Here is a 57,671-nt window from a genome sequence, read left to right as displayed (position 1 = left end):
ACGAAAAAATCTTTCAGATTTTTCAGTCTATTGGAAATAAGGAAAGATCTACTGGAATTGGACTGTCCATAGTAAAGAAAATTATTGACCGATATAAAGGAAAAGTATGGTTGCAAAGTGAAATTGGACAAGGAACCACCTTTTTCTTCACCCTTAAAAAAGAAATTAAAAACAAGAAATAATGAAAGTAAATCAAGCTAAAAAGTTAAAAGGAGGAACCTGGGAATTTTCACAAAACCAACCTTTAAAGGAGCCCTTGGTCTTGGTTTTCGGGGACCGATTCTTATTGGAATCCAAAGATGTATATCAAGAAGTAAGAGATCTGTATCCAGATGGACATCTGGTTTTTGGATCTACCTCCGGAGAGATTATGGAGACAAATGTATTTGAAGAAAGTATTACCATAACCGCCATAGAGTTTGAAAAGACCCAATTTGAAATTGTAAGCAAAAACATTAAGGATTTTGTTGACATAGAAAAAATGGGAGCTACCATTTCAGAACAATTCAATATGGAGAAATTGAATCACCTATTTATTGTTTCGGATGGAAGTTTTGTGAATGGAAGTGGGCTTATTGAAGGTTTAGAATCTGTTGAAGGATTCAAGGCTTCCATTACCGGTGGACTTTGCGGTGACGGTGCGCGATTTGAAAAAACCCTGACCTCCTATAACGAAAACCCGAAACAAGGCGAGGTGATTGCCATTGGACTATATGGCGAGGCCCTGGAAGTGAGCTACGCCAACTTTGGAGGTTGGACCCCTTTTGGCCCAGAGCGGACCATAACCAAATCTGAAGGCAATGTGCTCTTTGAGATTGATGGAAAGCCGGCTTTGGATTTGTATAAAAAGTATTTGGGAGAAAAGGCCGCTGAGCTTCCAAAGGCAGCGCTGCTTTATCCATTAACGGTTCAGCAGAATGAGGACTCTGAACCCTTGGTAAGAACCATACTCAATATTGATGAAGCCGAAAACTCCATGATCTTGGCAGGAGACGTACCCATGAATTCCAAAGTGCAATTAATGATGTCCACTATGGATGACATTGCAGAAGGTGCATGCAACGCCGCTGAGTTGGCCATGAGGGATAGAAAGAATAAACCCGAGTTGGCCATTTTGGTTAGCTGTGTCGGGCGCAAGTTGGTGCTGGACCAACGTACCGAGGACGAAATTGAAGAGGTAGCCGAAGTGATTGGCGAGCAAGCCAGTATCACCGGATTTTACTCTTATGGGGAAATGGCCCCATTTGCCGGGAAAAATGAGTGCCAATTGCACAACCAAACCATGACCTTAACCCTATTGAGCGAGTAAATGCATTCCCTGCTTAAAAGACAACTAAAGAAATTTTTGCCCAAGGAATTGGCGGAGCATCCAGAAATGGAAACCTTCCTTGATTCTGTGGATAAATCATATTCAGATTTTGACCAAAAACTGAAGATGATCCAAAGGGCCACGTCTTTAAGCTCGGAAGAACTGTATGCAGCAAATCTGCGGCTGAACAAAGAGGCAGAAAGTCAGCGCAAGGTGCTGGAGTCTTTAAGAAAGGCGGTGGTTTCCATGCAGGATAAAACCAATGATAGAATCAATGGCTCGTTGGATTTTAACCCCCAACAATTGGTGGAGGATATTGAAAAGCAGGCACTTAAATTGGTGCAAATGACAGCGGAAAAAGATATGCTCCTCAGGAACTTGGAACAACAAAACGAGTCATTGAACAACTATGCCCATATGGTTTCGCATGATTTGAAATCTCCCATTCGAAATGTTCATTCCCTGGTGAGTTGGGTTTTTGAGGACGGACAGGATGGGTTCAAAGAGCAAAGCAGGGAAAATGTCCAGCTCATTTTTCAGAATCTTGCCAAAATGGATAGTCTTATAGATGGTATTTTACGCCATTCCACCATAGACTCCATTCAAGAAAATGCAGGGGTTCTTGATCTGGGTCTGCTCATTGAAGAAATTGAAAGGACTGTTTATGTTCCGGACAACATAACTATTAAAAAGAGCAAGCACCTACCCCAACTCTATACAGGAAAATACCGATTGGAGCAGCTGTTCAAAAACTTGATGACCAATGCCATCACTGCTGCGGAACATAATCCACAAGGGATGATCATGATCGATGTCATGGAAGAGGAGGATGGGTGGATGTTCAGTGTTTCAGATAATGGCAAGGGAATTCCAAAACATCTTCAGGACGGCATTTTTGGCATGTTCAAAAAGTTGGAGAACAATTCCGGTGCAACTGGGATTGGACTTGCATTGGTAAAGAAAATAATCAATTTCTACAAAGGAGATATTTGGTTGTCCTCGGAAGAGGGCAAGGGTACCACCTTCTTTTTCACAATTAAAAATAAGCATGATGTCTGAAGTACCAAATCTGGACTACATAAAGGAAATATCAGGAGGCAATGAGGATTTTGAGAAAAAATTCCTGAACATTATCCAGACAGAATTTCCAAAAGAAAAGCAAGAGTATATCACCTTTTTGGAAAGTGATAATTTGGAAGAATCAGCAAAAGTTGTGCACAAGATCAAGCACAAATTGGGCATTCTTGGACTTACGGGCGGCTATAAATTGGCCATCCAGTATGAAGAGGATCTGAAATACGGAAATACCAAGCTCAAGGATGAATTTCATGAGATTTTGGAATCGGTTGAAGGGTTCATTTTAAAAATTGCGTAGAATGAAATGTATAATAGTAGATGACGAAGGTAGCGCCAGGGCCATCATAAAGGAACTCTGCAATACCATTCCGGAAATGGAGGTGGTTGCGGAATTCCCCAATGCTTTGGAGGCGCTCAAATTTCTTAAGAACAACCAAGTGGACCTCATCTTTCTGGATATCCATATGCCCAAACTAACGGGAGTGGATTTTGTGGAAACCGTGGCCAATCCGCCCAAAATCGTTTTTACCACATCCGATACGGATTTTGCCATTGAAGCCTACGGATATGACTTTATTTTGGATTATTTGGTAAAACCAATATCTGCAGAAAGATTTCATAAATGTGCAAAAAAAATACATAATCTATTCCAAAAGGAGAATAGTAACTTGGAAAAGGAAGGAACTTTGGATGAAGAAGATCACCTCTATATAAACATTGACCGGCGATTGATCAAATTGAAGTTTCACGACATACAATTAATTGAAGCGCAAGGCGATTATATCGAGATTCAAACTAGGGACAAGAGGTACAGGGTACATTCAACACTCAAAAAAATCAAAGAGAAGCTTCCGGATTCAAAGTTTTTACAGATACACCGATCATACATTATCAACTTTTCACAGATCGTGGATATTCAGGACAATAGCGTGCTCATAGAACGCAATGTTATCCCCATTAGTAGATCCAATCGTCCTGAACTCATGCAGCGATTGAATTTATTGTAAAAAGAAGGAAAAATACTACAATATTCTGTTTCTTTTACGTTAGTATAGTTAGACACTTTTTGAAAATGTTAAAGAGATTGGAATCACTTAATTAAATCTTTTAGCATATGTCATTGGAAATACGTGAAAATCGAGGAATTTTTGAAATTTTGGGTAGGGTTTCAACCCAACAAATAGGTGCATTGAACTCCTATTTTAATTCGGTGTTGGAGCAGGAGGACAATATTGTGGTCAGCCTGGAAAAAGTTACCCATTTTGATTCTTCCGCCGCCCGCTTTTTTGAGAAATTGTATCAAAATTCTGCCCGGCAAAATAAGGTGGTTTCCTTGATTGGAAGACAGAACAGTACCCTTATGGAAGTCTTCAATTCTACCAAGACCAATTACATTCTAAGCCCTGACCGTATTTGAAAAAAGAACATATGAATAGGTTCAATATGAAAGTCACCGACTACCAGCCCTACTACAAAGCAACTCCGCAAAGCCTTGGTAACGAGGATTTAAACCGTTTGATTACCTATTTTGAACTATTGGATGATGTTCAGAAACCTGTGGTGAGCTTGGTTACCCCTGTGTACCGGGCCAAAGCCACCTTGGTAGCGCATATACTTTCGCTTTCCAATCTAAAGACCATCATTCCATACGAGGTCATTTTTGTGGAAAACAATGCAGATGAAGAAACCTTATCCATATTGGAACAGCTTGGGGCCAAAGTAGTAAGTGAACCAAGACAAGGCATTACCTATGCACGGCAAAAAGGACTGGAAGAAGCCAAGGGGCAAATTATATGTACCATGGATCCAGATTCCATCTATGATCCCTATTACATTGATAAAATGGCTCTTCCTTTTTTTGTCGATAAAGATTTGGTTCTCTGTTATTCGGTCTCACAGAGCTATGAAGACGACTTCCAACTTTCGCCTAAAATGCGACTTAGAAACAAGCTTAAATTGGCCTATTTTAGATGGAAGCTTTCTCAAAAGTTTACTACCAAAATCAAACATATTCGGGCAGTTTCCATGGCTATGCGAAGGGAGACACTTCTTCCCATAGGCTATGACACGGACCTTAGGGTAGTGTCCGGCTGCGATGATGGTATGTTAGCTATCCACTTACACAATTTGGGAACCTTCAAATATGTCAATGTTGAGGTATTTACAGCACTTCCGCCGGAACGAGAGCCTGGGAAGCCATTTCCCTTTTGCAACGAGCGGTTTCGGGTCCCTAAAAAAGCCTTGGAAGCTACAATGGAAGCCCTTGAAATTTCAAAAGTTCCCCACTAAAGTTCTAGTCATAATTCAATAAAGCTTGCAGGGTTGACCGAGTAGCAATCACTGGCTGATGCCAATACCCTTAATTCTTCAAATTCGGGCTTTTGCCATTCGCCGATAAGCTGGCTCATGGCCTAACCTCCGATAAATCATCGCTTACCACAGCATCCTTTGGTTTTACAACATAGAATTATTAAAAAGTAATATAAATCCTACTTTTCCATTGTGTTTAGTACTACAAACGTAAAAATCGATATTATGAAAATTTTAGTTGTTGACGACAAGCAATCCCTAAGTGAACTGGTATCCCAGTTCTTAGGGCAGTCCTACAAGGTGACCACCATGGAAGATGGATTGGCAGCCCTGACATGGATGCAGGAAGGAAATATCCCGGATTTGGTCATAACCGATTTGGAAATGCCCAATATGGATGGTTTTGAATTGATCAAAAAGATCAAGGAGAGCGGATATTTTGCCAATATTCCCATTATTGTGCTTAGCTGTAGGGATAGCAGTTCCGACAGAATTGAATGCCTGAAATTGGGAGCCGATGACTATTTGGTAAAACCATTTAATCCTGAGGAGTTACTAATCCGTGTTGAAAAATTGTTGATACGAGCGTAATCATGGAAGTATTATCGGATCAAAAAGTATGTCTCCTGTATGTAGGGGTAGATCAAGTTGTGGTAGATCAATTTGAGTCCCTTCCTGAAAAAGTGGATTTCCATATGGCGAAGAATTCAGTTTTGGGCATAAAATGGTTGGAAGAAAACCAGCATGTGGATGCCATTATCTGTGAGAAACAGATTCCGGGGCAAACAGGGATAGAGTTTCACAATGTAGTTAGGGAACGGTTCACCAACAGAGATGAGATTCCATTCATATTGGTAGCCAAAAGTCGAGATAAAAACGATTTGTCCGAGGCCGTAAAAAACGGCATTGATGACTTCTATGTGCAACCCTTGTCCACCGATCGGATATTGGAAAGGGTGCAGTTTCTAAAAGAACTTAAGGCCAACCTCAAAAAAGAACGGATAGGGTCTTCTTCCGGAGTACAAAAGGAATATAAAATTGGATTCTGGAAACGGACTTTTGATATTACCGTAGCCGGTTTGGCACTCTTGTGTGCTTCTCCGTTTCTGCTTCTTTTCATAATTGCCATCCGGTTGGAGTCCAAGGGCAAGGTTTATTACATCTCCAAAAGGGTGGGGACCAGCTATAAGATTTTTGATTTCTACAAGCTGCGATCCATGTATCCAGATGCGGACAAACGCTTAAAGGAATTTCAACATCTGAACCAATACGTTCATGATGATGAAAATCCGGAAGAGCAACAAGAAGAAGAACAAGCTATTAAAACAACGGGAACCGTACTTATCGGAGATGATTCCGAAGTGGACGAGCTTCAGCACAACACCCAGAAAAAAGAAAGTGCCAAAAGCGCTTTTGTGAAATTCGACAATGATCCCAGAATAACCAAAGTGGGCAAGATCATCAGGAAATTGAGCATAGACGAACTTCCGCAGCTGATCAATGTGCTTAAAGGGGATATGTCCATTGTGGGTAACAGACCACTTCCACTATATGAAGCTGAGGTATTGACCACGGATGAATGGACGGACCGTTTTAACGGGCCAGCTGGGATTACGGGATTATGGCAGGTTGAAGCTAGGGGAAGAAGTTCAAAAATGTCTCCGGAAGAACGCAAATCCTTGGATATTAAATATGTGGAATACGCCAACAGCAAATATGCCTTTTTGATTGATATGTGGATCGTGCTTAGAACTTTCAAGGCCGTTTTTCAAAAAGAGAATGTATAATGAGGAAAAACCAGCTTTGTGTTCTGTTTTTACTGCTTTTGTTCAATATATCATTTGGTCAATCCATCAATGATTTTATTGAGAAAAGTCTAAAGGAGAACGATATTTCCAAAAAACTCCCCCCAATAGATACCCTTGTGGCGATGGCCAAAGAGTATTCGCCTTTTGTCAAGGTAACGGTCTCCGAACAACAATACCGGGATGGGGTCGTTTCCGCTGAGCAAAGGGCGTGGTTGGAATATGTCAATCTGGAAGCTGGATATAACTACGGCATCTTTGATAACCTGAGCAACTCGCAGATATCTGGAGATCCACAGAGTCAAGCGCTGTTCTCCAGCGAGCAAAGTAGGTATAATGTTGGGGTTTCCCTACGATTGCCAATTTCAGCAATCATCAATAGAAAAGCTAGAATAAAAAGTGCCAAGGGCGAGGCTGAAAAGGCACGTTTTGAAACTCAAGTAGCGGAAGTGGAATTGGAACAGAAAGTGGTGGAACTGTACAACAACCTCTTAAAATCCCATAGGCTCTTTTTTATTTCCGGCTCTATTGTGGACAATTTTCGAGTTCAATCCATCAGGGCTGAGAAGGACTTTGCCAACGGGGTAATCAATATTGCAGAATACACCCGTTTGCAGCAAATGATGAACCAAGCAACCATGGGCTTTGAGTTACAGCGATCAGAATTTATTTCTTCTGTAATGGCTTTGGAAGGTATAATAGGAGCAGATTTGAATATTTAGGAATGAAGTTTAATCTATTGTTTTTTGTTCGCCTTTTACTTGGGCACGTTGGCCTCCTAGTGGCCATGCCTATTATACTGGCTTCCTTGGTTTTTTTTATGACCATGGACGAACCCAAGGTTTATAATTCCAAAGCCAGGGTATATACTGGTATCGCAACTGGATCCAACATTGAGCTCGAAAACACCAAAATAGACTTCAGGGCAACCAATACAGCTTACGATAACCTGCTAAACCTTATCAAAGCCAGGACAACCATTGAAATTGTAGGCTTGAAATTGTTCACACAACATATGGTACTGGACAGTGCGGACATCAAGGTCATATCCCGTGAGAAATATAAAGAACTGATAAAGAATGTACCAGATGAGGTGAAAAAGTTGGTGGTCAAAGGGGATATGGGAAAAACTTATGAAAACTTTGTAAAACTAAAAGAATCCAACCACACCAATTTTCTCTATCAACTCATCAACCTAGACCACCCGGATTACAGTATTGAAAAGATCTCGGGTCGTATCGGTCTAAGAAGAATTTCCAACAGTGATTTTGTTGATATTGCGTTTGAGTCAGAAGACCCAGCCATTTGCCAAAACACTTTGTTGATTCTATGCGAGGTATTTGTCCAACTGAATGCAGATATCAAAGTAAATCAGTCCGATGCGGTGGTCAAGTATTTTCAAGGCCAGCTGAATAAATCAACAGATGACCTCCATGATGCGGAGGATGAATTGCTCAATTTTAACCGCACTCACAACATCATTAATTATTACGAACAAACAAAACATATTGCGGGTGAGAAAGAAGAGTTTGAAATCAAATTTTTTGAAGTACAGCGAAAGTTCCATGCCTCAAAAGCGGTTCTGACCGCTCTGGAGTCCAAACTTGAAACCCATGAAAGAAAACGGATATCCAGTCAAAGTATCATGGAAATTCGCAAAGAGCTTTCCACCTTAAACTTTGAGGTGTCCATGAAAACTTTGGGCTTGGACAAAGATTCAGTTCAAAGACAGCAGGATGCCAGGGAGGTGGCCCGAAAAATGGAACGTATAAAAGCTTTGGAGAGCGTGCTCGCCTCACATATCGATACCTTATATACTACGGATTACAGCACAAAAAGTGTTGCATCTACAAGCGTTTTGGCTGATTGGTTGCAAAACACCATTGAATATGAAGGATATAGCGCTCAGTTGAAGGTGATGGAGAAAAAACGGCTGGAGTTTGAAAAACTATATCAAAAGTTTTCTCCTTTGGGAGCAACCATGAAACGCCTGGAAAGGAAAATTGATATCGCGGAACGTGAGTATTTGAGCCTGCTTCATAGTCTCGGTCTTGCCAAATTGAGACAGCAAAATGTGGAGTTAAAGTCTAATATTAAACTTACGGAGGTTCCGTTCTTTCCAATCAACCCAAAACCTAGTAAGCGTATGCTGCTGGTTATAGTGGCGGGCATGGTTGGTTTTATTTTAGTGGCGGCAACCATTTTGATCCTGGAATTTTTGGATGGAAACTTGAACACGGCAAACCGGGCGGAAGATAAAATTGAGTTAAAAGTGTCTTCCATATTTCCTGTAATCAGTGCCAAGCAAGGGAAGATAGATTACAACTACCTTCAGAACAAAGCGGTAAATGCCATTTCCAGAAACATCATCCTCAATCAATATAAAAAGGAAAAGGAACGGGAACCTGTGGTGAATATGCTCTTTTCCACCCAGGAAAATGAAGGAAAAACATTTATATGCAAGCATTTGATCGCCAAATTATGTGAGTTGGATTACAATGTGTTGCACATTACCTATGATGATGAAGATTTGGGATTGACAACTGAACATTACAGAAAGTTAACCTATGAAGTAAGTGATCAGCTGTATACAATTTCCCATATCCAGGAATTTGATCGCAATCAAACCATTGCTGATTTCAATGCTTTCCACTTTGTAATTCTTGAAATACCCAGCATTATCAAAAACCCTTTCCCGGTGAAGTTGGCGTCTACCATGGACTACACCTTTTTGGTTACCCGTGCCAACAGGGCATGGGGCGATGCGGATAAAAATGCCTTGTCCCTCTTTAAAGAAGCTACAACCGGACCCGAGCCTACCATTATTTTGAATGGCGTCAAAGTCTTGGAAATGGAAACTGTGGTAGGTGATCTTCCGAAGAAAAGATCATTGATTCGAAAATGGGTAAAGCAGATAGTGCAGTTCAGATTTTTCACTAAGAAAACGGTCGCCTAAATGTTGGGAAAACTCAAAAATATTAGCAGGGAAAAGAACTTGTCCTCTCTAATGGCCAATGTTAGTGTGGCCTTTATGGGATTGGTGAGTTTTATGCTATTGACCAGGCAATTGAACAAGGAACTTTTTGGGGAGTGGGTTTTGTTTATCACCCTGGCCACTTTTGTTGATCTTTTACGATTTGGCTTGACACGTACCTCTTCCGTTAGATTATTGTCAGGAACCGATAAATTGAGTCAGAAGACAATCCTCGGAACTGCCTTTCGAATAAATCTAGCTCTTTTGGGTGTGCTGACCTTGTTCTGTTGGGGGAGTCATGTAATCCTACTCTTTTCAGGTATTGAAATCAACAACGGATATCGATTGTTCTTGTTTTACTATCCTTTTTTGGCACTTTCCAACTTAAGTTGGAACAATGCCATGTCCTTGTTTCAAGCAGAACAGAATTTTAAGCGAATGATGGTAGTCCGGATTTCGAATGTGGGCCTTTTTTGTCTGTTTTTACTATTGAACCAATGGTGGCTCCAATGGGGTCTAATAGAAATTATCTGGGTGAACATTGCCGTAAATGCAATTTCAGGTATTTGGTGTATGCTCAAAAATTGGGATGGACTTTTTTATGTAAAGTTCGCCAGAAAAAAAACAGAAAAGGAGCTGGTAAACTTTGGCAAATACTCCATGGGTACCTTAATAAGTTCTAGCCTTTTAAAAAGCTCGGACACCTTTATTATAGGGATGAGCCCATTTTTGGGTTCGGCAGGGATAGCCATGTATGCCATTCCGCTAAAACTAACCGATTTATTGGGAATACCGCTGCATAGCTTTGCCATGACCGCATATCCCAGAATGTCCAAAAAGGCTATTGAAGGAGACTTAAGTGGAACCAAAAGTATTTTCTATTCCTATGTTGGAATTATTACCCTCTTGTTCTTTCCAGTTGCTCTGGTAAGTTTTGTTTTTGCAGAACATTTGGTGCTCTTCTTGGGCGGCAATGAATATAAGGATGCCTTACCGCTGCTGACCCTGATTTTTAGGGTCTTCACAATTTACATTATGTTGTTGCCCGTTGACCGGTTTACGGGGGTGCTACTGGATAGTATCAACAAACCAAAACTCAATTTGTATAAGGTATTGGTCATGACCTTTGCCAATATTATCCTGAATGTCCTAGCGGTGTTTGTCTTCAAAAGTTTGGTGGCAGTGGCTGTTGGGACCGTATTATTTACCTTGATGGGGATTTTCCTTGGATTTCATTACCTCAAAAAGGAAATTCAAATTCAAAGCCGACAGATTGTTTCCGAAAGCGTAGATTTCATCAAAAACCTTAAAACACATTTGGGGTAATGAATCCTTTTGAAACAATACAGGGCTCAGATTACCTAAGGAAACCTCTTCCCATATTGCTGTTGTTGTCTGTTGTTGTTACCACAGCCCATTTAACGGCAACCAAAGGTTTGGTAGCGGGTATTGGAATCATGGTGCTTCCCTTTGCTATAACGTATATGGGGGCACTTTTTATAAATCCAAGAATAGGAATTATTACTATTCTCATTTTCAACTTTTTTGTACTTGGTATCGGAAGGTATATTCCCATGACCTGGGGATTGCTCATGGATGGTTTAATGGTACTGATGTACCTGGCTTTGTTCTTTAAGGCTTTCCGTCTTAAGATACCTTGGGAACGGGCAAACTCACAGCTAACGCTATTGGTTTCCATTTGGTTTGGGTATGCCATATTGCAAATAGCCAATCCCGAAGCAGTAAGTGTGGCGGCATGGTTCTATGCCATGCGGGGCTTGGCCCTGTACCAATGGTTATTTATTCCTCTGGTCTTTATTTTGTTCAATAAACGAACCGACCTCCATCTCTTCTTTTTGATTTGGGGAACCCTGTCTGTTTTGGCCACGATGAAGGGCATGCAACAATTGATATTTGGTGTCGATTCCTACGAACAAGCCTGGCTGGATGCCGGAGGGGACATTACCCATATCCTATTTGGCAAACTTCGGATTTTCTCATTCTATTCTGATGCAGGTCAATTTGGAGCTTCCCAAGGGCATACAGGAGTGGTGTTTGGGGTATTGGCCTTGTTCGCCAAAAACCGAAAATTTCAAATTTTTTGCGGCATCGTGGCCATGGCGGGCCTTTTGGGGATGATGATCTCTGGAACGCGCGGAGCTATTGCAGTTCCGGCCATGGGCGGGGTTATGTTCATCTTGATTCGCAAACACATACCAAGCATTGTTTTGGGAGTAATCTTGGGGATTGGGGTGTTCGTCTTTTTCAAGTATACCATGATAGGGAATGATAATGATCAGATTAGGCGTATGCGTACCGCATTTGACCCCAATGACGCCTCCCTTCAAATGCGGAAGATCAATCAGGAAAGATTGAGGGGATATTTGGCCACCAGACCCTTGGGTGGAGGTATAGGTTCAACAGGGAACTGGGGAAAACGGTTTTCACCCAACACTTTTTTGGCCAACACAGCAACGGACAGTTGGTTTGTGGCGGTTTGGGCCGATACCGGAATCGTCGGACTCTATTTACACCTTTTTATCTTGTTTTTTATCCTGATTACAGGTGCTTATAACTGTATGTTCAAAATACGGGACGACTGGTTGAAGGGGCAGATTACCGCACTGGTTTGCGGTATGGCCGGAATCATGTTGGCTTCCTATGGGAATGGCGTTTTTGGACAATTTCCAACCTGTATTTTAATGTATACCGGTATGGTGTTCATCTTCATTTCACCCAAATTGGATAAGGAAATTTTGAAAGAGAAAGAAGCCGAATTTCAACTACAAGCAGCTTAAAACACAAAGCATGGAACCACTTGTTTCAATCATAACCATTAACTATAATGAATCCGAGGTGACACTGGATTTATTGCAATCAATAAGGAAACTCACCTACCCAAATATTGAGGTTATCGTGGTGGATAACGCGTCCCCAAATGATACTCCTGATGTGATCAAAGAAAAATTTCCAGAAATTTCTTTAATCAAAAGTCCTGAAAACCTGGGATTTGCCGGAGGTAACAATTTGGGAGTAAAACAAGCCAAGGGAGATTACCTGTTATTCATTAACAATGATACCATTGTCCCTCCGAATTTAATTGAACCGCTGGTACAAACTTTACAAGGGGATACCAACATTGGAATGGTGAGCCCCAAGATCAAATTTCATTGGGATCCTACGTTGATCCAATATGCGGGCTATACGCCCATGAGCCATTGGACTATCAGGAACAGCAGCATTGGTTATCACCAAAAGGATGATGGTTCTTTTGACCAACCTGGTGAGACCCAATCCATACATGGGGCAGCCATGATGGTTCCAAAAACGGTTGTGGAAGAGGTGGGAATGATGACTGAAATCTACTTTCTGTACTATGAAGAGCACGACTGGGCCGAAATGGTGAAACGTGCAGGCTATAAAATCTACTACCAACCCCAATCCTATATTTTACATAAGGAATCTGTTTCAACAGGAAAATTCAGTCCCCTGAAAACCTATTACATTTCACGGAATAGGATCCTTTTTGCCCGTAGAAACTTCAAACCAATACCCTTATTGGTTAGCCTATTGTTCCAGGGTTTGATTTCCATTCCGAAGAACAGTCTAAAGTTTTTGGTCAAAAGGGAGTTTGAACATTTAAAAGCATTTTGGCGAGCCGTCACTTGGAACCTAACCCACGGGAAAACAGTAAATCAACTCTAACGTAAGAGGGCTAACTCCCTGACATATATATGCCAGCCTCTTATTTACAACACGAAACAGGCTGTACGCAACAAATACTTTTCTTTAATAAAATGTAGGATAATATTTACAAATCAAATGAAATCTACAATGATATTTAGAAATTTCGGCTTTGCAATACTGCTTTCCATCTTAATGTTGAATCTGGGCTGCGTAAGTGAGAAGGATTTGGATCCCCCCGTGGATAGCCCAACAACAGGAGAGGAACCAGAAGAAGATGATCCTTTGGCAGTTTTTCAGGTTTCAGCTGATTTTGACTATTCTACAACCAAGGATGTTCGAGTTACTTTGGACGTCCCTGCCTTTTTGGGCAAAGCGGTTTTTTCATTGTACAGCAAGGTAGGTTCTCAAGACAGTATTCCGTTTGGTAGAGCCATTTTTGATACCAATGGACATTATGAGCAAGACTTTGTAGTCCAGGCACAAGCTGATAGTATTTTGTTGTATTCAGACTATATCGGATTGACGAAGGACGTTAGGCTGAAGATCCAAAATGGATCTGTAGCCTTTGACTATAGACCCTTGTATGAAAGGTCAACAAGCAATAAGAGTGCTCCTTCCATCTTAAGCAACAAAGGGATTTCGAATTTGACCGGTAAAGTACCCTATAATTTTCTTGGCGAATTTGACAATCAAGGTGTTCCCATAGACATGGAACTTCCAGATGTGATTCAACAAAATCTATTGGATGATATTAATGCTTCCCTTCCCGAATACAGTAGGGTGCCCATTGCCAATCCACAATTTCTGGCCAATACTAGCGAAACCAGTATGGTGCTCACCGATTTGGCCGATGTATGGGTCACTTTTGTGTCTGAAGGTGCTGGTTATAGAAATGCCTTGGGGTATTATTCTTATCCCGTCGGAGAAGCCCCGGCAACTGTTGATGACATCACAGCACATAATATTATTTTTCCTAATGTATCCATGGTTGGATCATCGGGAGGTTTAGTGCCAGGGGATCGGGTTTACCTAGGGCGTTTTCAGCCCAATACGGTAATTTCTTGGTTCGTGGTGGCCAATGGCTGGACCGGGTCAGGTGTTGGGGACGGTAACGGTATTTATTATTCCGAACCAAGTTTTAATCCTGAAAATACCAGCCTGAATACCCATATGGTACAGTTGTACGACAACGCTAGGGGAATCAATTTCTTGGCCTTTGAAGATTTGAGGAGGGACCAAGGTTCCGATGATGACTTTAATGATGCGGTATTCTACGCCAGGGCAAATCCCGTGGAATCTATAGAATTGACCAACGTGGTTGCTTTGATTCCTGCTAATGACGAGGACGGGGATGGAGTAAATGATGAGTTGGACGAATTCCCGTTTGACGTGAACAAAGCATTCAATAATTTTTCCACAACAGCCAACTTAACCGGGGTCTTGGCCTACGAAGATTTATGGCCCAGCCAAGGGGATTATGATTTTAACGACTTGGTGGTTGCCTATAGTTACAATTTAATAACCAATGCCTCCAATCTCATTACAAGGATTGAGGCGAACTATACCATTGATAATATTGGAGGATCCCTTCAGAACGGATTTGGATTGGTTTTCCCGATTGATCCTACTTTGGTTGAAGATGTTCAAGGCCAAGTAATCAATGCGGATTACATCAATCTAAATGCCAACGGAACAGAATCCGGAACAGCGGCTAATGAGACGGTGATTTTTGTGGCTGGAAACGTCATTTTGATGGAAGGCGAAACCATAGCATTGGGAATAGATTTTAACACCCCAGTGAGCTATTCAGATCTGGGGATGGTACCCTTCAATCCTTTTTTGATTGCAGGGGCCGATAGGGCTAAAGAGGTTCATTTGCCGGACCACAGCCCGACTAGCAAGGCCGGCTTTTTGGGTACATCGGCAGATGACAGCGACGCCAATGAAAATCGATTTTATAAAACAAAAACCAACCTCCCGTGGGCATTGAACATTTCGGATGCTTTTGTTCCTCCTCAAGAATTCATTCCCATAACCATAGCGTATCCAAAATTTGTCAATTGGGCAAATTCAGGAGGTACACAAGATTTGGATTGGTATGTACGCTAGGAAGAAAAATAGGATATAACAAACCATAAATACACTTCAAATTATGAACATAACAGTTATTGGTACAGGTTACGTAGGATTAGTGACAGGTACTTGCTTCGCAGAATCCGGTATACATGTGGTCTGTGTGGACATTGATGAAAAAAAGGTGGAAAAATTGCGCAATGGCGAGATTCCCATTTATGAACCTGGCCTAGATGTCCTTTTGGAACGCAACATGGATAAGGGAAGAATCTCCTTTACCACAAGTTTACAAAAGGGAATCAAGAATAGTGATGCCATTTTTATTGCAGTGGGAACACCACCAGATGAAGATGGGAGCGCAGATCTTAAGTATGTTCTTGGAGTGGCTAGGGAAATAGGTCAACACATGGAAGATTACAAAGTAATCATTACCAAAAGTACCGTTCCCGTTGGAACTTCATTTAAAGTAAAAGCTGCCGTTGAAGAAGAATTGGCGAACAGGGATGTACGTATCCCCTTTGATGTAGCATCCAATCCTGAATTCTTGAAGGAAGGAAGTGCCGTGGATGATTTCCTAAAGCCTGATCGTATTGTGGTTGGTGTGGAAAGCAAACGGGCCGAAAAGGTGATGAAACGGTTGTACAAGCCCTTCTTGATGAACGGTCATCCGCTATTATTCATGGATATTTTCTCTTCAGAAATGACCAAGTATGCTGCCAATTCCATGCTAGCTACCAAAATCAGTTTCATGAACGATATCGCAAATCTATGTGAATTGGTTGGAGCCAATGTGGATTTGGTTCGAAAAGGAATTGGTTCCGATTCCAGAATAGGAAACAAGTTTATTTATCCCGGTACAGGGTATGGTGGTAGTTGTTTTCCCAAGGATGTACAGGCCTTGGTCAGGACAGCGGATGAGTATGGACACTCCTTGGAGGTTCTGAAAGCCGTGGAGAGCGTTAATTACAGGCAGAAATCCGTGTTGGTGGAGAAAATCAAGCAACATTTCGGAAAAAACCTAAAAGGAAAACAGTTCGGTCTTTGGGGATTGGCCTTTAAGCCAAAAACAGACGATATGCGAGAAGCACCTTCATTGGTGATCATTGAAGAACTAAAAGCATTGGGCGCCAACATTAGGGCTTATGATCCAGTGGCTATGGAAGAAGCAGAACGCATTTTGGGCAGCAAGATTGAATATGCCAAAGACGAGTACGATGCCATTATTGATGCAGATGCATTGATTGTGGTTACGGAATGGTCAGAATTCAGGATGCCCAACTTTAGGATCTTGGAAAAATTGATGATCAACAAGACCATTTTTGATGGGCGTAACGTCTACGATCCCGAGGAAATGGAAGAACTGGACTTTACCTATTACAGTATTGGTAGGGATGCCGTTGTAAGCGATAAGGAAGAGATTGTAAAAATTTAAATAGGGGCAAGATGAAACGAATATTAGTAACCGGGGGAGCAGGTTTTGTGGGTTCCCATCTCTGTGAAAGGCTATTGAACGAAGGAAACGAGGTCATTAGCATGGACAATTACTTCACAGGAAGAAAAAGTAAGATCGTACATTTAATGGATAACCCTTATTTTGAGGTAGTTCGCCATGATGTTACCCTTCCTTATTTTCTGGAAGTGGATGAAATCTACAATTTGGCGTGTCCCGCGTCACCCGTGCATTACCAGCATAATCCCATCAAAACAATAAAGACCTCCGTTTTGGGGGCCATTAATATGTTGGGATTGGCAAAAAGAATCAAAGCCAAAATATTGCAAGCTTCTACGAGTGAGGTTTACGGAGATCCAGAACTGCACCCGCAACCTGAAGGGTATTGGGGACATGTTAATCCAATTGGGATTCGCTCTTGCTATGATGAGGGAAAACGGTGCGCGGAATCCTTATTTGTGAACTACCACAATTCCAATGATGTTTTAGTGAAGATCGTTAGGATTTTTAACACCTACGGACCCCGTATGGAGCCAGATGACGGTAGGGTGGTATCCAATTTTATCATGCAAGCCTTGCAAGGTAAGGACATAACTGTATTTGGCGATGGAACCCAAACTAGAAGCTTTCAATATGTAAGCGATTTGGTGGATGGAATGATTAAGATGATGGGTACGGAAGACGATTTTATAGGGCCAATTAATATTGGCAATCCGGGAGAATTTACCATGTTGGAATTGGCTGAAAATATCATTGATATTACCGGTTCAAAATCGAAAATAGTGAACCTGCCGTTACCTTCGGATGATCCCATGCAACGTAAGCCAGATATCACTTTGGCGCAAGAAAAATTGACAGGATGGAATCCATCTGTGGAATTGCGTGACGGTCTTGGTAAAACGATCGAGTATTTTGACAATCTGCTAAAGGAGCAGTCGATAAAGGAATTGGTAGCCGGATAATAGCACCCAATGGATGTACTAAGAATCATAATCAACGGTTTGGAAATCTTGTTGTTGGGATATTTTGGATTTGCATCCATGTATGTCTTTGTTTTTTCCGTAGCTGGGCTTTTTAAGGCCAAAACCCGTGATGCCTTATCCGTAAAACAGCGAAAATTTGCGGTGCTGATTCCTGGGTACAAAGAGGACAGCGTAATTGTGGAGGTGGCGCAAAAAGCCTTGGAACAATCCTACCCTTCCCATCTATACGAAGTGGTGATTATTGCGGATTCGTTTCAGGCGGCTACGCTGGAAAAATTGAGACAACTTCCAATTAAATTGGTTGAGGTCTCCTTTGAGAAAAGTACCAAGTCCAAGGCGCTGAACAAGGCCATGGAGGTAATTGGTGATCAATATCACGTTGCCTTGATCTTGGATGCGGACAATATTATGGAACGGGATTTCATTGCTAAAATCAATGAAGCATTCAATCAAGGGTATAGGGTTGTTCAAGGGCACCGAATTGCCAAAAACACCAATACCTCTTTTGCCATTTTGGATGCGATCAGCGAAGAAGTCAACAATCACATTTTTAGAAAAGGACATCGAGTTTTGGGGCTTTCATCGGCCTTGATCGGCTCAGGAATGGCGTTTGACTACTATTTCTTTAAACATACCATGGCCCATGTAAATGCCGTAGGTGGATTTGACAAGGAATTAGAGTTGAAGTTGTTGAAGAACCGAACCAAGATCGAGTATTTGAACGATGCCCTCGTTTTGGACGAGAAAGTTCAAAAATCAGAAGTGTTTGCCAACCAAAGGAAACGTTGGCTGTCTGCCCAATTTGTATACTTCGGCAGATATTTTGTTCCTGGTATAAAGGAACTTTTTACCAAAGGGAATATCGATTTCTTTGATAAGGTATATCAGATGGTGTCTCCACCCAGAGTGTTGTTGTTGGGATTGGTGACATTATTTAGTGCATTATACCTCTTGGTCAATCTTGTTTTAGCAAATAACATTCTAGCTATACCAGAACTGTATTGGTACTCTTGCTTTGGCTTGACCGCATTGGCATTTGCCTTTGCAGTGCCCAAAAAATACTACAGTGCAAGTACCTTCCGAGCAATGTTAACTCTACCCAAGGCTTTTCTATTGATGTTTCTCTCCCTTTTCAAACTCAAAGGGGCCAATAAAAAGTTTATCCATACCCAGCATGGAACCATTAACTCTCAATAATCAGGGATGAAAATCGGAATAGAAGGACAGCGACTTTTTAGGAAAAAGAAACATGGAATGGACATGGTGGCCTTGGAATTGATCAAGAGCTTACAGGACATAGACCCAATCAACGAATACGTGATTTTTGTTAGACCCGATTTTGATGATGGTTGTATTCCCAAAGCCGATAATTTCAAAATTGTGGAATTGGAATCTAGGTGGGGGTATCCAGGATGGGAACAATTGGTTTTACCACGGGCAGCCAAAAAAGAAGGCTGTGACGTGCTGCATTGTACCAGTAATACCGGGCCTCTTTTTTCAAGTGTACCGTTGATAACCACACTTCACGATATTATCTATCTGGAGAGTATTAGCTTGTTCAACAAAGAAGGTACCTGGTACCAAAAATTGGGCAATATGTACCGAAGGTATTTCGTTCCACCGGTCATTAGAAGGAGTAAAAAGGTCATCACCGTTTCCAACTATGAGAAAGAGCGTATCAAAAAACATTTTGGTTTTAAGGATAACAGATTGACGGCCATATACAATGGTGTTGGGACACACTTTAAAAAGGTGGTTAATCCAGTACGTTTAAACCGAATTAAAGAGCAATACCAGTTACCCAATAACTTCTTTTTCTTCCTTGGGAATACAGACCCAAAAAAAAATACAAAAGGGGTGCTGAAGGCCTTTTCAGATTTCAACAAGATCTACCCAGGTCAATACCACCTGGTCATGCTGGATTATGACGAGGAAGAACTGCAAAAACTTTTAAATGCAGTTGAGGCACCAGAAATTAGAGAGCTAATACATCTCACGGGATATGTTCCCAATACTGATTTGCCAGCCCTAATTAATCAGGCTACCATTTTCCTGTATCCTTCGTTTCGCGAAAGCTTTGGGATTCCCATTTTGGAAGGGATGGCCTGTGGGGTTCCCGTAGTCACTTCCAATACGTCATCCATGCCAGAAGTAGCTGGAGATGAAGCAGCATTGATTGTGGATCCCACTCGACCTTTGGAAATCACAGAAGCCATGAGGCGCCTAGTTGAAGACAAGATGCTGGCTAAACTGCTGTCGGAAAAGGGAATTGAAAGAGCCAAGGAATTTTCCTGGGATACCATGGCCAAGAATGTGCTCAAATTGTACGAGGAGGTATATGGTGAATTAAACAAAAATTAAATGATCAAAGGACAGGACATTGTAGTAGTGGGTATTCAAGCCTGGGATATCGAAATTGGAAGCAATTGTAAAAACATTGCAACTGAATTTGCGAAACACAATAGGGTACTCTATGTAAATCCACCTTTAGATCGAGCCACTTTAAGAAGGGATAGAAATTCTGAAAAAGTCCAAAAAAGGGTACGGATCGCCAAAGGTGAGGACACGGGCTTGGTTCCCATCGCGGATAATCTTTGGAACCTATACCCAAAATCCTTGACGGAGTCTATCAACTGGATACCCTCCCACTTCCTGTTTAAAAAACTGAACAAGAGAAATGCCCGGCTTTTTTCCAATGATATTTTGGAGGCCATGCAGCAGCTAAAATTCAAAAATGTGTTGCTCTTTAACGATAGCTCCATGTTTTTGGGACTGCACCTTAAAGAACTTTTGAAACCACAGAACTACACCTACTACATGCGGGATTACCTGATAAAGGTACCCTATTGGAGAAGGCACGGGGAACGTATTGAACCCCAGGTGATAGAACTGGCGGACACTGTGGTAAACAACTCTACTTTGTATGCGGAATACGGAGCCAAGTACAACGCGCATAGTTATATGGTGGGGCAGGGTTGCGATGTTTCCTTGTTCAACGATGAGGGGAATACCATAGAAATTCCGAAGGAATTCAAAGATATTCCAGGACCCATTTTGGGCTATGTTGGGTACTTGACCAGTATGCGTTTGGACATTGAACTACTGGAGTTTATGGCCAAGACCAAAAAGGAATGGAGCATCGTTTTGGTGGGTCCTGAAGATGAAGACTTCAAGAATTCGACTTTGCACCAAATGGAGAATGTTTTCTTTCTGGGGAGCAAGGACGCTTCAGAGCTTCCTGCCTATGTCAAGGGGTTTGATATTGCCATGAATCCTCAGGTGGTCAACGATTGGACCATTGGAAATTATCCGAGGAAAATTGATGAGTATTTGGCTATGGGGAAGCCAACTTTGGCCACCAAGACCAAGGCTATGGAGATGTTCCAAGAACATGTGTATTTGGGGAGTAGCAAAGAAGAATATATCCAACTGGCTGAAAAAGCTTTGGAAGAAAACAGCAAAGAACTGCAGAACAAACGAATTGCTTTTGCCAAGAGTCATACTTGGGAAAACAATGTGAAGGCCATTTATGAGGCGATAAAAAAATCAGCTTAAAACAGGTGTTATGGGACTAAAAGACAAAATAAAGAACAGTGCACAGATTAAAAAACTGGTACACTGGATGTTGGTTCCCAAAAATCAGGCTAGGCCACGACTTTGGGTACGTTGGTTCGTCAATCCCTTTTATCATAAAAAAGGAAAGGGTGCTACGGTGTGCAGAAGAACCCGAATGGATGTACTTCCCTGGAATACATTTGAGCTGGGATCCAATTCCACCATTGAGGATTTTTCTACCATCAACAATGGGGTAGGAGCGGTAAAGATTGGCAATCGTACCCGTATAGGTTTGGGTAATACCATTATTGGTCCAGTTACTATTGGAGATGATGTGCGACTGGCACAAAACATAGTCTTATCGGGACTAAACCACAACTACGAAGATGTGACCCAACCCATACATTCCCAAGGAGTGTCCACAGCCACTATAGTTGTGGAGGAGGAAACCTGGATCGGGGCCAATTGTGTGGTAGTGGCAGGAGTGACCATAGGGAAGCATTGCATTATAGCGGGGGGCAGTGTAGTTACCAAGGATATTCCGCCGTATTCAGTAGCAGTTGGTAATCCGGCCAGAGTGGTAAAAAGCTATAATCATAGCACAGGAGAATGGGAAAAAGTTGCTAAAAAAAGTTTGGTTGCAGTATGACAATGGGAAAATGCAACAAAGGGATTTCACAGAAATAGTTGGAGATGGAGCGGAAGTGCGTTTCGCTTGGGCGAAAAAGAGCATGTAGCGAAAAATCTATCAACGGTTTTGTGACAAGGGAACAAAAATTTCCTTGAAATCATCTTGATTTTTTGGTTCGTTTTGTATCAAGACAAAATGAACAAAAGGCTAAGGAAATGACATAATAAACTTCAGGAGCAAATCCTGAAATAAAAGAAAAGTAATGGAGGTTTTAAAAGTAGTATTCTGGATTTCATTATTTGTAATTTTCTATTCCTATTTGGGATACGGCATTTTGTTGTTTGCCATAATAAAACTTAGACGTGTATTGGGTTTGGGCAAAGCTTTTACTGGAAACGAAGATTATCAACCCGAAGTCACCTTGTTCGTCTCTGCCTTCAATGAAAAGGATTTTTTAGATCAAAAAGTGAAAAACTCCCAGAGTTTGGATTATCCTCAGGACAAGGTGATGCAAATTTGGGTAACCGATGGTTCGGATGATGGCACCCCGGAATTGCTTCGTAAGTATGACGGGGTTGAGGTATACCATAAAGATGAAAGAGCCGGAAAAATTGCAGCCATGAACCGGGGAATGGAATTTGTGAAAACTCCTATTGTTATTTTTTCCGATGCCAATACGGATTTAGGGCAGAATTCCATCAAGGAGATTGTGCGTTTGTTCCGCAACCCCAAAGTGGGATGTGTTTCCGGCGAAAAACGAATCTATGCCAAGGAATCGGACAATGCGGCCGGAGCAGGGGAAGGGATGTATTGGAAATACGAATCCCAGCTCAAAAAATGGGATGCCGAATTGTATTCTGTGGTGGGTGCAGCTGGTGAATTATTTGCTATTCGCACAAACCTTTGGCAGGAAGTTGAAAAAGATACCTTGCTGGATGATTTTATGATTTCCTTGCGTGTGGCCATGTCCGGTTATACCATCCAATACAATCCGGAAGCCTATGCCATTGAAACCGCTTCGGCCAACGTAAAGGAGGAGTTGAAACGAAAAATCCGGATTTCAGCAGGTGGAATTCAATCCGTGGTGAGGTTACGGTCATTGTTGAATTTCTTCAAATACGGGACCTTATCCTTCCAGTATATTTCCCATCGTGTACTACGTTGGACACTGACCCCATTGTTGTTACTATTGATCATACCCATGAATTTTTTTCTAGCCCAACACGAAGGCTTGTTTGACTTTGGTTTGTTCAGCTTGCTGTTTTGGGGACAAGTATTGTTTTACGCAGCCGCCTTGTTGGGATGGTTTTTGGAAAACAGGCAGATTCGGTTGAAAATCCTTTTTATACCCTATTACTTTTTTATTATGAACCTTTCCGTGTTTTTAGGTTTTGGAAGATACTTGAAGGGAAATCAGTCCGTAAAATGGGAGCGGGCTAAACGAGGTATACAGTCTGAAGCTGTAGCCTAGTCCTGTCCGTTGTAGGTGGGAAGGTCAAAATAGAAGGTACTGCCTTTGCCTACTTCACTTTTAATTTTTAGAGCGCCTCCATTTTTTTGAACAAAGTTTTGGCAAAGAATGAGACCCAGTCCAGTACCAGGTTCTTTTTCAGTACCCAGCTTGCTAAAGTGCTCGTTGGGATTCAGAATTTTTTGGATATCCTCTTTGGGAATTCCATTTCCATTGTCCACAATCTCAATAACAATGTTGTCTTTTCCGGTTTTGCCATTTAGCTTGATGAGACCTTCCACGGGGGTGAACTTGATGGCGTTGGAAACAATATTACGCAACACGGTTTTTACCATGTTGTTATCGGCAAAAGCAAAAGTTTCCGTGGGAATGTTGTTTTGCATTTCAATTTGCTTGTGGTCGCTACCTAATTTGAGAAGTCTAAAGGTTTGCTCCCCTAAATCATTGAGATCCAATTTTTCAGGAATCATTTGGATTTGATCACTTTCAGATTTGGCCCACCCCAGTAGGTTTTGAAGCAAGTTTAAGGCCTCATCCATCGTTTTTAAAAGATCATAAACCGTATCGTCCAGAAAATTATCCGCCTTGGGGTCAATAATGCCCCGCATAATAAAGTCCATTTTCAATTTTGCGGCACTCAGTGGAGACCTTAAGTCATGGCCTATAATGGAGAACATTCGATCCTTCAGGTCATTGGATTGTTGGAGGTTTTTGGCTTGCTTTTCGATTTGGTTTTTGGCACGTACCAATTCTACGTGAGTCTGTATGCGGGCCACCAGTTCTTGCTCATTAAAGGGTTTGGTAACATAATCCACCCCTCCAACTTCAAAACCTTTGATTTTGTCCTTCACATTGACCTTTCCCGTAAGAAAAATAATGGGAATATCGCGATACGTTTCAAACTCCTTGACTTTTTCACAGAGTTCAAAACCTTCAATGCGTGGCATGATAACATCCAGCAGAATGAGATCCGGTTTTCGAGTTTCTAAAAGCTCAAAGAAATAGTCATCATCACTGGTGCCTTCAAACTCAAAGTTGTATCGTTCCAATATAAATCGAAGCAGCTCCAGATTAAGCTGTTCGTCATCAACGGCAAGGATATAGGGTTTTTCCGTAACTTGGTTTTCCATTTAAGAGATAAAGACCAATACGAAAGTAGGAAAAAGATTTTAGGATTGATAGGATTACCTTTCAAAGCCTGATGTTAAAGACCCATAAATAGGTTCAAATAGCTTTTAAACCTATATTAAAGTGTTCCACCAACAAAAACCAGCTGTTCACAACATAAATTGAACGCGGTTAAAAAGTAGGATTATATTTACAAAACAAGTATTTAAATAAAATCTTCATGACTCATATTTTGGTAACCGGAGGGGCAGGATTTATCGGTTCCAACTTTGTCCCCTATTTTTTGGAAGCGAATCCCGATATCCATTTGGTCAATATAGACCTCCTTACGTATGCGGGAAATTTGGACAATCTTAAAGAGGTGGAAGGAAATGACCGATATACCTTCATCAAAGGAGATATCTGCGACAGAAAACTCATCGAGGATATTTTTGAAAAATACGATATAACCGGAGTAATCCATTTTGCTGCCGAATCCCATGTTGACAATTCCATTTCCAATCCGGATGCCTTTATGCAAACCAATATTTTAGGGACATTTAATTTGATTGATGTAGCCAAAAATAGGTGGATGGTAAGCCCAGGGGTTTATAAGGAAGCCTACAAGGATTCAAGATTTCACCATGTATCCACAGATGAGGTTTATGGTACTTTGGGCAAAAAAGGGTTGTTTGTGGAGACTACGCCGTATGCACCCAACAGCCCATACAGTGCTTCAAAGGCTTCTTCCGATTTCATAGTCAGAAGCTACCATCATACCTATGGTATGAACGTGGTAACCACCAATTGTTCCAACAATTATGGACCTAAACAGCATGATGAGAAATTAATTCCCACCATCATAAGAAAAGCATTATCTGGTGAGGCCATTCCCATTTATGGCGATGGTTCCAACATCCGAGACTGGTTGTACGTGCTGGACCATTGTAAAGGAATTGCCCTGGCTTATGAAAATGGCGTTTCCGGGGAGACCTATAACATTGGTGGACGGAATGAACGGAACAATTTATACATTGCTCAAACCGTTTGTGAATTGTTGGATCAAAAACATCCTAAGACCGATGGAACTTCTTATAAGGAATTGATTGCCTATGTCAAGGATAGGGCAGGTCATGATTTTAGATATGCCATTGACGCCTCCAAAATAGAAAACAACCTAAAATGGAAGGCAGATGAAAACTTTGAAAGCGGTATAGACAAAACCATAGATTGGTATTTAAACAAGTTTATTCAAAACAAAACAAAAAGTCTGGCTTAGGACCATTAACCCCGAAGACATGAAAGGAATAATATTAGCAGGTGGCTCAGGAACTCGTTTGCACCCCATTACCTTGGCGGTGAGCAAACAACTGATGCCCATCTATGACAAACCCATGATTTATTATCCGCTTTCCACGTTGATAGAGTCGGGAATTTGGGAGATTTTGATTATTTCTACACCCCATGACCTACCCATGTTCCAGCGTTTGTTGGGTGATGGTAGAAGATATGGCTGCAAGTTTGAGTATGCCGTACAGGATGAACCCAATGGACTGGCTGAAGCCTTTATTATTGGTGAAAAATTCATCGGTGATGACAAAGTGGCCTTGATTCTGGGAGACAATATATTCTACGGAACCGGATTGGAAACGCTTTTGCAATCCAATAACAACCCGGATGGAGGCATTATATATGCGTACCACGTGAACGATCCAGAAAGATATGGGGTGGTTGAATTTGACGAGGAAGGCAATGTGATTTCCATTGAGGAAAAACCACAGAAGCCAAAATCGAACTATGCGGTGCCAGGCATTTATTTTTATGACAATGATGTAGTGGAAATTGCCAAAAACATTCAGCCAAGTGCTCGTGGTGAGTTGGAAATCACCGATATCAACCAAGAATATCTGAGACGAGACAAGCTTAAAGTAAGCATAATGGACCGTGGAACAGCTTGGTTGGACACCGGCACCTTCAAATCCCTAATGCAGGCCTCGCAATTTGTTCAAGTCATTGAGGAAAGACAAGGCCTAAAAATTGGAGCCATAGAATCTTCGGCCTACAAAATGGGATTTATTACCAAAAGTCAGTTTAAAAAGCTAACCGAGCCTTTTCTAAAGAGCGGTTACAGTGCCAAATTATTGGAAGTTTTAGCGTAATCCATGGAAGTACAACAAACCCATATTGAAGGTTGTTTTATTATAGAGCCCAAGGTCTTTGAAGACAAAAGAGGCTATTTTTTGGAAAGTTATAATCAGGAGAAGTTTGAATTATTGACCGGCGCCAAACCTTATTTTGTGCAGGACAATGAGTCGTTTTCAGTGAAAGGTGTGCTCCGCGGACTTCATTTTCAACGAGGGGAACATGCCCAGGCCAAATTGGTTCGGGTTCTTGAAGGTGAGGTACTGGACGTGGCCGTTGACATTAGACCCAACTCCAAAACTTTTGGCAAGGTGGTCTCCACATTGCTTTCCTCCCAAAACAAAAAACAAATGTTTATTCCTCGTGGATGTGCACATGGTTTTGTAACTTTAAGTGACACGGCCAAATTCTTTTACAAATGCGATAATTTCTATAATGCCGAATCAGAAGGGGGTATCATCTATAACGATCCTACCTTTAATATTGATTGGATTTTGAACGGGGAAGATTTGATAATATCGGACAAAGACAGGGTTTTACCTGTTTTTAAGGAAGCGGTTCCACACTAATTGAAAAATAAACTATGAAAATATTGGTCACCGGGGCCTCCGGACAATTGGGTAGCACATTTAAGGCTTTGGTTGAGGAAGACAAGGTACAAGGTTTGGACTTTGTGTTCAAATCCTCATCAGAGTTGGACATCACGGATTATGATGCCGTAAACGAAGAGCTGATTTCTTCAGACTATGCCTATTGCATCAATTGTGCGGCCTTTACCAACGTGGACAAAGCAGAGGCGGAAAATGAATTGGCATATCGCGTAAATGTAAGCGGAGCCAGGAATTTGGCCATGAACTGTAATGAAAGCAATACAATCTTAATTCATATTTCCACAGATTTTGTATTTGACGGATTCATTACAACCCCATACTTGGAAGAAGATATTGCCCGACCCATTGGGTTTTATGGTGATACCAAGTACAAAGGGGAACGGGCAATTATCAATAATCTGGAAGAACATTTTATTCTCAGGACTTCTTGGCTGTACTCAGAATTTGGTCATAATTTTATGAAGACCATGATTCGGCTGGGAACGGAGAGGGAAGAACTTTCTGTGGTATATGATCAAGTGGGTACACCCACCTATGCCTTGGATTTGGCAGAGGTTGTGCTGCATATCATTAATGCCCATAGTATAGAGTACGGGGTGTACAACTATTGTAACGAAGGGGTGGCCAGCTGGTACGATTTTGCCAAAGCCATTTTTGATGGGTATAAAATTGACGTGGATTTAAAACCCATTCGCTCCGAGGAATATCCTACCCCTGCTGAACGACCCAAATTCAGTGTATTGGATAAATCCAAGATCAAAACAACCTTTGGCCTGCAAATTCCACACTGGAGGGATAGCCTTTCAGTTGCTTTAAACGCATATTCCAAGATTAATATATAGTTTGTCACACCCTAAGCTATCTCCCTGAGCCCGTTCGAAGGGGCAGTCAAGTGGTCTTTGACTTTTTATTTCCCCTTTCCGATGAGTGCAAAATTTAGTTTGACACGAATCGTACTAATCTGCACGAATACACATGCTTACAATGGGTGTTAATTGGTGGAATTGGTGTCGTAATGGAAACAAGGGGTTGCACATTGCTAGGTGAAAAATAAAGCTAGAGTCCTTTGACTTGTACATTATGAAAGGCATCCGCTTGCAAGCGAAGTAATTCCTCCGCCTTTTCCTTTTTGTAACGATACAACTCTTCCTCTCCCTTGATGTCCTCGTAGATTTTTTGGTTAAGCTCACCATCTGTGGAAAAGAGCAGCTTGCGTTGTGCTACCTTTTGGGTCACCCAGGTAGCCACTACACTTTCCTGTTCCTCAAACTTATAGTCATATTCACCCTTGGGAGCCAAGAGTTTGGCAATTATCGGAGCGGTTTCGATCGCTAGAAACAATAAAAAGATAAAGAATGATGGAAACCAGGGTAGCTTACCAAGGGCATTTATTCGCGCCATAAGACCATCAAAGCCATCAATGATAGGCTGTGAACTGGTAACAGCGGTGTTGTAGTCTGTGCCCAAAGCCACAATTTGAGCTTCCAAATCTTGGACTTTTTGTCCGTTGGTTTCTTTGAGTTGGGCTAACTCAGCCAAATAAGCATCATGTTTTTCCCGTTTTTCCTTGTATACCGGTCCTTTGCCAAGCAATCCGGTTCCTGCTGTTCCTTCGGCTTCGGAAATGTAAATATCGTATAGCGCATTGGTTGCCGATTCCTTAGCTGCTATTTCCGCTTTTAGGTTTCCAATTTCTTGATTGAGCGCTTCCACTTTTGGAGTATATTGCAAAGCAATTTGTTCTTGATTGGCCAAGGTCATGGAATTCTTTTCCTCCAACAAAACCTGATTGATTTCCTTTTCAAAAATTTTCATTTCGAGTGGTTTGGAAATCACCACCGCAATGATCATAGCTAGAATGATTCGGGGCATGGCTTGAAGCAATTCGCTTTTAAAGCTATCCCTTTTTTTGATGGTGGATACAATATATCGGTCCAAATTGAAAATCAATAAACCCCATATAAATCCAAAAAATATGGCCGTGTAAATGTTGTCGAAAACGGTATAGAGCGCATAACCACTGGCGATAAAGGCCATGATAGCGGTAAAAAATACCGTGGCTCCAATGCCAGCATACTTATTGCGTTCCCCGTTGGAACAAGTTTCTAAAATTTGGGTGTCCGCTCCTGAGCAGAAAATAAAAAAGCGTTGTAACATGATAGTGCTCGTTTAGGTTTGTACTTGACTGCATACGCTTTATGGGTCAAATACTCCCACGGAAGGTTGGTTTGGAAGGAATTTGGCCTATTGAAAATAAAAAGCGATGTAATTAGAACGCAGTTTTTTGTGAAATGTTACAAAACGCTAACTATTAAGGTATTTAGGGTTACGGAACTCAATTCAAAGAATACATCTTTACTTCAGTAATATTGTTTTTTTCGAGCATGGATTTTATACGAAGCTCATGGTTGTTCCTAAGCAGTTGTATGGCCTTGTCAGTACTTATCTCTATGTCGTTATAAAAGTAGACGGCATTTTTTTCTGCCAGTCCAATCACATGGTCTATGAGGTGTTGCGAGTGGGGAGGGAGACGGTCCCAAACCATTGGTGCCATACTTGGTTCTGGCCAAGCAAAAACCCCTTCTTCTTTGGCCAGTTTCCTGTAGCTTTCATACAGGCCCATAATTTCGTTATACTCATGCATGATCTGTTCTTTGTTGCCTTGCTTGTGCTCTACAAACCGGATAACACCATCGTAATAGCTTCTCCTTTTTTTGCTATAGCTATCTACCAGTTTCTTCAATTCTCGGGAAATAGGCCCATTATCAATGCGATAAGCAATCATCGGAACTCGAGGCCATTCTGCAGATCCAGAAATTTCCGTTGTATCCGATGTCTTTATGGGTGTAGGAACCTTACTAATTTGCTTAGCACTTGATAGGGGAGTTGCCGCTTTAACCCCATGGGTACTTTTAATGGACTGGACTTCTTTAACGTCATCCGTTGGTGGAGTACTGGTTCCCAGAACAGTTTTGCCCTCGTCCAATGTTATTTGCAATGTGTCCCGAGCAGTAAATTGAATACCCTTAAATGTTTCCTCAAGATTTTCCCCAGTCATTTTAATACTATCGGCGGTAACCAAGGTCAATGAAGCATCGGTTTTTACTAGCTGCTTTTTTATTGAGGTTAACAGTGCTATTCCAAGGTTGCCCTCAACTTCCAATTCGACTTGTGGATTAAGCTGATTCGATGAATCATTGGCGTTAGCTAACCTATTGATTTCCGTTGACAGCTTTTCCAAGCTAACAAGTTTACCTTCAATAAGGATCTCTTGTTTTTCATTGACTCTAATTTTGATAGGAGCAGTTTTGGATTGGATTACCTGTTCATGCTGTGTCTTAACGATTGTTTTTCTAGTACTGAAACTGATGAGGAGCAATGCTGCGATGGGGAGCAATAGTAAATTTCGAATGATCATCGATTTTTTGGATGTTATGGATTTCATGACCGTTAACCGTTTTTTGATGGATGAATAATGGATAGCATTGGACAATGCCGGCTGATTTTGTTTGCTTTTGTGTGGGGTTGAGAATGCCAATAGGATGTTCTGATAGCCTGTGATATCCTCATTTTGGGACAATACGGCTTGATCTGCCAAAAATTCATGGTTCAATTTTATAGCCTTCTTACATAATAAAATCAATGGATTGAACCATAGTGCAACCTGTAGTAACTCTATGAAAATGATGTCCCAACTATGCTTTTGAGTCACATGGGTTTCCTCATGAACCAGGACCTCATGGGGTATCTCATTATTTTCCAATTTGTACTTATTCAGAAAAATGAACCGAAAAAAAGTATGCGGCGGCATTTGCTCCTGCAGCAACACATGGGTACAATGGGGGAATTTTCGTTTTTGGTTTTTACGGATTCGATTGGTAATCTGAACAAAGTTCTGGATAAACTTCAATCCGAATAACAGAAGACCCAAACCATAGATTGACCATGCAATGGCAATCAAATCGAAAGTAGGACTGAGCGTATTTGGGGTTTCCAAAACTTCACCGGTATTGAATAAAGGCAAAGTATCCATTTCCTGTGTTATTGGTGCGTCTATATATTCCACAAACACCAATAAAGGAATAATCAAGGACAGCACAAGCGCGCCTAAAAGATAAAACCTCTTAAAGGTATGTATGCTCTCTTTCTCCAAGAATAGCTTATAAAACAGGAATAAAACCACCAAACAGGCCGAAGATTTTAGAATATAAATCAACATGCTTACTTCTTTTTTATTTGGTCATCAATAAGTGCTCTCAAAGATTCCAATTCCTCCTTGCTTAAATCGGTTTCTTTGGTAAAAAAAGAGGCAAACTGACTTGGGCTATCATTGAAAAAATTCTTGATCAATCCTTTTACCTGTTTAGAGAAATAATCTTGTTTTCTGATCAATGGATAGTACTCCCTGGACCTACCGAAGCTTTTGTAGGCCACATAACCTTTGTCAATCATCCTTTTTAATAGTGTTGCCACGGTAGTAGTGGCAGGTTTTGGCTCCGGATAAGCATCCAAAAGATCCTTCATGAATGCTTTCCGTTGTTTCCAAATGATGTTCATTAGTTCTTCTTCGGATTTTGACAAGGACATGCTCTATGATATTAGAATTAACTCTACAAACATAGAATAAAAATTTTAATTCTACAAATGTAGAGATTCAATATTGATAAAACTGAGGATTTTGGGTGTTTTCAAATAAGAACAATGAAAGTGAGATCAATTTCCCAGATGAATGATTAAATCTTGTTGCTATGTGACTTGTGTTACTGTATTTGGTTGGGGAACACGGTAATTTTAAAGTACTAAAACAGAGGTCATGAAAACAACGGTAGTAATTGGCGGAAACTTCGCAGGAATGACCGCCGCTTTGGAAATAAAAAGAAAAGGAAAAAAAGAACACAGGGTGATAGTAATTGATAAATCCCCGCTGTTTTTGTTTATACCATCACTGATTTGGGTACCCTTTGGTAGGAGGGAGATCAAGGATATATCCTTTAGAAAAGATACTATTCTACAGAAAAAGGGAGTGGAGTTTGTCCAAGCCGAGGCACTGAAGGTTGATCCGCAACTGCAAACTGTGATGACGACCAAGGGTGATTTTACATATGATCATTTGGTGATTGCCACAGGTCCAAAAGTAAAGTTTGACGTAGCCCCCGGTGTGGCTGAATACGCCCATTATATTGGAACGCCTAACGGAGCCATGAAAACCCGAAAGGCACTGGAAGAGTTTAAGAAGAATCCTGGCCCCATTGTCATTGGTGCAACTCAAAATGCAGGCTGTATGGGAGCCGCATATGAATTTCTTTTCAATATTGAAAAGTGGCTGAGGGAACAGAAGATCAGGAAAAAAGTAGACTTGTATTGGATTACTCCCGAAACTTTTTTGGGACACTTTGGAATTGATGGGATGACCGGTGGGGAGACCATGCTTAAATCCTTTATGAAAATGTTCAATATTCATTACAGAACTGAAGTGGGGGTTAAGGAGGTGACCAAAGATTCTGTAATGTTAACATCTGGGGAAACTATTGATAGTAATTTCACCATGCTTATGCCTCCTTTTATTGGAGTGGATTTTGTTCAACACTCCCCAGAACTTGAACCTACCCAAGCTGGATATTTACCCGTGGGTGAGGATTATCGACATCCCAAATTTCCAAATGTTTGGGCCGCTGGGATAGCCGTAGACGTAAAGCTGCCATTTAAACCGGGTAAAGTTCCATTTTCAGGACCCAAAACAGGTTATCCTTCAGATGAAACCGGAAAAATTGTAGCCGAGAATATTATCAGAGTGACCAATGGTAAAACCAAGCTAAAGAAAAAAGCTTGGGGAAAAATTCCTGGAATCTGTGTGATGGATGCAGGAAAAAAAGAAGTAATCATCATTAGTGATCATCTATTTAAACCCAGAAATTTTGCGATAATGATCCCCAATGTATTATATGATTTTTCCAAGGTGTTGTTCGAGAAATACTTCCTTTGGAAAACAAGAAATGGGTATTCTCAATTACCCTAGGTTGGTTGTAGGTCAACAAGGGGGTAACTTTTATTGTTACCCCTTGTTTTTGGATTAATCCAAACCTATGTTGACATAAGTTCGGTATAGTATTTGTAAAAATAGGGGATGGTCTCAATCCCTTTTAAATAGTTCCACACCCCAAAATGCTCGTTGGGCGAATGAATGGCATCACTATCCAAGCCAAAGCCCATTAGAATGGTCTTACTTTCCAATACTTGTTCAAAAAGCGCCACAATAGGAATACTTCCGCCGGTACGTTCAGGTATGGGGGTTTTGCCAAAAGTGGTTTCGTATGCTTTGGCTGCCGCCTTGTATCCAATACTATCGGTTTTGGTCACATAGGCAAGTCCACCGTGGTGTGGTGTAACCTTGACTTTTACACTTTTTGGGGCAATGGATTCAAAATGCTTGGTAAACAGTTCTGTAATTTCATCAGGGTCTTGATCAGGAACCAAGCGCATGGATATTTTGGCGTATGCCTTACTGGCAATCACAGTTTTGGCTCCTTCTCCGGTATAACCTCCCCAAATACCATTAACATCCAAAGTTGGTCGAATGGAATAGCGCTCAGCAGTGGTGTAGCCCTTTTCACCATGTATGTCGGCAATGTCCAACGCATCTTTGTAAGCTTCAATACTAAAAGGTGCCTTCGCCATTTCTGCACGTTCCTCCGCCGAAACCTCTTCAACTTTATCGTAAAAACCGGGAATGGTAATATGGTTGTTTTCATCGTGCAATGATGCGATCATTTTGTTCAGAACGTTGATAGGGTTGGGTACAGCACCGCCATAGATCCCCGAATGCAGGTCACGGTTTGGCCCCGTGACTTCGACTTCCACATAACTTAAACCTCGTAAACCAGTTGTTATGGACGGGACATCATTGGCCATCATACCGGTATCTGAAATCAAAATAATATCGTTGGATAATTTTTCTTTATGATCTTCCAGAAAATCGGCCAAACTATCACTGCCAACTTCTTCCTCACCCTCAATCATAAATTTGACATTGCAGGGCAATTGGTCATTTTTGATCATGAATTCTACCGCCTTTACGTGCATGTACATCTGGCCTTTGTCATCGCAGGCACCACGGGCAAAAATTGCCCCTTCCGGATGCAATTCGGTTTCTTTGATAACCGGCTCAAACGGGGGGGAGGTCCAAAGTTCCAACGGATCCGGTGGTTGTACATCGTAATGGCCATAAACCAGGATGGTTGGTAGGTTTGGGTCTATGATTTTCTCCCCATAGACAACGGGATATCCTTTGGTCTCGCAGATTTCTACATGATCACAACCAGCGGCTATCAGCGATTTTTCCACCGCTTTGGCGGTTTCCAAAACATCTTGGGAAAATGCGGTATCCGCGCTTATGGATGGTATTCTTAAAAGTTCGATAAGTTCATTGATAAACCGGTCTCTATGGGTATCAATGTAGTTTTTGATTTGTTCCATATTGCATTTTAAGTAGCCACTAAAAGTACAAAAAACAAGTTTTTAAAATGAGAGTATTTACTAATCGGAAAATTGATTTATATTTGCACTCCTTTTGCGGGCGTGGTGGAATTGGTAGACACGCTAGACTTAGGATCTAGTGCCGCAAGGTGTGAGAGTTCGAGTCTCTCCGCCCGCACTGAAGAGTAAGCCTTAATTATTGATAATCAGTAGTTAAGGCTTTTTGTTTGCTCCATTTTGTCAACAGACTTTCAACTATCGCAGAATATTCCTAAAAAACCATCTTTTGTGGATTATTATACCTTTCTTTACACAACATCCGTGGACATAAGTCTCACTTGTCTTTAAATATAAGATAGCCCTCTCTAAATATTCCTAATTACCAATAGGGATGCTTCTAAGATATTTTTTGCCTGTCATTCTTTCCAGGTTTAATCTTGATACATCAATGTGGTGAATCGTGCTATCATTGGTGTTTAGTTCATTCTTGATTTCATGGGGATTTAATAGTAGGATTTTCCTTGTGTGAAAATCTAATAACAATTTACAGGCTACATATGCTAAAAATAAAGATTGTGCCAGGTGAAAACATAGAAAGGGCGCTTAAGAGGTACAAAAGAAAATATCGGAACACACAGGTATTGAAGCAAATCAAAAGTAACCAAGAATTCACAAAGAAATCTAAGTTGCGCAGGGATAAGGTAGCAAAGGCAGTATACAGGGAAAAATATTTGAGACTGGATAATGAATAATGACCTGAACCTTGCCGTGTTGATAGATGGCGACAATATCCCTTCGAAATACATCAAAGAAATGCTGGAGGAGATTGCCAAATATGGAAACCCCAGCATTAAGAGAATCTATGGGGATTGGACAAAGCCAAGTTTGGCCAAGTGGAAAAATGTCCTGTTGGAATACGCAATTACTCCGGTACAACAATATGGTTACACCACCGGAAAGAACTCTACGGACAGTGCAATGATAATCGATGCCATGGATATACTTTATTCAGGAAAAGTGGATGGTTTTACATTAGTTTCCAGTGATAGCGACTTTACTAGGCTGGCAACAAGATTACGGGAAGCAGGGATGACCGTTTTTGGAATCGGAGAAAGAAAAACCCCAAACCCTTTCATTGTGGCATGTGACAAGTTTATTTATCTTGAAATATTACAAAAATCGGAAATTGGAAATTTCAGCACATCCACAAAGCAAGCGAAAAGTAAGGTTGATAGGGTAACACCCAAGGTCGTTAACCTTATTCTCTCCACAATTTCCGATGTGGAGGATGAAGAAGGGTGGGCCTATTTGGGAGAAGTCGGTGCCCTGCTTTTAAAGAAACAACCAAATTTTGATGCAAGGAACTATGGGTTCAAAAAACTCACTCCTTTGATTATGTCTATAGGAGAAATAGAAATTGGACGGAGAAAAAACCCAAAAGGAAACGGCAACCTTATTTATGTAAGAGGCGTGTCATAATATTCAAAACAGTACTATGAGGCCACTTTCCATTGCAAAACAGGTTACTGATCGAGGTGGCGAATCCTTAAGAAGATATCTAGTGGAAGTTGGTCGTATTCCTATGATTACGGAAGATGAAGAGGTGGAATTGGCAATAAGGATAAGAAATGGGGATGCTATAGCCCTAGAAAAATTGGTAAATTCAAATTTGAGATTTGTTATTTCGGTCGCGAAACAATACCAAGGTAGAGGGTTAAAATTGCATGATTTGATCAACGAAGGCAATCTAGGACTGGTAAAAGCTGCCGCAAAATTCGACGAGACTCGCGGGTTCAAATTTATCTCCTATGCTGTTTGGTGGGTGCGACAAGGAATACTACAGGCGATAACGGAAAACTCGAGGATAGTAAGGCTTCCGTTGAACAAAATCAATGTGATAAATAGAATTAATGAAGCATGTTCTCAATTTGAACAAATGCATCAACGAATGCCGGATGCAGTGGAGATTTCAGAAATGATTGATGTTGGAATTGCTGAAATAAAAGTCTGTTTGAAACATTCATTGAGGCACATTTCCATTGATGGTAGCAGGAATGATAGAGAGGGAGAAAATGTACTGGCCAATCGTCTATCTGCAGGACTTTTACAAAGTCCCGAGGTAAGTCTCATAGAAAATTCCTTAAAAAAAGATGTGTGCGATTTTTTGGGAGTCCTTTCACTTCGTGAGTCATATGTTGTCAGAATGTATTTTGGAATAGGAGAGGAAGCACCATTGGTGCTGGATGAAATCGCCAATAATTTGGAAATTACCAAAGAACGTGTTAGGCAAATCAAAACAACAGCCATTGAACGGTTAAAGAGGAATGCTAACAGCAATTTTTTGAAGGACTATTTGGGTTAATGATTCACTGGGCAAAACTTGAATGTTGTTGAGAATTAAACTTCATTTGTGGTTTTCCATAGTTTGTATGTATGATAGAAAATGAGAGATTTATGCTCGCTTCACCCGCACTAAACAACCTTTCTATTCTATAGTGAGGTTTTTTTATGTGTTGTTTGAAGATATTTTAGAGAAAGAGTTTACGCCTTATATTTGTTCCACTTGCATAGTGCTCGGTGCAAAGTTGGATTTGCTGGACTCACAAACCGGACAGACATAAGAATCAGGAAGCTTTTCAAAGGAAGTACCCGCGGCAATTCCATTTTTTTCGTCTCCCATACCCTCATCATAAATGGTTAAACAGGAAGAGCATTGATAAACCGTTAACTCTTTAACTGTTGGTCTTTCAGTGTCTTGAGAGGATTCACGGAAACTTCCCAACTGCCCGAAATATTTTTTACTGAGTTCCATTAAAAGACCTGGCAGTTCAAGCTTGTCCACATCTTGCGCGCAGGAGACGTAGGTCAACGTATTGGGGTCAAAATTCTTGAAATGCAATACGTTGTAAGTGGGCCTCACTTTGAAATCTTTTATGATGGAAGGGGATTGGTTTTTTTCTATGATTACAGAAGCAAAATGGGATCGCTTACCCACATCATTACTTATGCCAAACGTGAGTCCATAGGTGCTGATATCATTTTCGTCAAAATTGCGCACCAAGAACTTTTTAAGCTCAAAAGCGTCTTGGTCATCCACGGGTAAGTGCCAGTTCATTTCCAATTGGGAATGGCGGACATTGATTCCCCGTTGGCCGATAAAGCGCTCCAGTTCTGGCCGATGTTTTTGTTTGATGCCCTTAACAATAAAGGATTTCCAGGGAGTGATACAGATTTTACCGATGCTATTATCAAGACAAAATCCGCAGAAGTCCTTTAAAAACTTCAAATCGTATCTGTTGTTTCGCCAGTACAGGCCTAACCAATATTGATCCAGTCCCATGCGATTCATTCCTTCGTAATAGGGAAAGGTGAGGTAAGGTGCTTCTAGTTTTTCTTGAACCGTTTTGTTGTTGGTCTCCAGGCTGTTGCTCAACAAATCAAAAAGTGAGGCGACGTCCTGCGTCTGGGCATACATCTTTTCAATGGTCTTGGAAATGGTCACGATATCCCAACTGTAAATCAATACCGGATAAAAATCAACTTCGGTCCAACCAGGAATATTAAGATGCAAATACCAATAATCTTCCTGCTCTGAAGCAATGAAATTGAGATTTCCGTTGAACAAGGGCACCAAACGTTGTTTAGGGTCGGTTATATTGATTTTAAGCTTGGGTAAATAATCAAAGGCCTCCAAAATATAGAGATAAGTGGAACCCTTAAGCCAATAGGTCATTTCAAAAATATCCGCAGAAACGTAGGAGGAAACAATGTTCTGATAGCTTCGGTGGCCTATAACATCCGTATTGTATTTAGAGACACTTTCTATGGTAGTCTCATCCCTGGCATCCAATGGAAATAGGAGGTCTTGGCGCGAACCAAAATGCACCTCACTTAGCCCCGCTGCCTCCAACATGGCAATGCTATCCTTAAGTTCTCCCGGAGAAGTAACACCTCCTTTGATCAATATGCGGTGTAAATCGTCGTTCATAGGCTCAGCTTACAGTTTGTAATTCATCCTCCATTAAAGCTTTTACTTCCGGTTTACAGCTACCGCAACCAAGACCTGCCCCAGTTTCGGTGCAGAGTTTTGTGAATTCAGTACAACCATTGCGAATCGCCTCTTGAATGTTCCCTTCACCAACTTGACTGCACGAGCAGACCAACTTACCTTTTAAAGGTTTGGAGTTAGGCGCCCCTCGTAAAATTTCATCCCTTTTCTCGGAAAGCTCAATTTCCTCTTCAATCAATCTCTTAAATTCGGCAAATTCATTTTTATCCCCCATTAAAATGGCCCCTTTAAGGGTGTCATCTTTAACAATACATTTCTTGTAGAAACGCTTGCGCACATCCATTAGAATGATTTCTTCAAACGTGTCATCATTGTTAGGTGTGTTGACCATACCAATACTGCACAGGTCAAGGTTTTCAAATTTTAGGATATTCATCAGCACAGATCCCGTATAGATACTTCCCAAATCCCCTAAAATATAGTTGGCGGCTATATCTGCCTGTTGCTCTGCAGCCGAGGTAATTCCAAAAAGAGAGTTCTCAAATTCGGCAATTTCCCCCAGGGCAAAAACATCGGGATGACTTGTCTTCAGATATGCATCCACCAATACACCCCTACGGGTTTCCAACTGAGCTTGCTTTGCCAGTTCTATGTTGGGGCGCGTTCCTATGGCATAAACGATGGCATTGCAGTTAATGGTTCTGCCCGTTTTGAGATTCACCAGTAAAGCATGTTTGCCAGAGGCATCTTCAAAAACCGTGCTGACCTCATTGTCAAAATAGAGATTGATTCCACGTTCGTTGACATCTTCAGCCAATAATCGACTGGCCACCGGATCCAATTGCCGCTCCATCAGTCGTGGTGCACGTTGGATGATGCTGATATTGATGTCAATTTTTTTTAGGGATGCCGCCAGCTCCAATCCTAGAAGTCCACCTCCAACAATAACAACATGCTGTTCGGCGGCAGGTAATCCTGTTTCCTTCAAATAGCGTTTGAGCTTATCCGCATCATTCCGTTCCCGCATGGTAAATCTGCCTGGCAAATCCATCCGCACTTCACTGGGCACAAAGGCCCTGCTGCCAGTTGCCATCACCAATAAATCATAGTCGTGCTGGTTTCCTAGTTCGTCCCATACCAGTTTTTGTTCCGTATCAATCTTGGATATACCATTGCTGGGATAAAGTTGGACGCGGAGTTTATCCAATTCCCCCTGTTTTAACTTTTGTAAGGCCTCCCATTCCAATTCCTCATTAACATATTCGGGCAACAAAACCCGATTGTAAAAAGGATAGGCTTCCTTGGAGAACACATGGACTTCATCTATGGTGTTCTTTTCCCGGTAAGATTGTATAAATCGATAGGCCGCCGCTCCGGCCCCAATAACGACAATCTTTTGCTTTGGTTTTTCATACTTCTCCACCTGAACCGCGCAGTACTTGAAATCAGGTTCCTTTGAAATGGGGTCAACAAGATCGTTGGTGAGGTTGTTGGCCCTACTGAAATCGCTATTGAGGATTTTGCCCCAATGCATGGGCAGAAAAACCACCTTTTCACGAATGTCAAAATTGATTTTCACCTTGACCTGTACACTGCCCCTGCGACTTTTCACTACCGCAATATCGTCTTCTTTTAATCCCAAGAGATAGGCATCAACCTTATTCATTTCAAGATAAGGTGTTGGGATATGGGTGAGTAGTCGCTTTACCTTGCCAGTTTTGGTTCTGGTGTGCCATTGGTCACGGACCCTGCCGGTATTCAAGATTAGAGGATATTCGGCGTTCGTCTGTTCGGACTGGTTAAAAAGATTCCTTGGGGCATTAAAATGCGCCTTTTGGTTTGCGGTGTAGTATTCATGATCGTCAAACAACCGTGAGGTGCCCTTGTGGGTCTTATGCGGTACGGGCCATTGAAAACTACCCTCTGTTTTTAGCCTTTCATAAGAAAGCCCGGAAATATCAATATTGGTTCCCTTGGTCATTAGACAGTATTCGTCATATACTTCGCTGGCATTGGCGTAATCAAAACCAGGATACCCCATTTCCTGACCAAACCGCCATAGAATTTCAGCATCTGGTAGGGCTTCGCCTGGGGGGTCTATAACTTGGGGTAGATAACTGATGCGGCGTTCCGAATTGGTCATGGTGCCCTCCTTTTCCAGCCACCCAGCCGCGGGCAATAGCAAATCCGCATATTTTGTGGTTTCGGAATTATGGGAAATATCCTGAACCACAACGAAGTTGGCTTTTTTGAGTGCTCTCTCCACTTTATGGGCATTGGGCATGCTCACCACAGGGTTTGTGCAGATGACCCAAATGGCCTTTAAAGAACCATTTTCAAGCGCATTGAACATTTCAGTGGCCGTAAGGCCAGGTTCTTTTTTGATAGGCTTCCCTCCCCAAAATTCTTGCACTTCCTGCCGGTGCTTTTCATTACCTAGATCGCGATGCGCCGCCAATAGACTGGCCATGCCGCCCACTTCGCGACCACCCATGGCATTGGGCTGCCCGGTGAGTGAAAAGGGCCCGGAACCGGGTTTTCCAATATGTCCGGTCAACAATGAAAGATTGAGCAAGGACACATTTTTATCCACTCCTATGACACTCTGGTTGAGTCCCATCGTCCACATAGTGATAAAGCCTTTGGCATTGGCTATGAGTTTAGCCGCCTTTTTTATATCATTAACGGGAATGTCACATTTTTTAGCCGCTTCGTTCAGGCTCAGTTCAAAAGCCTTTTGCTTGCAAGCCTCAAAATTTGATGTGTACTTTTTGATAAAGGCCGTATTGATCTTCCTTTTTTCAATCAGCCATCGAGCCATGGCATTGAAAAGAATCACATCAGTGCCAGGGAGGATTTGCAGATGGAGGTCAGCTAACGCACAAGTCTGTGTTTTTCTGGGATCTACCACGATGATTTTTACGTTGGGATTCTCCTCCTTGTGTTTTTCCAGTCTTCTGAACAAAATAGGATGGCACCATGCTGGGTTGGCCCCTGCAATCAAAAAACAGTCCGCAAGCTCAATGTCTTCATAAGCAATGGGGACCGCATCTTCACCAACCATTTTTTTGTAACCAACCACGGCAGAACTCATGCATAGACGTGAATTGGTGTCTATGTTGTTGGTCCCTATAAAACCTTTGGTCAATTTGTTGGCCAAATAGTATTCTTCGGTAAGGCACTGTCCGGACACGTAAAACCCAACGCTATCGGAGCCATGTTTGGCAATGATGCTTTTGAACACCGCCGCGGCTCTTTTGAAAGCGGTCTCCCAAGTAATCTGTTGTAGAGGGTGGTTTCTGCTCCATCGCATTTGGGGATGAAGGATACGGTCGCTAGTATCTTGGGCCACGTAGTTGAGGTTTTTTCCTTTTGAACAAAGCATCCCTTTGTTAACGGGATAGGCCTCGTTGCCCTTAACCGACAATGTCCCCTTGGCATCTTTGGTTACCGTAATGCCACAACCCACTCCGCAGTAGGAACATATTGTGTTATGGGACTCTTTAGCTTGCATTGAAAACCAAAAATCTTGTGTTGTTTTTTGACCATAGCAAATTAGATATTTACGTATAAATACGTAGTAATAATACGATAAAAGTGAGGCTGGTTAATCCAGAATTCAATAATAATTGGAGCGGAAAACTGAGGAATTGGAATCTAAACCAAGTTGTATTTTGTAGCTTTTTTGGATAGGTCTATCAAGTTCTTGACCTCCATTTTTTTCATGAGGTTAAACCGATGCGTCTCAATGGTACGCTTACTGTTCTGAAGTTTCTCTGAGATCTCTTTATTGGTAAATCCTTGCAGGACCAAGTGTAGCACTTTTAACTCCTTGTTGGTTAAATCAAAGGGTGTCTCTTTACCTTTTTTGGGTTGACTTTTTTCTGAGGAATTGGGATGAAGTAAGTTGTTGACTAGGACGTTTGAGATATCCCCGCTAAAGTATTTGCCCCCTTCATGTACAGTATGTATGGCCTTGATAAATTCATTTTTATCGGTATCCTTTAGCAAGTAACCAGCAGCTCCTGCCTGAACTGATTTTAGGATGTACTCTTCGGAATCGTGCATGGATAAAATAATGCATTTGGTCTTTGTTCCGCTGGTTGCATTTAACTGTTCCACGGCTTCGATTCCACCCATTTGTGGCATACGGATATCAATAATAAGAACATCTGGGGTATGGCTTTTTACCATTTCAAGAGCCTCAAATCCATTGGACACTTCCCCGATGACCTCAAGATTGGATTCCTCTTCCAACAATGCTCTTATCCCATCACGAACCAGTAAATGGTCATCGGCCAAAACAATGCTTATGGTGTTCTGAAGTACGGTATCACCCATGTCACAAAAATACATGATTTCGGCATAAGGAGGTATCCATAAAAATCAACCTCTTAAACCAAACGAAGGGCTGCCCCAATTGCATTGGAACAACCCCTTCGAAGCAAAGTGTATGTATTGGTATTATTTTTCCTTTTTTTCCGTGCTAAAGAATTTTGGTTTGATGATCAGCATGGCCCATGCCCAATTTTGGGAATCAGCTGCGTCGGCTTCGGCCACCCCTTTAAGCTCATACATTCCATCAGCAGGAAACAGGTGGGAATACCCAATTTTCAGTGCGTAGCCTTTAAACTGTTGGGAAAATACCAGGTCGATTTCCGTACCGAGGGCAGTCTCCCCGCTGGGAAGGTCCTGTTCCCCAGAAAAATTGAGAACCTTGGCCAACAAACTTGATTTTTCACCCAGCTTGAAGTTGGCGCTAGCGTGGATATCAAACAGCCCTGCGGAATTCACATGGTTTCCAACGTAGAAGTAATCCATGAATCCGTTGAACTTGTGATTGGTTCCGAAAGTGGGCAAAAATGCCTCTGTTTCGCCTGCGGTGGAGGCATCGTCCCCGCTTATGAGCTCAACACCCAATCCCAGACCAACTGTGCTGCTCGCCTTGTAGCTTAGGTCAAGACCTAAAAGGTATGCACCACTGATATCCAGTCCTGTGAAAAACTTCCCTCCTTGTATAAAAGCGTTTGCAGCCGCACCAAAACTTCCTTTTTTATAGTTGAGGTGTGTACCCAAAGTAAAGGTGTTATTCACGCCATCAGCCACATCCGCATCGTCAAAATTTTGGAAGCCTGTATTAACAGCAAGGAAACTCCCTGAGAAATGTTCCCACTGTTGTCTTAGATAAACAAATTGCATGGTTTTGTACTGGAAAGGGTTGTTGGCGGGATAGGCCGTGCCCTGATTTTGGAAACCGAACAATGGTCCGCCATTTCCGTCCAAATCTTGATTGAACGCCAAGCCTAGGTCAAATACAAACTTTTCACCTTTGTAGCTCAATTTGGCCAAGTCGTGATTACGGCCCTGCTGCGCCCAGTCCAAACCTCCAAAGAAACGCTGGTCGTCATAGGATATAACCTGCCGACCCAGCTTTGTGGACCAATCACCACCTAATTTCAACGAAGCCCAGGCTTCAAAAATGGAAAATGAATCGTTGGAGTCTACTGGAATGATTTGTGCATTTTCACCCCATACAGACACATCTTGCAGGCTTAGAAAAACCTTAAAGGTTTCCGTGGTATAAGCTGCGTTCAATCTGGAACGGGTGTTTATGGCGAAACCTGCGTCAGCGGCATCAGGGATTAAAGTCTGGAATCCGTTTCTATATTCGGCCCGAGGTCTGAACTGTCCATCCAGCGTGAATTGGGCGGTAACAAATTGAATCGATAGGATAACTAGGATAAATGCAATGTAACCTCTTTTCATAGTTTTAAGTTTTAGCGGGTTATTCGATTTAGTGTTCTAAAAAGTCAATTAAGTGTTTGCGGTATTTGTAGTAATCGTCATGCTCCAATACCGCTTTTCGAGTTCTGGGACGCTCAAAATCTATGTTGAGTATATCCCCAATTTTGGCCCTTGGGCCACTGGTCATCATTACCACGCGATCGGCCAAGAAAATGGCTTCATCCACATCGTGCGTAATCATAACCGCTGTAATTTTTTCCTTGTTCCAAATTTCGATGAGAATGTCCTGGAGCTCACCCCTGGTCAGTGAATCCAGCATGCCAAAAGGTTCATCCAACAACAGCACTTTGGGTTTTATGGCGAAGGCCCGTGCAATACCCACGCGTTGCTGCATTCCCTGCGAAAGTTCGTTGGCCTTCTTGTAAAAAGCCCCATCGAGTCCTACTTTATGTAGGTAGTATTTTGCGATTTCCTTGCGCTGCGCTTTGGTGGCGTGGGGAAAAACCCGATTAACGCCCAGCAGCACATTTTGCAATGCAGTCATCCAAGGCATCAAACTAGGCGACTGAAAGATGACGCCCCTATCAGGACCTGGTCCTTTAATGGGATTTCCCAAAACCGCAATATTACCGCCTGATATTGGATTGAGCCCCGCAATCATGGATAGCATTGTGGTTTTTCCACACCCGGAATGGCCTATAATGGTTACAAACTCTTCCTTGAGAATCTGGAGATTGAGATGTTCCAATACCACATAGTCTCCTTTTGGCGTGGGATACACTTTTTTCAGGTCCTTTAAGTCCAGCATAATTTTATCGGAGGGAAATGCAATGCCGTTCTCGTGAGATTCTTTTGCCTTGATTTCTTCAACTACCATACTCATTGTTTTTATGCCACAAAGCTTTTGGGGGCCAGTTCGGGCAATTCATAGATTTCTTTCGCTGTTGCCTTACGTTCTTCCCCAATTCCCATTAAATATTCAATAATGGCGTTGCGGGTTTTTTTGTAAATCGGATTGTCGTTCAATTCGGTTTTGTCCCTTGGGCGATCAATGTCAATTCTGAATTCGGGTCCCAAGGTTGCTTTTGGTCCTGGACGCAAGGGAATTATGCGGTCTGCCATATAAATGCCTTCATCCACATCGTTGGTGATGAGCAACGCGGTACGTTTGTCCTTGCTCCAAATTTTTAGGATTTCATCTTGAAGATTGCCCCGTGTTAAAGCGTCCAGAGCACCTAAGGGTTCATCCATAATGATCATCTCTGGATTCATGGCCAAGGCTCTTGCAACGGCCACGCGTTGTCGCATACCTCCAGACAGTTCCATGGGTCTTTTATTAATCGCGGGGGACAGGTTTACCATTTCAACATACCGTGCCACCCGCTCCTTTATGAATTTCTTTTTCTCATTGGGGAACGCTTCTTTTACAGCCATTGCCACGTTTTGCCCCACGCTCAACCAGGGTAGAAGCGAATAGTTTTGAAAAATCACCCCACGCTCATGACAGGTGTCCATAACCGGTGCCCCTTTAAAAAGGACCTGTCCGCTGGTGGGTTTCAATAAGCCGTTGATGAGATTCACCAAAGTTGTCTTTCCACTTCCTGTAAACCCTACAATGGCCACAAACTCTCCTTCTTCGATGGTCAGGTTGATATCGGTCAACACCTCAGTGGCGTTTTTTCCTTCCCCGTAGGTTTTGTTCACATTTTTAAGTTCCAAATAGGCCATAACTTCAAGTGTTAAGCAGTTGCATTTTTATTGAAGGAAACCATATTCTGAATGGTCAACATGATACGATCCAATAGGAAGCCAATGATACCGATGATGAACATCGCTACGATTATCTTGGAATTGGAATCGTTGGCGCCGTTCTGGAATTCTTCCCAAACAAAGGATCCCAGACCTGGACTTTGTGCCAACAGTTCAATAGCGATCAACACCATCCATGCCACAGAAAGAGTGATGCGTAAGCCGGTAAAAATCAACGGCAGGGAAGAAGGTAAAATCACCTTGAAGACCTTCTGCAAAGGCCCTAGTTTTAATACTTTGGCCACATTGATGTAGTCTTTGTCCACTGATGAAACCCCCAAGGCCGTGTTTACCAAGGTGGCCCACATGGCGCAGAGTCCAACACTGATAAAGGAGATGATAAAAGCACTGTCCGAATTGGAGTCCTTTGTCATGGTTTTTACAATCATAAATACCAAAAGGAGCCACACCACGGGTGATACAGGTTTGAATACCTGAATCAACCAGTTAAAGGAGTTGCGTAGCGTTTCACTTAAACCAATTACAACACCTATGGGAACGGCAATCAGGAAGGCCAATACAAATCCGGCAAAAACTGTTTTCAGACTCGTAAAGATTTGATCCACAAAGGAAGGTCTGCCCGTGTAGGTTATCGGTTCTTTTCCTTCAGCAATTCGCTTTGCATTTAAAGCTGCGGTCTTTTCCTTGAATGCCAATTTATCAGCACTAATCACTTTGTGGTCGGCTATTAACGTATTAAACGACTCCCAAACCTGTGCAGGGGAGGGCAGGGTGTTGGGTTGGCAGCTGATATCCCCTGAGGCGATACATGCAGCCATAGCATCGGCAGCTTCTTGTCCTTGATCGGTCAATGCTTTTTGAATTTTGAAATCGGCCTCTACGTTAAACAGGGCCTTAGCGCCCATATGCCATAGTCCTATAAATAGTAGGATGGAGGCAAGGGGCACGATTACCTTCTTCAAGATTGTCTTTACCTCAAACTTGGGGGTCTTGATCTTGAATTTGGACAGCACCACTTTTGCAGCGTTGGCCAATTTCATTTCCTGGGTTTTGCTTACGGTCACACTTTGCTTCATAGTTGTAAATTTTGCCGTTTTTTAAAGCAAGGAATCGTCCTTGTTTCCAATTTCAAAGCTGTTGATGTAGCCTATGGGGTCTTTTGCATCATAGGTATTGCCATCAATGAAATCGGCAGTGGCAGGTTTGTACCCATCAGTGACAGGTATATCAGAAGCTGGAATATGGCCTTCGGTAACCAAGAGTTCGGCTGCTTGTTTCCAGATGTCGGGTCTGTAGATGTCCTTAATGGTTTCCTCATACCAAGCTGCTGGCTTCGCTTCGGGAATCTGGCCCCACCTTCTCATTTGGGTCAAAAACCAGATGCCGTCAGAATAGAAGGGATAGGTGGCATTGTACTTATAGAATACGTTAAAGTCTGGCATGGAACGTTTGTCACCTTTTTCAAATTCAAAGGTCCCAGTCATGGAATTAGCCAAAACCACTTCGTCAGCACCAACATATTGCGGCATGGAAAGAATTTTTACGGCTTCGGCGCGATTTTCAGGTACATCCAGCCATTTTCCTGCGCGAATAAGGGCTTTGGTTACCGCGACAGCCGTATTTGGATTCTCTTCCACAAATTTCTTTGTCATCACAAATACTTTCTCCGGATTGTTTTTCCAGATGTCGTAGTTGGTGGTTACTGGAACACCTATGCCTTTAAAAACAGCTTGCTGGTTCCATGGCTCCCCAACGCAGTAGCCATAAATGGTACCGGCTTCTAAAGTAGCGGGCATTTGTGGGGGAGGGGTAACGGAAAGTAGAACTTCCGCATCAATTTGTCCTTGGACATTATCGGCAGTATACATGCCTGGGTGAATACCTGCGGCGGCCAGCCAATAACGGATTTCGTAATTGTGTGTGGAAACTGGAAATACCATACCCATTTTAAATGGCTTTCCACTGTTTTTATATTCAGAAATCACAGGTTTTAGTGCATCTGCTTTAATAGGATGCTCAGGTTTTCCATCAGCGCCTTTGGGAACGTTTGGTTTCATCTTGGACCAAACATCATTGGAAACGGTGATGCCATTTCCATTCAAATCCATGGAAAAAGGCGTTACCAACTCAGCTTGCCTACCAAATCCAGCACCTGCAGCTATAGGTTGGCCTGACAACATATGCGACCCGTCCAATTGGCCATCTATGACTCGGTCCAATACATTTTTCCAGTTTGATTGGGCCTCTACTGAGACAAACAGGCCTTCATCCTCAAAAAATCCTTTTTCTTTGGCAATGGCCAAGGGGGCCATATCCGTTAATTTGATAAACCCAAAAGTCAACTGGGGTTTTTCTATCTCCAATGTGTTGGCCGGAATGTCGGCTTGGGCTGTTTCCTTTGATTTCTTCTCAGCTTTTCCTCCGCAGGCCATAGCGGCTAGCAGGAAAAATGTGCTAAGCGCTTTTACTGTGATTGACTTCATAATACGTAAGTTTTAATTGCGTTACTTAATTCTTGAAACAAACTTACTACATTATTTACGTATAAATACTTAGTTATTGTATAAATATTACGTAGGAAGGGTATTTTTATACGGATGGGAATTCCTGGATTCCAAAAATTGGAAGTTGTCAAAAAAAGCGACCCGTAATTGTTGAATTTGAAATTTTAAGATGTATTCAAACATCTAGGAGGATGAGGTAGATGAATGCCTATTCCTTAATATGTATACTACATGGCGGAGCGCAAAACTCGTTGAATTTCGTCCTCAAAAAATGAAGGATGCTCTGAAGCCACATGTCCAACCACTATTATACCAGGTTGCGAAATGTCTACGGATTTAAAAAGGGATTCTGCATTGGCAAGGGTGTCAACGGAGCAGCTTTCATGATGCAATGTTCCATTTTGGATAAGGGCAACTGGAGTCAATCCTCCTCTGTATTTACTGATTTCATTGGCAATGGCAAGGAATTTCCGAACTCCCATAAGGATGACCATGGTGGCGGAAGATTTGGAGGCCAAAATCAAATCCTTGGAGAAAGAACCATCCCTTTTTGTAGCGGTCATCACCCAAAAACTACTGGCCATTCCCATTTGGGTCAATGGGATACCTTGATTGGCTGGGACTGCAATGGCGCTGGAAACTCCTGGAATTACGGTTACTGGAATACCAAAGGATTCCACGTGGGCAATTTCTTCAGAAGCCCTTCCAAAAACAAAAGGGTCGCCCCCTTTTAAACGAACCACATGACCGTAATTAAGGGCATAATCGACCAAGAGGGAATTAATTTCTTCCTGTTTTGCATAGTGTTTTCCACAACGTTTGCCTACGTATATTTTCGGAATGTTGGCTGGAGCCTCATCCAACAAGCTCTTATCGATAAGGGCATCATACAAAATGGCATCGGCTTTGCGTATGGCTCTCAAACCCCTTATGGTTATGAGGTCTATGGCTCCAGGTCCTGCGCCGACTAAGGAAACTATTGGGGTATTTGTGTATTGCATCATTGTGATTATGAAGTGGGTGCTTTTATCAATTCGACAACAAGAATACGTAATTATTCTCAAATATCTATCAAATAAATACGTAATAATACGTAATATTGTATTTCAATTTTATTGAAGCAAACAATTATGAAAAGCATATTGGTCATTGGAAACGGAATGGTGGGATACAAGTTTTGCGAGAAGTTTGTGGCTCATGAGGATAGCAAGGATTTTAAACTCATTGTTTTCGGAGAGGAACCTAGAGTGGCCTACGATCGTGTCCATCTCAGTGAGTTTTTTGAAAATGGGGATGCTGAACAATTGACCTTGGCCCCGAAAGCTTGGTATGAGGAGCATGATATAGAACTTTATACCAGTCAACGTGTTGTGGACATTGATAGGGATGCCAAAACCGTAACGACCTTGAGCGGCAATCTATTCCCGTATGATTATCTGGTGTTGGCCACAGGATCTGCTCCTTTTGTGCCACCTATTAAGGGGGTGGATAAAAAAGGGGTTTTTGTATACCGGACCATTGAGGATTTGGAAGAGACCATGAGCTATGCCGCTGGTATCAAAGGAAGTAAAGCGGCGGTTCTTGGTGGAGGTCTTTTAGGACTGGAGGCAGCAAAAGCCGTTAAAGATATGGGTCTTGAGCCCCATGTGGTTGAGTTTGCGCCAAGATTAATGCCTAGACAATTGGATGATGAGGGAAGTAAAGCCCTGGAATCCAAAATGAACGAGTTGGGCATCCAAGTGCATTTGAACAAAGCGACCCAGCAAATTTTGGGAAATGGCAGTATCCAAGGTATGGAATTCTCCGAAGGAGACTTGTTGAATGTGGATATGCTTATTATTTCGGCGGGGATCAGACCACGGGATGAACTTGCCAAAACCTGCGATCTTGAAACGGGTGTAAGAGGTGGAATTGTGGTGGACAATACCATGCGTACTTCGGACCCCAATATTTTTGCTATAGGGGAAGTGGCCCTTTATAAAGACATGATCTATGGTTTGGTAGCTCCTGGTTATGAAATGGCTCAGGTGGCTGTGGACCAGATTGTGGGAGGTGAAACCTTTATGGCGGAGCACATTGATATGTCAACCAAATTGAAACTTATTGGAGTAGATGTGGCCAGTTTTGGAAATCCCTTTACCACGGAAGAAGAAGCACATGCCATCGTCTTTGAAAACAAGCTTCAAGGACTTTATAAACGCATCAATGTTTCCAAGGACGGGAAAAAACTGTTGGGTGGTATTTTGGTAGGCGATGCTGCAGATTACAATATGCTTCTCCAACTCCAACAAAATGAAATGCCCTTACCCGATAACCCAGAAGATTTGATTTTGGGAGCTAGGGGAGGAGAAGGAGCCGCGATGGGCAACGTGATGGATTTACCCGATGAAGCCGTGGTTTGTTCCTGTGAGTCCGTTACCAAGGGAGGCATTTGTTGTGCCGTTACTGAAGGCGGACATGAAAGCATCAAAAGTGTAGCTAAAGCTACAAAGGCCACTACAGGTTGTGGAGGTTGCAAACCTATGGTGGCGGATTTGGTGACGGAGAGCTTAAAAGCCCTGGGTAAAACCGTAAAAGTCCGTATTTGTGAGCACTTTGATTATTCCAGACAAGAGCTTTACGATATCGTGAAGCTTCGCAACATTCAAGATTATGATGAACTTCTTGATACCGTAGGTCATGGAGATGGCTGCGAAGTGTGCAAGCCCGCGGTTGCTGCCATTTTTGCCAGCGTATATAATGAGACGGCCAATCGGCAAGAAACCATTCAAGATTCCAATGATCGCTATTTGGCCAATATCCAGCGAAACGGGACATACTCGGTTGTGCCGCGGGTAGCTGGTGGGGAAATTACCCCACAACAGCTCATGGCCCTTGGGCGTATCGGAATGAAATATGACCTGTACACCAAAATCACAGGAGGACAACGCATCGATATGTTCGGTGCCCAGTTGCATGAACTTCCCTTGATTTGGGAGGAATTGATCAAGGAAGGTTTTGAGAGTGGACACGCCTACGGGAAAGCCCTTCGAACCGTTAAAAGTTGTGTAGGTTCCACTTGGTGCCGATATGGTATGGATGAAAGTGTCAGTTTCGCCATTGAAATTGAAAACCGCTATAAAGGCATCCGCTCTCCTCATAAGATGAAAGGAGGGGTCTCAGGATGTATACGGGAATGTGCCGAGGCCAGATGTAAGGATTTTGGATTTATCGCAGTCGAAGGTGGATGGAATGTTTACGTCTGCGGGAATGGAGGTGCAAATCCAAAACACGCTGAATTGTTGGCGGAAAAAGTGGACAAGGAAACTGCCGTCAAATATGTGGACCGCTTCTTAATGTTTTATATCAAAACTGCTCCATCGTTGACCCGTACTGCAGCCTGGTTGGAAAAATTGGAAGGTGGAATTACCTATCTGAAAAATGTGGTGATTAATGACGCTTTGGGTATTGTAGAAGAGTTGGATATGGAAATGCAACATTATGCCGATACCTACAAATGTGAGTGGAAAGAAGCAGTGGAAACCCCGGAAATCCGAGCCAGGTATACCCATTTTGTGAATTCGGAAGAAGAGGACAGCAATATTGAATATGTGCCCATGCGCGGACAAAAAATGCCCAAAGCCTGGACCTAGTTTTTGGAGAATATTTCCTTTTGGACAACTGCAAACTATTGAATTATGATATCAGAATTAAATACATACGAAGCAACCAAATTTGAAGAAGTAACCGTTTGGTTCAAAGCAGCCGAAACATCGAAATTTCCAAAAAATGGGGGTGCTTGTGTAAAATATAAGGACAAGCAAATAGCGGTGTTCAATTTTACACGGAAAGGGGAATGGTATGCCTGCCAAAACCTATGTCCCCATAAAATGGAGATGGTTTTGGCACGAGGAATGGTGGGGGTGGAAGGAGAACACCCTAAAGTAGCCTGCCCTCTGCACAAAAACACTTTTTCATTGAAAACCGGAGAGCATCTCAATGGCAACCTGAATGCCATTGCCACTTATCCCATCAAGATTGAGGAGAACTTTGTGTATATTGGTTTCTCCGAATGAATTATAACGGGCGTACATGGGAAATACAGAGAAATTGGCAGAGGCCTTTCGGCTTTTTGATGAGGCGAACAGCTATGACCCCAATACCGAAATTACTGGGGGACAAACCTACCCCAAGGAAGTGCTTTATGCACTTAGAATGACAGAGACCCTTGATGCCTTTGCGCCGGATGCCTCCGAAGCCTTGCAGCTTACAGCTCGATGCCAGCATATTTGCCGATGGGAAATTCCTCGAGATCAATACGAAATGAACCGTGAAGGATACTTGAGATGGCGACAGGAGTTAAAGAAATTCCATGCGGCAAAGGCAAAAGAAATCTTGGAAGAGGTGGGTTATGATCAGGAGACCATTGGACAAGTTGAATTTTTACTTCTGAAAAAACAACTAAAAAGAAATGAAGAAACCCAAACGCTTGAAGATGTGGTGTGTTTGGTATTCCTAAAGCACTATTTTGAGCCTTTTGCCGAAAAGCATGAGGAGGCAAAACTTGTGGACATCCTGCAAAAAACTTGGCGAAAAATGTCTGAAAAAGGCCAGCAAACTGCCCTGAAATTGCCGTTTTCCAAAACAGCACACGCATTGGTCACCAAAGCGGTTTCGGGTTAATCGCCAAAAACAGATTAATACCTCTGGACATGGAAAACCAAAAGCAACAACAAGCGCTGGACACCGCTACTTTTTTAAGGGTCAGAAAGTGGTACTTGTTGGCTTTGGCAACCATAGCCTTGACCATTATCGTGGCGCAAATTCTGATTCAGCAGCACCTAAATTCGCAATTAAACGATTCACGGGTTATCAATGTGGCGGGACGCCAAAGGGCATTCAGTCAAAAATTGGTTAAGGAGGCCATGCTTTTGAAGAATGCCAGTGGTAATGAGGTTGAGTACCAACGCATCCGAAATGATCTAGAGCATGCCCTCTTTGTTTGGAAAACTTCTCATGATGGACTCCAAAACGGCAATGATAGTATTGGGCTCCCCAAGGAAATGAATGAGACCATCCTGAAACTTTTTGAGGATTTGAATCCCCACCATGAAGCCATGGTCAAAGCCGCAGAAAATATACTAGGGGAAATTAACAGCCTTAATCTGATTCCTCCATCTTACGATGGACATTTACAGGTGCTTTTGAACAATGAGCGAGCCTTTTTGGGAAAAATGGACGCTATTGTAAATGAGTATGATGCCCAAAGCAAGGAAAAACTGCAAAAGCTCAAATTAAAGGAATATGGACTGCTCGCAGTTTCCTTGTTGATTTTGTTTTTGGAGGTAGTCTTTATCTTTCGACCACTTTCCATTCAAATACGGGAAACTATTTCAAAGTTGATTCGGAGTCAGATAAAATCCGACAATACAGCTTCCGAAGTTAAACGCCTTTTTGCCGAAAAGGAACGTTCCCTACAGCAACTGCAGGAGCTCAATTTTGTGATTGATAATGCGGCGCTTTTTGCCAGTACACGGAGAGATGGAACTGTGGTTTTTATCAGTAAAAAGTTTTTGGGGTTGTTGGAACGCACTGAAACCCAAGTGAACCTTCCCTTGGCGGAAATCTTGACGGAAGATGAAGGACAGCAACAATACCTCCGGGAAATTTTAACCAGTAAACGTAAAAGCATTCGAACCGAAGAAATTGAAATCAAAACCAAAAAAGGTACATTTTTATGGCTGGACATGTCAATAATACCCATGCACCAGTCCAGTTTGGAACAAAGCGTCCTGATTCTGTGTTCTGACATAACGGAACGGAAAAGAAACCAACTAAAAATTGAGGAGCTCACCAAACAAAACTATGAGGAGCGGATGCAGCAAAAGCAAATGCAGGCCAGTCAAATTGTGGAGGGACAGGAAGAGGAACGAAAGCGGATAGCGAAGGACATACATGACGGAATTGGTCAGATGTTAACTGCGTTAAAGTTTAATATTGAATCCATTAACCTGGATCAGAAGGATAAAAGCAAAGAGAAAATTGCCTATTTAAAAACACTGGCTTCCGATTTGATCAAGGGAGTGCGAACGGCCACTTTCAACCTAACCCCACCGGAATTGGAGGATCATGGAATCTTCCCGGCACTTCAAAAAATGACGGTGGAATTGAGCAAGCTTACCGGAAAAAACATTTTATACGAGAACAAAACAGAGCATAACATCCGCTTTGATTCTTTAGCCGAAACAAACATTTATCGGGTGACCCAGGAGGCGGTCAATAATGCCATCAAATATGCAGAAGCCAATTATATTCTGGTGACCATCAACCATGTTGATGGGCTTTTGAGTGTGGTCATTGACGATGATGGCAAGGGGTTTGATCCTTCGGTCTTGGATAAGGTAGCCAAAAAGAATAGCGAAGGTGGCATGGGAGTCTTCTTTATGAAAGAGCGCATCAGCTATATCAATGGACGTTTGTTTATAAATTCCATTCCTGGCGAGGGCACCAGGGTGACCATTAATTACAAGATTGGCGCAGCAGTGTTGGACAAATCCGAATGAAAGCCCAATTACATAGGAAACAAGTATGTTTCGTTGCATTCTTGCGCCTTGGAATACGGGAATTCGACTCCATTAACCTCACAACAAAGCTTAGGACAGGGTTTTGTCTCGGCTTTTTTGTTTCAATCATAGGGTTGTAATTAAAATCATTTTGCTAGTTGTAAGCACAGGGTGAAATTGAATTCCCCAATAAGAAATTTATTGGACAAAAACCGTTAAATGAGTTCCTCTAGTATAATCCTTACTCTTCTAACATCGGTTTGAAAATAGCTATCTCACGTGTATTGTAATCTATACGTTTTTCCTTTCTTAAGGTGCTCAAAACGTTATTCACGGTCTGTCTGGAGGTGTTGGTGAGATTCGCAATATCTTTATGGGATAGGAGGTTTTTGGCTTCTATACGGTCCAATTTATCTTCTCCAAACTCCTTTACATACGCATAGATGAAATCGGCTATTCTGGTTTTGCTGTCCTTGTACAGTAAATCCTCCAGTCTACGTTCCAGTTTTTTAATCCGAAGCCCATAGACTTTAAAGACACCATTTTTTAGGGATTTATGCTTTTCCATCAGTTCTTCCATCATATCAGATTGGATATAGCAAATGATGGATTCTTCAAGGGTAATGGCTTTTTCCATTGCGGCGGCCTGCTCATCGTAAAGCGAAAGTTCGCCAAAAATGTTTCCCTTTTTAACAACATATTTTGTAGTGTTATGAGTGGAGTTTAGAATCTTGACCGCGCCTTTTTTAAGGAAAAAAATACTTTTCTTATCCCGATTTCCGATTGCTATTTCCTTGCCTTTGTCAAGGTGCTCCATTTCCAAAAGCTCACACATTTTCATCATGGCGGGCATACCAAGTTTTCGAAAAAGGCTAAAGCCCTCAAGAAACCAATATTTGGTCAGTGTTTTCACAATCAGAAAAGGATAGTTCTAAAGTCTAATATATACATACTTTAATAACCATTGTGATAGACAGTCTTATAAACTTACTTGATAAGACACATTGACGTGGAAATTTTGGTAATGAATTTCCAATTTGACTTTCCCGTGCTTTTGGGCCAAACTTTTTTAAAGTGTCGTTTGAAGTACATCTCAAAATAAATTCGATTGCTTTCCCTAGCGGATATAAATAGTTTAGTCTTCAAAAGGAAGAATTTAAAATGGAAAAATTAAAAGCACTGGTTTTAAACTGTACTATAAAGTACAGGCCAGAAGTCTCAAACACGGAAGCGCTTGCTCAAATATTAATTGACCGATTGAAGGATGTACATCAAAATTTGGAGGTGGAGATGCTTCGGGTAACAGATTACAATGTCAAATTCGGAGGGGCTATCAATGATATGGGGCATGGTGATGAGTGGCCTGTGATATTGAAAAAAATAAAGGCATGCGACATCTTTATTATGGCCATGCCCATATGGATGGGCGTGCGATGTTCTGTCGGACAGATGGTCATTGAACGGTTGGATGGCACAACCAAGGGCGATGGTGCGCAATTTCCATTGTACAATACTGTAGCCGGTGTGGTGGTCACGGGAAATGAAGATGGCGCACATGATGTGGCTGCCAATACCCTGTATAACCTGGCTCATTTTGGTTGTACAATACCTCCCAATACGGATGTGTATTGGGTGGGGGATGCCGGTCCCGGGGCAAGTTTTATTGAAGCACATGGTGGACTAAGTCCTTACGTCCAAAGAAATATTGAAATGACTGCCCAAAATCTGATTCATGGGGCATTAATGCTGAAAAAGATGCCTTATACCATAGATATAAGGCCCATCATGACCAAAATGAAATTGCAAATGCACGTTAAAAAAAGAGTGATGCAAGAAGCTACAATGCAATTAAAAGAGGGTTTAAGTGCTATTAAATAAAAAGCTTTACTAATTCAAAGTGGAGGATAATGGAAGATATAAGAGGCTTTTTCCTATTGGTAGGCGAGATAATAGACATTGTTGGAATCATTATTCTCCTCTTTGGATTTACTAAAATCCTATTTAAATATCTGTTTACGGAATTTGTCAAGAGTCCCTTCAAGACTTCTATAAAAGGGCTACAAAAAATTAGATGTCAAATAGGGATTTACATTTTATTGGCGCTGGATTTTCTTATTGCCTCGGATATCATCCATACCATTATGGAAATCACCCAAAAACAGCTATTGGAACTAGCTATAATGATTGTTTTGCGAACTGGGATTGGCTTCTTTCTGGGTAAGGAAATTGAAGAATTACATATTGCTGAGCAATGATAGCACCGGTGATTCCTGAAAATGAAGAAGAGCGACTTGCAGACTTAATTTCTCTTAATCTATCTGCCGCAGATAGAAAAGAACAATTTGATGGGGTAATCATGATACTGTCCAAATGTATAGATGTTCCCATTGCCTATATTTCCTCCATTGCAAGCGAAAAACAGAATATACATTCTTCCTGTGGA

General features: G+C 41.9%; 52 protein-coding genes and 1 tRNA gene (2 of these 53 only partly in view). 38 read left to right on the top strand and 15 right to left on the bottom strand.

Features of this window, described 5'->3' with window-relative positions:
* From FGG15_RS09960 to FGG15_RS09855, 22 genes are all read left to right on the top strand, one after another.
* Positions 1 to 182 carry the 3' end of a PAS domain-containing sensor histidine kinase gene (locus FGG15_RS09960; RefSeq protein ID WP_138835804.1) on the top strand. It extends 2,197 nt beyond the left edge of the window, so only the last 182 of its 2,379 coding nucleotides appear in the window; its start codon lies off the left edge, out of view; it ends in the stop codon at positions 180 to 182.
* The gene (locus FGG15_RS09955) at positions 182 to 1,309 is read left to right on the top strand and encodes an FIST signal transduction protein (protein WP_138835802.1); all 1,128 of its coding nucleotides are present in this window, start codon (positions 182 to 184) and stop codon (positions 1,307 to 1,309) included. Before FGG15_RS09960 ends, FGG15_RS09955 begins: the two co-directional genes overlap by 1 nt.
* Positions 1,310 to 2,368, top strand: coding sequence for a sensor histidine kinase (locus tag FGG15_RS09950; protein WP_138835800.1), 1,059 nt, complete (start codon positions 1,310 to 1,312; stop codon positions 2,366 to 2,368).
* A complete protein-coding gene (locus tag FGG15_RS09945) occupies positions 2,361 to 2,684 on the top strand; it encodes an Hpt domain-containing protein (RefSeq protein ID WP_138838218.1) in 324 nt (107 codons plus the stop codon). The genes FGG15_RS09950 and FGG15_RS09945 overlap by 8 nt, the downstream gene beginning before the upstream one ends.
* A 1-nt stretch (position 2,685) precedes the next feature.
* Positions 2,686 to 3,393, top strand: coding sequence for a LytR/AlgR family response regulator transcription factor (locus FGG15_RS09940; protein WP_138835798.1), 708 nt, complete (start codon positions 2,686 to 2,688; stop codon positions 3,391 to 3,393).
* Positions 3,394 to 3,500: 107 nt separating this feature from the next.
* Positions 3,501 to 3,803, top strand: coding sequence for an STAS domain-containing protein (locus tag FGG15_RS09935; protein ID WP_138835796.1), 303 nt, complete (start codon positions 3,501 to 3,503; stop codon positions 3,801 to 3,803).
* Between the two features lie 11 nt (positions 3,804 to 3,814).
* Positions 3,815 to 4,675 carry a glycosyltransferase family 2 protein gene (locus FGG15_RS09930; protein WP_138835794.1) on the top strand — a complete coding sequence of 287 codons (861 nt, stop codon included), beginning with the start codon at positions 3,815 to 3,817 and terminating at the stop codon, positions 4,673 to 4,675.
* A gap of 246 nt (positions 4,676 to 4,921) precedes the next feature.
* Positions 4,922 to 5,287 carry a response regulator transcription factor gene (locus tag FGG15_RS09925; RefSeq protein ID WP_138835792.1) on the top strand — a complete coding sequence of 122 codons (366 nt, stop codon included), beginning with the start codon at positions 4,922 to 4,924 and terminating at the stop codon, positions 5,285 to 5,287.
* A gap of 2 nt (positions 5,288 to 5,289) precedes the next feature.
* Positions 5,290 to 6,483 (top strand): sugar transferase, encoded by a 1,194-nt coding sequence (locus tag FGG15_RS09920; protein WP_138835790.1) that lies wholly within the window; start codon positions 5,290 to 5,292, stop codon positions 6,481 to 6,483.
* On the top strand, positions 6,483 to 7,223 hold the full coding sequence (locus tag FGG15_RS09915) for a TolC family protein (protein WP_138835788.1): 741 nt from the start codon (positions 6,483 to 6,485) through the stop codon (positions 7,221 to 7,223). The genes FGG15_RS09920 and FGG15_RS09915 overlap by 1 nt, the downstream gene beginning before the upstream one ends.
* Before the next feature lie 2 nt (positions 7,224 to 7,225).
* A complete protein-coding gene (locus FGG15_RS09910) occupies positions 7,226 to 9,457 on the top strand; it encodes a GumC family protein (RefSeq protein ID WP_138835786.1) in 2,232 nt (743 codons plus the stop codon).
* On the top strand, positions 9,458 to 10,801 hold the full coding sequence (locus FGG15_RS09905; RefSeq protein WP_138835784.1) for an oligosaccharide flippase family protein: 1,344 nt from the start codon (positions 9,458 to 9,460) through the stop codon (positions 10,799 to 10,801).
* The gene (locus FGG15_RS09900; RefSeq protein WP_138835782.1) at positions 10,801 to 12,273 is read left to right on the top strand and encodes an O-antigen ligase family protein; all 1,473 of its coding nucleotides are present in this window, start codon (positions 10,801 to 10,803) and stop codon (positions 12,271 to 12,273) included. The genes FGG15_RS09905 and FGG15_RS09900 overlap by 1 nt, the downstream gene beginning before the upstream one ends.
* A gap of 10 nt (positions 12,274 to 12,283) precedes the next feature.
* The gene (locus FGG15_RS09895) at positions 12,284 to 13,180 is read left to right on the top strand and encodes a glycosyltransferase family 2 protein (RefSeq protein WP_138835779.1); all 897 of its coding nucleotides are present in this window, start codon (positions 12,284 to 12,286) and stop codon (positions 13,178 to 13,180) included.
* A 129-nt stretch (positions 13,181 to 13,309) separates the two neighbouring features.
* A complete protein-coding gene (locus FGG15_RS09890; RefSeq protein ID WP_161991948.1) occupies positions 13,310 to 15,271 on the top strand; it encodes an LruC domain-containing protein in 1,962 nt (653 codons plus the stop codon).
* Between the two features lie 43 nt (positions 15,272 to 15,314).
* Positions 15,315 to 16,667 (top strand): UDP-glucose dehydrogenase family protein, encoded by a 1,353-nt coding sequence (locus FGG15_RS09885; RefSeq protein ID WP_138835776.1) that lies wholly within the window; start codon positions 15,315 to 15,317, stop codon positions 16,665 to 16,667.
* Between the two features lie 11 nt (positions 16,668 to 16,678).
* Positions 16,679 to 17,647, top strand: a complete 969-nt coding sequence (locus FGG15_RS09880) for a UDP-glucuronic acid decarboxylase family protein (protein WP_138835774.1) — start codon at positions 16,679 to 16,681, stop codon at positions 17,645 to 17,647.
* Between the two features lie 9 nt (positions 17,648 to 17,656).
* Entirely contained in the window at positions 17,657 to 18,865 is a 1,209-nt protein-coding gene (locus tag FGG15_RS09875; RefSeq protein WP_202619543.1) for a glycosyltransferase family 2 protein, read from the top strand.
* 6 nt (positions 18,866 to 18,871) lie between these two features.
* The gene (locus FGG15_RS09870) at positions 18,872 to 20,029 is read left to right on the top strand and encodes a glycosyltransferase family 4 protein (RefSeq protein ID WP_138835772.1); all 1,158 of its coding nucleotides are present in this window, start codon (positions 18,872 to 18,874) and stop codon (positions 20,027 to 20,029) included.
* Positions 20,030 to 21,223 (top strand): glycosyltransferase, encoded by a 1,194-nt coding sequence (locus FGG15_RS09865; RefSeq protein WP_138835770.1) that lies wholly within the window; start codon positions 20,030 to 20,032, stop codon positions 21,221 to 21,223.
* A 10-nt stretch (positions 21,224 to 21,233) separates the two neighbouring features.
* Positions 21,234 to 21,872 carry an acyltransferase gene (locus tag FGG15_RS09860; protein WP_138835768.1) on the top strand — a complete coding sequence of 213 codons (639 nt, stop codon included), beginning with the start codon at positions 21,234 to 21,236 and terminating at the stop codon, positions 21,870 to 21,872.
* Between the two features lie 244 nt (positions 21,873 to 22,116).
* Positions 22,117 to 23,325, top strand: a complete 1,209-nt coding sequence (locus FGG15_RS09855) for a glycosyltransferase family 2 protein (protein WP_138835766.1) — start codon at positions 22,117 to 22,119, stop codon at positions 23,323 to 23,325.
* Here the strand turns inward: FGG15_RS09855 and FGG15_RS09850 are convergent.
* Positions 23,322 to 24,455: a hybrid sensor histidine kinase/response regulator gene (locus FGG15_RS09850; RefSeq protein WP_138835765.1), complete on the bottom strand. Its 1,134-nt coding sequence runs from the start codon at positions 24,453 to 24,455 to the stop codon at positions 23,322 to 23,324. The genes FGG15_RS09855 and FGG15_RS09850 overlap by 4 nt on opposite strands.
* Positions 24,456 to 24,673: 218 nt before the next feature.
* Between FGG15_RS09850 and rfbB the strand changes: the two genes are divergently transcribed.
* Genes rfbB through rfbD form a run of 4 tightly spaced genes read left to right on the top strand, consistent with a single transcriptional unit; the run spans position 24,674 to position 28,027 of the window.
* Positions 24,674 to 25,711 carry a dTDP-glucose 4,6-dehydratase gene (gene rfbB / locus FGG15_RS09845; RefSeq protein WP_138835762.1) on the top strand — a complete coding sequence of 346 codons (1,038 nt, stop codon included), beginning with the start codon at positions 24,674 to 24,676 and terminating at the stop codon, positions 25,709 to 25,711.
* A 19-nt stretch (positions 25,712 to 25,730) separates the two neighbouring features.
* On the top strand, positions 25,731 to 26,591 hold the full coding sequence (rfbA, locus tag FGG15_RS09840) for a glucose-1-phosphate thymidylyltransferase RfbA (protein ID WP_138835761.1): 861 nt from the start codon (positions 25,731 to 25,733) through the stop codon (positions 26,589 to 26,591).
* 3 nt (positions 26,592 to 26,594) lie between these two features.
* Positions 26,595 to 27,143: a dTDP-4-dehydrorhamnose 3,5-epimerase gene (gene rfbC, locus FGG15_RS09835; RefSeq protein WP_138835759.1), complete on the top strand. Its 549-nt coding sequence runs from the start codon at positions 26,595 to 26,597 to the stop codon at positions 27,141 to 27,143.
* 14 nt (positions 27,144 to 27,157) lie between these two features.
* A complete protein-coding gene (gene rfbD / locus FGG15_RS09830; RefSeq protein WP_138835757.1) occupies positions 27,158 to 28,027 on the top strand; it encodes a dTDP-4-dehydrorhamnose reductase in 870 nt (289 codons plus the stop codon).
* A 214-nt stretch (positions 28,028 to 28,241) separates the two neighbouring features.
* Here rfbD and FGG15_RS09825 read toward each other — a convergent pair whose 3' ends face one another.
* The 3 genes from FGG15_RS09825 to FGG15_RS09815 form a co-directional block, all read right to left on the bottom strand.
* Positions 28,242 to 29,342, bottom strand: a complete 1,101-nt coding sequence (locus tag FGG15_RS09825) for a DUF4407 domain-containing protein (RefSeq protein ID WP_138835755.1) — start codon at positions 29,340 to 29,342, stop codon at positions 28,242 to 28,244.
* A gap of 178 nt (positions 29,343 to 29,520) precedes the next feature.
* Complete coding sequence (locus FGG15_RS09820) at positions 29,521 to 31,404, bottom strand: M56 family metallopeptidase (RefSeq protein ID WP_138835753.1); 1,884 nt, start codon at positions 31,402 to 31,404, stop codon at positions 29,521 to 29,523.
* A 2-nt stretch (positions 31,405 to 31,406) separates the two neighbouring features.
* Positions 31,407 to 31,772, bottom strand: a complete 366-nt coding sequence (locus FGG15_RS09815; RefSeq protein ID WP_138835751.1) for a BlaI/MecI/CopY family transcriptional regulator — start codon at positions 31,770 to 31,772, stop codon at positions 31,407 to 31,409.
* A 226-nt stretch (positions 31,773 to 31,998) separates the two neighbouring features.
* Here FGG15_RS09815 and FGG15_RS09810 point away from each other — a divergent pair, with 226 nt between their 5' ends.
* Positions 31,999 to 33,201, top strand: coding sequence for an NAD(P)/FAD-dependent oxidoreductase (locus FGG15_RS09810; RefSeq protein ID WP_138835749.1), 1,203 nt, complete (start codon positions 31,999 to 32,001; stop codon positions 33,199 to 33,201).
* A 65-nt stretch (positions 33,202 to 33,266) separates the two neighbouring features.
* On the opposite strand, the gene FGG15_RS09805 is transcribed toward FGG15_RS09810, so the two are convergent.
* The gene (locus FGG15_RS09805; protein WP_138835747.1) at positions 33,267 to 34,658 is read right to left on the bottom strand and encodes a dipeptidase; all 1,392 of its coding nucleotides are present in this window, start codon (positions 34,656 to 34,658) and stop codon (positions 33,267 to 33,269) included.
* Positions 34,659 to 34,754: 96 nt separating this feature from the next.
* Here FGG15_RS09805 and FGG15_RS09800 point away from each other — a divergent pair.
* The 4 genes from FGG15_RS09800 to FGG15_RS09785 all read left to right on the top strand — a co-directional run bounded on the left by FGG15_RS09800 (position 34,755) and on the right by FGG15_RS09785 (position 37,020).
* Positions 34,755 to 34,836: transfer RNA gene (locus FGG15_RS09800), tRNA-Leu, on the top strand.
* 379 nt (positions 34,837 to 35,215) lie between these two features.
* Positions 35,216 to 35,410 carry a 30S ribosomal protein S21 gene (gene rpsU / locus FGG15_RS09795; RefSeq protein ID WP_073179809.1) on the top strand — a complete coding sequence of 65 codons (195 nt, stop codon included), beginning with the start codon at positions 35,216 to 35,218 and terminating at the stop codon, positions 35,408 to 35,410.
* Positions 35,403 to 36,137 carry an NYN domain-containing protein gene (locus tag FGG15_RS09790; RefSeq protein WP_138835745.1) on the top strand — a complete coding sequence of 245 codons (735 nt, stop codon included), beginning with the start codon at positions 35,403 to 35,405 and terminating at the stop codon, positions 36,135 to 36,137. The genes rpsU and FGG15_RS09790 overlap by 8 nt, the downstream gene beginning before the upstream one ends.
* A gap of 16 nt (positions 36,138 to 36,153) precedes the next feature.
* On the top strand, positions 36,154 to 37,020 hold the full coding sequence (locus FGG15_RS09785; protein ID WP_138835743.1) for a sigma-70 family RNA polymerase sigma factor: 867 nt from the start codon (positions 36,154 to 36,156) through the stop codon (positions 37,018 to 37,020).
* A gap of 186 nt (positions 37,021 to 37,206) precedes the next feature.
* On the opposite strand, the gene FGG15_RS09780 is transcribed toward FGG15_RS09785, so the two are convergent.
* From FGG15_RS09780 to cobA, 9 genes are all read right to left on the bottom strand, one after another.
* Positions 37,207 to 38,646 (bottom strand): rubredoxin, encoded by a 1,440-nt coding sequence (locus FGG15_RS09780; protein WP_138835741.1) that lies wholly within the window; start codon positions 38,644 to 38,646, stop codon positions 37,207 to 37,209.
* A gap of 4 nt (positions 38,647 to 38,650) precedes the next feature.
* Positions 38,651 to 42,181 (bottom strand): nitrate reductase, encoded by a 3,531-nt coding sequence (locus FGG15_RS09775; protein ID WP_138835739.1) that lies wholly within the window; start codon positions 42,179 to 42,181, stop codon positions 38,651 to 38,653.
* Between the two features lie 143 nt (positions 42,182 to 42,324).
* Positions 42,325 to 43,008 carry a response regulator transcription factor gene (locus FGG15_RS09770; protein WP_138838215.1) on the bottom strand — a complete coding sequence of 228 codons (684 nt, stop codon included), beginning with the start codon at positions 43,006 to 43,008 and terminating at the stop codon, positions 42,325 to 42,327.
* 123 nt (positions 43,009 to 43,131) lie between these two features.
* Positions 43,132 to 44,433: an alginate export family protein gene (locus FGG15_RS09765; RefSeq protein ID WP_138835737.1), complete on the bottom strand. Its 1,302-nt coding sequence runs from the start codon at positions 44,431 to 44,433 to the stop codon at positions 43,132 to 43,134.
* A 28-nt stretch (positions 44,434 to 44,461) separates the two neighbouring features.
* Positions 44,462 to 45,289, bottom strand: coding sequence for an ABC transporter ATP-binding protein (locus FGG15_RS09760; protein ID WP_138835735.1), 828 nt, complete (start codon positions 45,287 to 45,289; stop codon positions 44,462 to 44,464).
* Positions 45,290 to 45,300: 11 nt separating this feature from the next.
* Positions 45,301 to 46,140, bottom strand: coding sequence for an ABC transporter ATP-binding protein (locus tag FGG15_RS09755; protein WP_138835733.1), 840 nt, complete (start codon positions 46,138 to 46,140; stop codon positions 45,301 to 45,303).
* Positions 46,141 to 46,151: 11 nt separating this feature from the next.
* Complete coding sequence (locus tag FGG15_RS09750) at positions 46,152 to 47,258, bottom strand: ABC transporter permease (protein ID WP_202619542.1); 1,107 nt, start codon at positions 47,256 to 47,258, stop codon at positions 46,152 to 46,154.
* 21 nt (positions 47,259 to 47,279) lie between these two features.
* Complete coding sequence (locus tag FGG15_RS09745; RefSeq protein ID WP_138835731.1) at positions 47,280 to 48,665, bottom strand: CmpA/NrtA family ABC transporter substrate-binding protein; 1,386 nt, start codon at positions 48,663 to 48,665, stop codon at positions 47,280 to 47,282.
* A gap of 248 nt (positions 48,666 to 48,913) precedes the next feature.
* A complete protein-coding gene (gene cobA / locus FGG15_RS09740) occupies positions 48,914 to 49,690 on the bottom strand; it encodes a uroporphyrinogen-III C-methyltransferase (RefSeq protein WP_237561795.1) in 777 nt (258 codons plus the stop codon).
* Positions 49,691 to 49,816: 126 nt separating this feature from the next.
* Here cobA and nirB point away from each other — a divergent pair, with 126 nt between their 5' ends.
* The 4 genes from nirB to FGG15_RS09720 are packed head-to-tail and all read left to right on the top strand — an operon-like array spanning position 49,817 to position 55,228.
* Complete coding sequence (gene nirB, locus FGG15_RS09735) at positions 49,817 to 52,318, top strand: nitrite reductase large subunit NirB (protein WP_138835730.1); 2,502 nt, start codon at positions 49,817 to 49,819, stop codon at positions 52,316 to 52,318.
* Positions 52,319 to 52,363: 45 nt separating this feature from the next.
* Positions 52,364 to 52,741, top strand: coding sequence for a nitrite reductase small subunit NirD (gene nirD, locus FGG15_RS09730; RefSeq protein WP_138835727.1), 378 nt, complete (start codon positions 52,364 to 52,366; stop codon positions 52,739 to 52,741).
* Positions 52,742 to 52,757: 16 nt separating this feature from the next.
* Positions 52,758 to 53,348 (top strand): DUF4202 domain-containing protein, encoded by a 591-nt coding sequence (locus FGG15_RS09725; RefSeq protein ID WP_138835725.1) that lies wholly within the window; start codon positions 52,758 to 52,760, stop codon positions 53,346 to 53,348.
* Between the two features lie 29 nt (positions 53,349 to 53,377).
* Positions 53,378 to 55,228, top strand: a complete 1,851-nt coding sequence (locus tag FGG15_RS09720; protein WP_138835723.1) for a sensor histidine kinase — start codon at positions 53,378 to 53,380, stop codon at positions 55,226 to 55,228.
* Positions 55,229 to 55,469: 241 nt separating this feature from the next.
* Here the strand turns inward: FGG15_RS09720 and FGG15_RS09715 are convergent, their stop codons facing one another.
* Positions 55,470 to 56,072, bottom strand: a complete 603-nt coding sequence (locus FGG15_RS09715; protein WP_237561794.1) for a Crp/Fnr family transcriptional regulator — start codon at positions 56,070 to 56,072, stop codon at positions 55,470 to 55,472.
* 317 nt (positions 56,073 to 56,389) lie between these two features.
* Here FGG15_RS09715 and FGG15_RS09710 point away from each other — a divergent pair, with 317 nt between their 5' ends.
* The 3 genes in view from FGG15_RS09710 to FGG15_RS09700 are tightly spaced (at most 29 nt apart) and all read left to right on the top strand, a layout consistent with a single transcriptional unit that may run on beyond the window.
* Positions 56,390 to 57,106: a flavodoxin family protein gene (locus FGG15_RS09710; protein ID WP_138835716.1), complete on the top strand. Its 717-nt coding sequence runs from the start codon at positions 56,390 to 56,392 to the stop codon at positions 57,104 to 57,106.
* 29 nt (positions 57,107 to 57,135) lie between these two features.
* Positions 57,136 to 57,483 carry a DUF1622 domain-containing protein gene (locus FGG15_RS09705; RefSeq protein WP_138835714.1) on the top strand — a complete coding sequence of 116 codons (348 nt, stop codon included), beginning with the start codon at positions 57,136 to 57,138 and terminating at the stop codon, positions 57,481 to 57,483.
* A protein-coding gene (locus FGG15_RS09700) for an adenylate/guanylate cyclase domain-containing protein (protein ID WP_138835712.1) crosses the window boundary here: on the top strand, positions 57,480 to 57,671 show its beginning. It continues 1,029 nt past the right edge of the window; the window shows 192 of its 1,221 coding nt (coding positions 1-192); the start codon lies at positions 57,480 to 57,482; its stop codon lies off the right edge, out of view. The genes FGG15_RS09705 and FGG15_RS09700 overlap by 4 nt, the downstream gene beginning before the upstream one ends.

The sequence above is a fragment of the Flagellimonas algicola genome (genome assembly GCF_005937185.1).
Classification (GTDB): Bacteria; Bacteroidota; Bacteroidia; order Flavobacteriales; family Flavobacteriaceae; genus Flagellimonas; species Flagellimonas algicola.
The sequence above is the reverse complement of the archived record's forward strand: the minus strand, read 5'-3'. Positions and strand labels throughout refer to the sequence as shown.

Coding starts and splice junctions, on each gene's coding strand:
- FGG15_RS09955 (WP_138835802.1), top strand. CDS start 182: ATGAAAGTAAATCAAGCTAAAAAGTTAAAAGGAGGAACCTGGGAATTT.
- FGG15_RS09950 (WP_138835800.1), top strand. CDS start 1,310: ATGCATTCCCTGCTTAAAAGACAACTAAAGAAATTTTTGCCCAAGGAA.
- FGG15_RS09945 (WP_138838218.1), top strand. CDS start 2,361: ATGTCTGAAGTACCAAATCTGGACTACATAAAGGAAATATCAGGAGGC.
- FGG15_RS09940 (WP_138835798.1), top strand. CDS start 2,686: ATGAAATGTATAATAGTAGATGACGAAGGTAGCGCCAGGGCCATCATA.
- FGG15_RS09935 (WP_138835796.1), top strand. CDS start 3,501: ATGTCATTGGAAATACGTGAAAATCGAGGAATTTTTGAAATTTTGGGT.
- FGG15_RS09930 (WP_138835794.1), top strand. CDS start 3,815: ATGAATAGGTTCAATATGAAAGTCACCGACTACCAGCCCTACTACAAA.
- FGG15_RS09925 (WP_138835792.1), top strand. CDS start 4,922: ATGAAAATTTTAGTTGTTGACGACAAGCAATCCCTAAGTGAACTGGTA.
- FGG15_RS09920 (WP_138835790.1), top strand. CDS start 5,290: ATGGAAGTATTATCGGATCAAAAAGTATGTCTCCTGTATGTAGGGGTA.
- FGG15_RS09915 (WP_138835788.1), top strand. CDS start 6,483: ATGAGGAAAAACCAGCTTTGTGTTCTGTTTTTACTGCTTTTGTTCAAT.
- FGG15_RS09910 (WP_138835786.1), top strand. CDS start 7,226: ATGAAGTTTAATCTATTGTTTTTTGTTCGCCTTTTACTTGGGCACGTT.
- FGG15_RS09905 (WP_138835784.1), top strand. CDS start 9,458: ATGTTGGGAAAACTCAAAAATATTAGCAGGGAAAAGAACTTGTCCTCT.
- FGG15_RS09900 (WP_138835782.1), top strand. CDS start 10,801: ATGAATCCTTTTGAAACAATACAGGGCTCAGATTACCTAAGGAAACCT.
- FGG15_RS09895 (WP_138835779.1), top strand. CDS start 12,284: ATGGAACCACTTGTTTCAATCATAACCATTAACTATAATGAATCCGAG.
- FGG15_RS09890 (WP_161991948.1), top strand. CDS start 13,310: ATGATATTTAGAAATTTCGGCTTTGCAATACTGCTTTCCATCTTAATG.
- FGG15_RS09885 (WP_138835776.1), top strand. CDS start 15,315: ATGAACATAACAGTTATTGGTACAGGTTACGTAGGATTAGTGACAGGT.
- FGG15_RS09880 (WP_138835774.1), top strand. CDS start 16,679: ATGAAACGAATATTAGTAACCGGGGGAGCAGGTTTTGTGGGTTCCCAT.
- FGG15_RS09875 (WP_202619543.1), top strand. CDS start 17,657: ATGGATGTACTAAGAATCATAATCAACGGTTTGGAAATCTTGTTGTTG.
- FGG15_RS09870 (WP_138835772.1), top strand. CDS start 18,872: ATGAAAATCGGAATAGAAGGACAGCGACTTTTTAGGAAAAAGAAACAT.
- FGG15_RS09865 (WP_138835770.1), top strand. CDS start 20,030: ATGATCAAAGGACAGGACATTGTAGTAGTGGGTATTCAAGCCTGGGAT.
- FGG15_RS09860 (WP_138835768.1), top strand. CDS start 21,234: ATGGGACTAAAAGACAAAATAAAGAACAGTGCACAGATTAAAAAACTG.
- FGG15_RS09855 (WP_138835766.1), top strand. CDS start 22,117: ATGGAGGTTTTAAAAGTAGTATTCTGGATTTCATTATTTGTAATTTTC.
- FGG15_RS09850 (WP_138835765.1), bottom strand. CDS start 24,455: ATGGAAAACCAAGTTACGGAAAAACCCTATATCCTTGCCGTTGATGAC.
- rfbB (WP_138835762.1), top strand. CDS start 24,674: ATGACTCATATTTTGGTAACCGGAGGGGCAGGATTTATCGGTTCCAAC.
- rfbA (WP_138835761.1), top strand. CDS start 25,731: ATGAAAGGAATAATATTAGCAGGTGGCTCAGGAACTCGTTTGCACCCC.
- rfbC (WP_138835759.1), top strand. CDS start 26,595: ATGGAAGTACAACAAACCCATATTGAAGGTTGTTTTATTATAGAGCCC.
- rfbD (WP_138835757.1), top strand. CDS start 27,158: ATGAAAATATTGGTCACCGGGGCCTCCGGACAATTGGGTAGCACATTT.
- FGG15_RS09825 (WP_138835755.1), bottom strand. CDS start 29,342: ATGTTACAACGCTTTTTTATTTTCTGCTCAGGAGCGGACACCCAAATT.
- FGG15_RS09820 (WP_138835753.1), bottom strand. CDS start 31,404: ATGTTGATTTATATTCTAAAATCTTCGGCCTGTTTGGTGGTTTTATTC.
- FGG15_RS09815 (WP_138835751.1), bottom strand. CDS start 31,772: ATGTCCTTGTCAAAATCCGAAGAAGAACTAATGAACATCATTTGGAAA.
- FGG15_RS09810 (WP_138835749.1), top strand. CDS start 31,999: ATGAAAACAACGGTAGTAATTGGCGGAAACTTCGCAGGAATGACCGCC.
- FGG15_RS09805 (WP_138835747.1), bottom strand. CDS start 34,658: ATGGAACAAATCAAAAACTACATTGATACCCATAGAGACCGGTTTATC.
- rpsU (WP_073179809.1), top strand. CDS start 35,216: ATGCTAAAAATAAAGATTGTGCCAGGTGAAAACATAGAAAGGGCGCTT.
- FGG15_RS09790 (WP_138835745.1), top strand. CDS start 35,403: ATGAATAATGACCTGAACCTTGCCGTGTTGATAGATGGCGACAATATC.
- FGG15_RS09785 (WP_138835743.1), top strand. CDS start 36,154: ATGAGGCCACTTTCCATTGCAAAACAGGTTACTGATCGAGGTGGCGAA.
- FGG15_RS09780 (WP_138835741.1), bottom strand. CDS start 38,646: ATGAACGACGATTTACACCGCATATTGATCAAAGGAGGTGTTACTTCT.
- FGG15_RS09775 (WP_138835739.1), bottom strand. CDS start 42,181: ATGCAAGCTAAAGAGTCCCATAACACAATATGTTCCTACTGCGGAGTG.
- FGG15_RS09770 (WP_138838215.1), bottom strand. CDS start 43,008: ATGGGTGATACCGTACTTCAGAACACCATAAGCATTGTTTTGGCCGAT.
- FGG15_RS09765 (WP_138835737.1), bottom strand. CDS start 44,433: ATGAAAAGAGGTTACATTGCATTTATCCTAGTTATCCTATCGATTCAA.
- FGG15_RS09760 (WP_138835735.1), bottom strand. CDS start 45,289: ATGGTAGTTGAAGAAATCAAGGCAAAAGAATCTCACGAGAACGGCATT.
- FGG15_RS09755 (WP_138835733.1), bottom strand. CDS start 46,140: ATGGCCTATTTGGAACTTAAAAATGTGAACAAAACCTACGGGGAAGGA.
- FGG15_RS09750 (WP_202619542.1), bottom strand. CDS start 47,258: ATGAAGCAAAGTGTGACCGTAAGCAAAACCCAGGAAATGAAATTGGCC.
- FGG15_RS09745 (WP_138835731.1), bottom strand. CDS start 48,665: ATGAAGTCAATCACAGTAAAAGCGCTTAGCACATTTTTCCTGCTAGCC.
- cobA (WP_237561795.1), bottom strand. CDS start 49,690: ATGATGCAATACACAAATACCCCAATAGTTTCCTTAGTCGGCGCAGGA.
- nirB (WP_138835730.1), top strand. CDS start 49,817: ATGAAAAGCATATTGGTCATTGGAAACGGAATGGTGGGATACAAGTTT.
- nirD (WP_138835727.1), top strand. CDS start 52,364: ATGATATCAGAATTAAATACATACGAAGCAACCAAATTTGAAGAAGTA.
- FGG15_RS09725 (WP_138835725.1), top strand. CDS start 52,758: ATGGGAAATACAGAGAAATTGGCAGAGGCCTTTCGGCTTTTTGATGAG.
- FGG15_RS09720 (WP_138835723.1), top strand. CDS start 53,378: ATGGAAAACCAAAAGCAACAACAAGCGCTGGACACCGCTACTTTTTTA.
- FGG15_RS09715 (WP_237561794.1), bottom strand. CDS start 56,072: ATGATGAAAATGTGTGAGCTTTTGGAAATGGAGCACCTTGACAAAGGC.
- FGG15_RS09710 (WP_138835716.1), top strand. CDS start 56,390: ATGGAAAAATTAAAAGCACTGGTTTTAAACTGTACTATAAAGTACAGG.
- FGG15_RS09705 (WP_138835714.1), top strand. CDS start 57,136: ATGGAAGATATAAGAGGCTTTTTCCTATTGGTAGGCGAGATAATAGAC.